We start from the raw sequence: 57671 nt of genomic DNA, 5'->3' as shown, positions 1-57671 counted from the left end.
TACTATAGTTACGGCAACTAACGCTTTTAAAGTACTCACGCAGATATCTAAAGAAAATAACTCACTAGTATATCTCTCAACAACTTTTAAGTATTTTAGAGATGTTGAAGAGCTCCAAACGTTTATTAACGAACTTAAGCCAAAAGAAATTACGATAACCTCTAATGACTTAATCCCGTCATTTAAGATAAGTATGGGTTTCACAATAATACCTAAGGGGCTAGTCATGCAGCAAAAATTTGACGAGGACTTAGACACGTCTGAAGATTTCTTCTATGCTTTTGAAGCTTTCAGCAGAGGCTACACCCCTTTGAAGAGCATATCCCCCTATACATATGATTTAAACCTTAAAGGTGAGCAGGGTGACATCTACTGGATAGCTTCATTCAAAAAATATTTGAGGTGTATGAAGAAAAAGGCAGCAGCACGGTTGATAGCGTGGACAGAAGACAAAACATTGAGACTCTCACGTAAGGAAATCTTCAAAGGAGTTACTAGGCACCTTATTAACACCTTACTACTCGCAACTCTCTTCTTACTACCTGTATTAGTTTTCGTAAGCATGAGTCTATTTATTGCTGCACTCACGGCACGTCTATCAAGCATATTAGGTTATGCAATATATAAAAAACTGAGAGGCTACGAAATATTCGGCAGTATAAGAAATAGGATTAAGTTTGAGTTATATTCGGCACTGCTAATCCTTAATCTCCCGACGGCTTACCGCGAGTTCACTCGCTCATTAAGTAAACATGCACTACCGCAACAACGACAGGTTTATTAGTGTTTGCCTAAGTTATTAAGTTTTAGTTATTATGTGTATTGGGTATGTCTTTAAATGAAGGTTGTCATGATTAATGACTGCGCGTTTGTTGGTGAGACTCTACTTAAATATATGCCAGAGTCTTTCACTAAAGTTCATGTAAAGCGTGGCAGAGGGCTTCTTGAGAAGTCTATTGGGCTAGCCTTAAAGATACCACTTTACAGAGGCGATGTTTATCACGTTCACTACCTCCTTCAGGACGCGTTCATTGCCTGGTTATTTGGTAAGAAGCCGCTAGTGTGTCACGCACATGGCAGTGACTTAAGGTCTACTCTTCACCACCCTGTGTGGGGTAGGGTCGTCAGAGCAGATTTGACAATGTGCGATTACGTAATCGTGAGTACTCCTGATATACTTCAGATAGCTAAGAAGTTTAGGGAGGACGCTCAGTATGTCCCTAACCCCGTTGATTTAAGTATTTTTTATCCAAAGCCCATAAGGAGAGAGGATGAGAAGAAGAGAGTTCTTATTGCGAGCGATTCTAACTGGGATGTCAAGGGCACTGACATAGCTATTAAGGCTTTAAGTAGAGTGAAAGACCTTGTTGATGTCTATATCATATCACATGGACGTGACTTTGACAAGACCCTGGCTCTAGCTCGAAACCTAGGTTTAAGAGTGCGAGTACTACCTAAAGTCCCTCACGAAATGATGAATCAATACTACTGGAGTGCAGACGTAGTGATTGATAGATTTAAGCTAGGTTCTTTAGGGCTAGTATCGCTTGAGGGAATAGCGTGTGGCAGACCCGTGATAACTTACGTGTCATCACAGTATAGCGAGTATCATGAATTCCCTATAAAAGACATACAGACAGAAGAAGAAATTGCTGAAGCAATAATTAAAGCCGATGAAAAACTCTGGGAAGCAGAATATACGTATCTCATCAATAATCACCACCCACACAAGATTGTAGAGGAAATTCTAAAAATATATAGCAGGACTCAATCACTATAATCAGAGAAACGTAAGTGGGAGACCCTAAACCTTCACCACAAATTAAAAATAATACTATACTAGAGACATAACCTAGTTTAATCAAGCGATTCCTTTAATTTAAATTTGTTGCCGATCATCAACGCTGAAGTCAACAGTATTCAGGCGACATAGTTTGATACTTAATCAACATCTTTATCTCAACTGATTCCAGGTTCGGCGAACTCACGAACAGGGAAAAGTGAGGTGAACTTATGCTAAAAAATAGAGTGTTGGAGAAGCGGGAAAGCCTAGCTAATTAGTACGTGCGTCGCTGTTGCAGGTTTAAGTTCTTAAATCGCTAACTTTCTTGCATGCTTAACTAGCCACTCAGCTAACTCGCCCGAGCTTACGACGTAGTCTGCTTCTATCTTTAAGTCGTTATTGTGTTTATGCCTTACGAAAATTCTCACGTCGGCTTCTTTGAAAGCTGGTATGTCACTGTAGCCGTCTCCGAAGTATATAACCTTACTGACATTAAGTAGTGTCTTAAGTATTCTTACTGCTTCGTCTTTACTCCTTTTAGCTACGTGTATGTCCATGAACTCGGCGTAGTCGCCCCACCTCATAATGTCATAGACTACGAGCCCTTTGCTTTTAGCTTTCTCACTAATATACTCTATCTCTCTCGGTCTCTCGTTATTGAGTAACCAGTAGATACTCATCCCTAAAGGCACTTCCTGCAATGTCTTTCCAACTATAATTCCTATCTTATCACTAAACTTCTCAGTGATTTCCTTAGCCAGTTCTTTAATATATTCAGGCTTCACACCCAAGTAAGCTTCCTCATCAACTACCACGTAACCTCCGGCAATAATCTCAAGCCCGTAAACGCACGCGTAACCACTTAACCCAGGCATCCTCTCAAGCAGGTATCTGCAGTCTCTTCCGCTAACAACGGCTACAGCATGTTCAGAACTCAAGTCTTTAATAATGTTCGTTAATGCGGGGTCAGGAGTCCCGCCACTCGGGCTAGAAGTTATTGGCGCTAAGACACCATCGTAGTCAAAGAAGAAACCTATCTTTCTAACCATCTAACCACCACCTTATACATACTAAGCATCTTTCAAGACTTGGATTCAAGACTTCTAAACATTTCCTTAAGGGAACCATGGTAACCACTGACGACTAGCACTACTAACGATTAAAGCAGTTAGAGAATTATAAGTGTTGCTCGTAATTAAGAACTCTACTCAAGACCTAGTATCCTCTTACTAAACAACTTACTTAAGTAGTCAACTACCTCATCAGGTGGCTTAGTTGTCTTGCCAAGTATTCTGCTCAAAATATATGATTGCGCCAACCTCTCAATAAGAACCAAGACTTCAAGAGCTTCTTCAAGACTCCTACCACACGTTACTACACCATGATTAGGAAGAATAACAGCAGTCCTGTCTTCAAGAGCCCTAACTACGTTCTCAGCCAATTCTCTACTACCAAATGGCGCGTACTCAGCAACCCTTACTTCACCGCCAACGTAAAGAACTGCCTCCTCAACTACTGGCGGAAGAGGCTCGCGAGCTATTGCTAGCGTGGTGACGTATATCGGGTGTGCGTGGATTACTGCGTTAAAGTAATCATACTTCCTGTAAATCGCCGTGTGTAGGGGTAACTCAACAGTTGGTTTTCGAGCACCCTCGATGACCTCACCACTTATAGAAACAACTACGATGTCTTCAGTAGATAAACGGGCTTTCGGTAAGCCACTAGGAGTTATTAAGACATGATTCACTCCCTTAACCCTGACACTAACATTGCCAGACCTGCCGTGATTCAGGCCTTTATCCTCCATAAACTTTAAAACATCAATGATCTCTTTCTTTAACTCTTCATACAATTACTTAACACCCACATTACACACACTCTACATAAGTTAAAAGCGTGTGCGAGTATACGTAATCGGTGGTTGTCTTGAGTGAAGTCACTAGCAGGAAGATAGTCCCTGTACACCTGAAGATCCGTGAGGGTTGGGTGGCTGAGAGAGTTTTAATAGCTGGCGATCCTGCTAGAGTTAAGTATTTATCTGAGTTACTGAATGACGTGAAGTTAGTTAATGAGAGTAGAGGTTTTCTCACGTACACGGGTTACTACAATGGATTTCCAGTAACTATAGCTACACACGGTGTTGGGATGCCCTCAGCCCTAATAGTTCTGGAGGAACTCATAGCTTATGGGGGTAAGTACTTCGTTAGGTTAGGTACTGCGGGAGCTTTGGCTAGTGGCTTAAGAATAGGTGACGTAGTCATACCTACGGGGGCCGCGTATTATCCTGGAGGCGTTTTCCGGCAGTACTACGGTGAGGACGTTTGTTGTCCCTCAACCCCTGACTTCACGCTACTCAGGAGGATCGTTGAGGTAGCCGAGGAGAGAAAAATAAAATACGTTTTAGGACCTGTCTTCAGCAGTGATGCCTTCTACGCTGAAGACCCTGTGTTTGCTAAGAAGTGGTCTTCAAGAGGTTTAGTAGCTGTTGAGATGGAGTGCGCCGGCCTCTTTGCAGTATCGTTAATGCGGGGAGTTAAGACAGCGTGTGTTCTCGTCATAAGCAACTCTCTTGTTGAGGACTTAGGTTATGCTTCTGCTGAATACTTGAGGGAGAGAGTAATTGATATAGCCAAGATGATCTTAGAGGCACTCACTAAGATTTAACTGATATTTTTGAGTGGTGTCTCTCCAGCCCTGCCTTATATAGAGGGTTAACAAAATATTTAGTAGGTTAAGTGAAAGTATGAATGAGTTACATGAGTTAATCGAAAGTGAAATTAGGAGGCCCTCAGTATTCGTTGATGAGTCTGTCTTATATCCTGAGTTTATACCTCCAGTGATTAGGCATAGAGACAAGCAACTTAAGCAGTTGGTAGAGTTGTTTAAGCCTGTTGTTCTCAAGCCGGGAACGAGTAGCGTTAAGGTCTTGCTTGCAGGGCCTGTAGGAACTGGAAAAACACTTACTTCGATAGTTTTTGGCCGGGAAATTTCCAGAGTTGCCGAGAATAGAGGTATTAAGTTAAGATATGTCCACGTGAATTGTTCTAAGTCTAAGAACTTAGTAGGAATTATCAGAGAAGCTAAAGATTCTCTATGCCTACACATACCTGACAGAGGGATCTCCTCTAATGAGTTACTATCAGTCTTTCTGAAGTTGTTGAGTAGGGAAAACATGTACTTGATACTAGCCCTAGACGAGTTCGAGTATTTTCTTAATACAGCACCTCCTGAAGACAGGCACGCAATAGTCAGGATGTATGACGTCATGCAAGAAGATGTAAAGAGAGTCAACTTAATATTCATTGCTAGGGGGTCGCCAGCAAACGTGTGGTCTCGAGTCGACAGCGTGACTGGAAGCTACTTAATGAAAAATTTAGTTTCCTTTGAGCCTTACAGAGCTTCAGAACTTTATACGATATTGAAAGACCGGGTTGACACGGCCTTTCATCAGGGAGTAGTAGGTGAGGAGGTAATAGACTACATATCTAAGATGAGCGGGTATGACACAGGCGGGGACGGAAACGCGAGAAAAGCTCTCGCAGTATTGCATGCCGCAGGAAAACTAGCTGATAAAGACCTTGCTGAAGGTAGAGCTAACCGAGTAACGATAGATCACGTGAGGCAAGTCATAGCTCAAGAGTATCCGGCTTTAGTTGATTTGCTAGATAACCTACACTACCTAAACCTCCACGAAATACTAGTCCTTAAAGCAGCCTTACATGCTCTGAAAGAGTCAGGATTAGACTACGTGCCTATGAGCATGGTTGAAGCTACCTACGATAAAATATGTAAAGAGTTGGGTGAGGAGCCTAGGAAGCACACACAACTCTACACTTACATAATGGATTTAAAGCAGAGAGGAATAATAATAACTAAGACTTCAGTTAAAGGCAGAAGAGGTAGAAGTACTTACGTAGGCTTTGGAGTAGCCCCTCTAGGAGCCGCGTTACAGAAGCTTGATGCCGTGATAAAGCAGTTGAGGGTTGGGTGATGAGTTCTCGGTTAGAAGAGATACTTTCTAGTAAAGCCAGAGTTAAAGTACTGAGAGTCGTTCTGGAGAGAGGTGAGGTAAATATTAATCAGATAATCAGAGAGACTAAACTCAATTACAAGACTGTGCGCAAGCATGTTAACTACTTAGTTAGTGTAGGTCTTATTGAAGAGCTCAGGGTAGGTAGGCTAAGGCTCCTGAGACCTAACTGGCTCAACCCGAAGGTCAGAAGGCTTGAAGAGTTTTTCAATTTTTTCTAGAGCTTCGTCTTCTTAACGAAAGAGTCTAACCCACTCTTAGTCTGCTGCTTCTTGACTTCCTCACTCTTCTTATTGTTTTTCTGGGCGTCTTCTCTTTTTGACCCTGCTCTCTTAGCTTCAGCTCTTATAGCTTTCCTTAACTCCCTAACTCTAGCGATTATCTCGTCTCCCTTATTCTGTGAGAGGTACTTAATCATCGGGTCAGTCAGGTTTAGAGAAATAGCTATTTTGGCAGCTTCCTCAACGTTGTTCTCAAAAATTATCTTGATATATGGTAGTACGTCTTTCAATACCTTAGCTCTAGAAGCGTGTATGTGCTCACCTATAATGCCCGCTATACTGTCTCTTAAAGCTCTAACTTCCTTAGTTTGAGACATTAACCTTATTCTGTCCGGGAATTGATACTTAACCCACCTAAACTTAGCCTTAGGGTCATTCTTAGGAGATAAGGCAACACCTGCAGTCATTAACTCTATAGCGTAAGCTAGTAAATCCCAAGACCCGCTCCTCACGATGCGCCCCCTATAAACGTCAGCTCTTGCTAGAGCCTCGTAAGCTCTCCATAAATCCTCAGGGTCTGTTATCTGTCTAGGAAGGTTCTCATTTATCCACTCCATTAGAGTGTCGGGGTCTAAGTCTGTCTGGGTTGCGTTGAGTTTGGCTTGCCAAACATACTTAGACCAGAAAATCTTTCGAACAACCTCAAAAGGATCTAAGACCCTGTCTCTAGCTCTGAGGAGTTGCTTAGCGATCTCTTCAGTAATTTTACCACCCCCCTCAGCAACAGCTTCTAAGTCGTTTATAGCTGACCTCAAATCTCCTTCAGATTTCTCCGCAATGAAATCCAGTGCTTTCTCATCACACGAGAGCTTCTCAGCCACACATATCCTCCGAAGAACTTCAAGCACGTCGCCTTTACTGAGTCTCTTAAACTCTATCATAACTGAATGGTCTCTGAGGGGTCTGAAAGCCAGGTCCCAAGGATTATTGGCCGTCATAATTACGGGATTCTTAGTAGTTTCAATCAGTTCTAAGATAGCTTCTATAGCTCCTGCATCAGCTCCTCCGGCGAGTGCTAAGCCGTCGATCTCGTCTAATAGTATGATTCTCCTCCCAGCGAAGAGGCCTCTCTGGACGCTAGCCAGCTTAGCCACTCTCTCAATATCCTGCTCTCTCCTATAGTCGCTAGCGTTCATCTCGACAAGTTGAAAGCCGTACTCCCTGCACAGAGCTTCAACTATTGATGTCTTGCCAGAACCTGGCGGCCCGTAAAATAGTGCAGCCTTCTTCTCAGGCTTTCCTGCAAGCCATCCTTTAATCCACGTCTTGATCTTCTCGACTGCTTCTCCCTGATTAACGAACTCACTTAGCTTTTTAGGCCGGTACTTTATTACCCATGGAACTTTACTTACTGACACGTTTAGGAGCTACCCCCACCACTTTCTTTCCCAGGACGGCTAGCCTAGCTAAGAGAGCGTCAAGCTGTATCTCCTCATCAGCACCCTCAACAAGCCTAAACTGGATCTCTCCCACGTAGTCAGCAAGTTCTACCTTCACCTCCTCAGGCAAGTCAATATCTGAGGATGTTATCTCCCTATGTATTTGCTTTATTATGTCTATTCCTGAAAGCCCGTACGTCACCATCAGAGACCTAAGCGTGCTCCTAGCTTTAATGAAGTCCCCGTTTAATGCTGTCTTAATCATTTCTCTAATCTCCTTCGGGTGAGCCAGACCAACGACCTTATAAACGTTTGACACACTCACCTCACCTAAGGCGGCGGCAGTTTGGAGTATGTTTATAGCTTTCCTCATATCACCCTCGCTCAAGTCGTATATCGTGTTTAGTGCGTCCTGATTACACTTAACACCTTCTCTTTCGCAAATCCATGAAAGCCTGCCTACGACGTCCTCTCTACTCAAAGGAACGAACCTGAAGATAGCGCATCTAGACTGTATAGGCTCTATTATCTTGCTTGGGTAGTTGGCTATCAAAATGAATCTAGTAGCAACAACATACATCTCCATAAGCCTCCTAAGAGCTTGCTGTGCGTCAGCAGTCATGTTATCTGATTCATCCAGGAGTATTAGTTTAAAAGGCACGTTACCCGGTGTTTTAGTCCTAGCAAACTCCTTAACCTTAGTTCTTATCACGTCAATTCCTCTCTCATCCGAGGCGTTTAGCTCTAGTAGGTAGAGCCTGTAGTCACCCCCGTATAAGTCGTGAGCGAAGGCGTGAGCTACCGTAGTCTTCCCAGTACCCGGAGGTCCTGCAAAGAGTAGGTGCGGCGTATTCTTCTCTTTAATAAATTGCTTTAACCTAATAACAACCTCTTCTTGATTTACTACCTCATCTAGTGTTTTAGGTCTGTACTTCTCAGTCCATAACAGTTCAGCCAGGATCCTACTTGCCTCTTCCTCGCTCAAAACCAAGCACCCAATAAATAACTATGAGCGTAGAATTTATAACATTATCAACCACCAAGAACCTCTTAAGTACCGCATAAGACGTTCTCACAAACCAAGTTATTTCCTTGAGACACCAAACCTCTCAATCACTGAAGCATGGAGTACTTTATTATCTATTTTCTTTACCGCTACTCTTACCTTCTCTCCTAAGACCGCTCTAGGTATAATGACCTTAAAGTCGTTATAATACCCGACACCCCTGCCTTCCTCGTCGACCTCAACAATCTTAACTATCAACTCGTCACCTATCTGCGGCGTCTTAGTCTTAATGTTTTTGTCGTAGTATATGCTGAAGCGCTGGACGTTGACTGAATATGGGTCAGAATAATTTCTGTATTTAGTCATTCATTCCACCATCCTACCCGAACACACAAACATATACTCACACAATATAACTAATGTGTTAAGGCTTATAAATAAAAACCAAAATGAGTTAGAGTTGTTAACTAGGAGAGTTATTAGGTCTTAGCTATCTGGAGAACCTTATACTTCTTAACTATTAGTTTTAGCGAGTCAAACAAGCATTTAAGTAACTTCATCGTAAGCGAGTTACCACCGTAAGTTACTCTAACCTTAAGCTTCCTATAAACCGCTCTGCAGAGTAACCTACCACTAGAGTCAAGTATTAGAACCTCACCAATCACTCTTTTCTTAATGTTGAGTGTAAAGGAAGCCTGAATAACGAAAGAGTCTTCTGGAACTAACACTTTGTGAATCTCTGCCGAGCCTACAGAATAGGTGGGTGCGGTAGTAGTCTTCTCTACTATCTCGTAACTTACTTTCTCGCAGTCTTTATTGAGGACTACGTAGAGTGTGGTTCTCTTGTGTTGGTCACTCTTGCTCCTCGATCTCTCCACCCTCAACTCCAGAGACTTCCTCAACCTCCTCAGCCTCTAAAACTTTAAACTCCTTAACACCCTTAAGGGTTACCATCAAGCCCTCAGCAAAGCTATATGGAGTGACCCTGACTTCCTCAACATTACTGAAATCTAAGGTAATTCTACGCCCACCTGAAAACTCTCTGAAATTAACTAACTTACCTACTGAATCATAGATAGAAACCTTAACACGGTCTTTCTCGTAATGAATAACTATAGACTCCAAATCATCACCCGTTTAAAGTGTTGTGTAGCACCTTAATTAATCTGACCTCTCCTACACCCTAGAAAGCTATTTTCAGCCGTAATAAACTCGAGGGGGCTGAACTCGCGTACTCAAAGTAGTTTAAGAGACCCTGTTATCTTATCTACCAGCTCCTCAGGAGCAGGACCTATACCTACTGCAGTAATAGTGCCTTCAGGAAGCTCAGTCAATCCCGCGTCAGTTATGAGGGATGCCGGAAGACCAAACTTTCTAGCTTCCTCGTAAAAACTCATTAACTCTCTCAAGTTAGATACTTTGAGAACTACTTTCTTCTGTCCTTCTTCAAGCCATTCCTCAACCCACTCTCTCTTATACTTTAGTGCCTCCATAAGTGCGGACACTGAAGCGTGAGCTACCTGAACAGCTAACTTACCTTTACTCATATTTATGTCTGTGCGAACAAGTACTACCTGCTTATACCTGTAGCCCATTAACGACCCTCACATCCGTGAAGTCTCGCTTTTTATGGTCGGGTATAGCTTAATAAGTTTTAGTAGTTGATTAAGTACGCTAGAATCAGTAAGCAGTAACTCTATCAGGGTACGAGCTACTAATCCTGAGAAACCAACAAATTAAAACATGGGGGGCTGTTTTCCTTGCTTTATGTTTTGTGATTGTTTATTGGTTTTGTAGTCTCCTCGTCCCGTAAGGTAATGAATCGCGGGCGACTGCGCGGGAGCCTCTGTGGTTAGGGGCTCTGAGGAGGCCGTTAAGAAGCTAAACACAAAGAACAACGAAAACTCGTGAACAGCCATCTACCGAGAAAAAACCTCAGAAAGAAAAACTTAATTATTACTTATGGCGGGGGAGAACTGTTAGTAGCTTGAGTTAGCTTCTCTATCACTTTGTTTAGAGCCTCAGAACTTTTACTCTCGACACAGCTAACTAAGATATTTATGTTTGTCGCTTCATTCCTCCTAGCTAAGTTTCTACATTCAGTTATGAAAGTTCTCTTATCAATTTCTAGTAGGTAGTATTGAGAGTTAGGGATCTTCTTAATAGTTAAGTCTCTATGAATACCTAAAGAAGTAAGTAACCTGCTAACGATTTGATACTCTGCAGAAGTAAAGATACTGAAGCCGTAGTTTCTCAAGTGACTCACTATCCTGTTCCTGAGGTCAGCAAGCGTAAATGACATCACACTAAACCTCTTTCATTAATAGCGGCACAGGTTATAAGTGCTGTTACGCAAAATTTAAGGAGTAGAACTCATTAACAGAACTGCTAGAATCACGTAGGGGGAGAGCCGAGTAACTCGCGCAGAAAGACTGTAGCGTAAGTTGAGGGCTTCAAGAAGAACTTGAGCAGTGCCTTACTACCGATTTCTTCGTATTTGAAGTCCCGTAGCGTGAAGACTACTTCACGACTCGACTTACTTAAATACTTAACGTACTTGCTTCTAGCGTCAATGAACTTGAGCTCTTCTTCTACAGCCTTAACAGACTCGCGTGTGCATTCGTCAACTAAACTTAAGTTAGGTCTGGGCAACGGGATCACATCACATTTACGTGCTAGCGTGTCAACATCTCCTAACTGGGTAACGAGCTTGCTTAAAGCTAAGTTAAATAAGTATGATTGGTAAGCCTCAACATACATCCTTATAAGCCACTCATCAATTAAATTCAAGACATCCCGAGTATTCATGCCCCTCAATAATCCTCTAATCAAAGACCTCTCAACGCTAAAGCTTCTCGGAAAGAGTCTCAAAGCCTCTCTCAGGTCGCCCTTTTCGTAAGACTTCCTAGCCTCAATAACCCTCTGAGATTCTGTAGGGAACGGATTACCCACTATTAAGTTCAGCGCTTTCTCGAAATCATTTTCGAGGAGTGCTTTACCGACTAAGTGTGTTGCAGGTCTCCTAACACCAAATCTCTGGTAGCCGTAGTAGTTCAAGAAAGTGATCTTATCATGTAACTCCCTCAACTCCTCTAGTATCTTCAGATCTTCTCTACTCACGTCTTCTAGTAAAACCTCAAAATAATTACCTTCTAGGTGACCCCTCCTCAACATAGAGTTGGTAAAGCCTTGGAAAAATAGGGTTATCTTGCCGTCGAGAAACTCATAAAATTTCCTGAGCTCCATGCCAGGACGGCACTTAATAGTGATGAACTGGCACGTAAGACCTTCAGCATCTTTGATTCCTGCGTAAGAAGCTCTAACACCTAAAACTCTTGAAACTATCTTTACCGTGTCGGGCGTTGGCATGTCCTCTTTACACATGACATACCTTAGAATCTCGGATTCAATACAAACTAGGTCTTCATTTACTATGCTTAGGGGTCTTGCTTGAATGCCGTCAACGCCCACCTCATATACTTTGAACGAGTCACTCTTTTTCGAGAACTTAACTCTCTCGTTTAGTCTTAGCTCAGGCCTACTAAAAACTAGCATGCCTACTAATACATCTAGATAGTTACTAGACTTCGAAATAATCATATAAACTTACCTTGAGACTAGTAAGAAAGCTCTACTTTACTCAGGCTCTACCACTACTGCAGTTCCATAAGCAACTATCTCTGCAGCACCACTCATTATTGAGGAGGTAGCAAACCTAACTCCCAAGACCGCATTAGCTCCGAGAGCTTTAGCTTTCTCAATCATCCTGGACAGCGCTTCATTTCTTGAATTAGCTAAAAGCTCAGTATATTCTACTATCTCGCCGCCAGCTAAGTTCCTGAATGCTGCAACAATATCTCTCCCTAGATTCCTTGCTCTAACAGTACTCCCGCTAACTATCCCAAGAACTTTCTTGATCTTATAGCCTGGAAGGAACTCCAGTGTCGTGACGATAATCTCCTTATCACTCAATACACTCACCTACTAATACTTGCTGATAAGGCTAATAAAACTGACATAACAGGGTCAGTTACTAGCTTGTCATAATCGAGTATCTTAACTTCTCTCAACTCAAATTCGGTAAGAGACTTGACTAACTTATAGTATCCTCCAATACTTAAGATAGTCTCATAGATCAGGTGTTGAATCTTAAGAAATCTCAGTAGTCTCTTGTATTTACTTATTATCAAGTCTTGAGTTAATGAGCCTCTACTTAGAGAATCTCTTAAAACTGTTACCTCCTCAATTAAGGAGTAGATACCTCCTCTACTCACGGGCTTAGTGATTGACGCTGCATCACCTACCAGTAAATAATTCTCACCGACAATTTTCTCACAAGGCCTGTCTGCAGGTATTAAACCGCCGAAGAAGTTCTCGATTTTATAACTTGATAGTGGTTTAAAGACTCTCTTAGCTAGATACCTAAGTAGTAAGCTAGCCTTCTTAGAAGTCGTTGCTAGACCTAAAATCACGTGTTTTTCGCTTACTGGAATAACCCATCCGAACCCTTCTGAACCGAGGAGGGGAGTGACGATAACCTCGACTGTTTCAGGACTTTCACTAACCGACAGGAATGCTTGAGGTCCTATCAAGTACTTACTCACACGGCATAAATTAAGTGGTCTAACAAGCCTTCTAGTAGCGCCTTCACTAATAACTACTAAATCGTAGTGACGTAACCCCCTATTAGTTACTAAGAAATTTTTGCTTAAGTCTACCTCAGTGACTATAGTCTTTGTACTTACCTTGCCCCCCAAGCTAGTGACTACGTCACACAAGCCTTTCTCAAGTCCTACTCTATCAACTAAATATACTGGTTTCCTGAATCTAAGTGTAAGAGCCTCGCGAACCTCACCGTCCTCGACTATCTTAACAGAGTATTCATTAAATCTGTTGATGACATACTCTTTAACGAGTCCCCCGAGAAAACTTATGACGTAGTCGCTGACGAGACCACTACAATGTCTTGGCAAACCAATTGATTCGTGTTCTTCAAGTAACTCTATGTTAAAGCCTCTCTCAAGTAGAACGTAAGAAGTCAATAAGCCGCCGAGACCAGCACCAACAACTGAGACCTTCTCTAAACTCATATTACTCCACCATTAAATACTAGCAACTACAGATGATTTTTGGGTTTTAGACATTCCAACGCGTGACAAGAGCTAACTCCACTTATCTTAAAAATCAAGCAATAGCCAGAACTCACTTAAGAACAACTCTACCGACTTGACGCCCTAACCCGCCCTAAAAGACAAGACTTCAATCGTAAATTATCGGGGGCCTCCCTTAAGTTTCACTTCTTGTTAAGAGTAGAGATAATCTAAGCTAGCGATTAAAGCCTATCCTCCCTCTTATCTCACTTGAGGAGAGAAGCGTGAATCACGTTAATGACCTGTCAATCATATTAAACTCGTATCTTCTTGCTCTTAAAGCTCTCACTATATACTCAAATGACCTTAGCGGGTCTGTGTGTTTGCCGCATGAGTAAACATCTACTGTCGCGAAAGAATACTCAGGCCATGTGTGGATAGATATGTGTGATTCTAGTATTATAGCTACTACGCTGACCCCAGGACCCATATACCACGTTCTGACGTCTAAGAGCGTCATATTACCCACGTGAGCAGCTTCAATAACTACTTTCTTAAGAAATTCTGGGTCTGAGAGGAGTTCTGAATCACACTCGTAGAGACTGCCATATACATGCCTCCCATAAACCTTAGTTTTAATATTTTTTCCACCTATATGCGTCAATAACTCAAGTCCCATCCTTCACACCCCCTACAATAAATTCAGTGAATGTCTTATAAATTTTACCCCCTATAATCCTCCCCCTAATGTGTTAATATAAACAATTACATTAAATCCCTCGACATACATTGAGTTTTTATAATAAGATTTTTTAATAATTTTATTTTGCGCGGTATTAAGTCATGAGAGTATATAAAAACCTTGCACTAAAGGTTTGTTGGTGGTTGAGACGCTGATAACAGGTCATGAGATTCTCAAGTATGTGAGAGACTTGCTAGATACTAATACTCAGTTGCAGCCTGCAGGCATCGACTTAAGAGTGTCTCAAGTATTTAAGTTTAGGAGTGCCGGAGTCTTAGGTTTTAATGAGAGAAAACTTCCTGAAGTTGAGGAAGTTCTGCCTGAGAACGGATACTGGAGTCTAGACCCAGGAGTCTACAAGATAAGGTTTGCTGAGATAGTTGAGTTACCTCGAGACGTCTTAGCTCTGTGTTTCCCTCGCTCCTCACTACTCAGATCTGGTGTTTTAGTCTCCTGTACTGTGTGGGATCCAGGCTATGTAGGTCGTGGCGAGGCTCTAATGCATGTAATGAATCCTCACGGCATTAATTTAGGTGTTGGTGCTAGAGTAGTTCAGCTAATTTTCTTTAGGCTTAATAAAGCTGTAGAGAAAACTTATGAGGGTTTTTATAAGGGTGAGAATCTTTGAGTGCGGAAGTAATAAACTATTCATTCAAGAAAGTAAGTCTGCGTGAATACTCGATAAGTTCAGTAGCTCCATACTTAAGAGAAGCAGCAAACTCACTACCAAGAGATGACTTTACAAACACCGAATATTATCCACCTAAGAACGCAGAACTCGAGGACGTGCTGAGGTATTTCATATTTATGGTAGCCATAGATCATAGGACCAGCAGAGATAAACCATATGAAGCCTACGTGGATTCAAGACTTTACCACGGCGCAGACTTACTCTATAAGCTAGGATCAAAGAAGTTCGCAGAAGACCCTAGCTTCTTTTCACCAGAAAGGATGGCTAAGATCAGCAGTAATGAAGTGAGTGAGTGGCTAAGTATCAAAGGAGTAAATGAAGTATCTGTCTGGGACCCTGAGGTACGTGCAGACCTCTTGAGAGACTTAGGCAGAGGACTGATTAAGTGGTTTGAAGGGTCTGTTACTAAGCTAGTTAATATGTCTGGCGGCTACTTGAAGAGTCGTCCCCAAGGAATCACATACTTAATGAAGAGGTTCAAGGCTTACTCAGACCCCGTAGAGAAGAAGACATATTTGTTCGTCAAGTTTGTGGAGAGACGAGGCTTGGTAAGCGTGATTGACGTGTGGAATAAGGAAGTCCCGGTAGACAACCACTTAACTAGAGTTGCTCTCAGGTTGGGCTTAGTGACGCCTGAAGAAGACCTTCTCAAGAAAATCAAGATGAGGGAAACTTTCACATGGTCCGAGGATGTGATGTTAAGGCTAGTAGTGAGGTCGGCCTATAAGATGTTGTCAAGAATAACTTATTTAGACCCCTTCATACTGGATGATTTTCTATGGTATTTTGGTAGAAAAGTGTGTACTAGAGATAAGCCAGCCTGCATTAGTAGCGGCGAGTGCCCCTTCCTGAAAGTTTGTCCTAGCAGAGAAGACCCTGAAGAAGTAGTAGAACACCACTACGTTGACACCTACTACTACTGAGGGGACGTAAATGAGTGAGTGGGGTGATGTAAGGAAACTAATCAGGTCTCTTAATGAAGACCAGCGCAAGACACTCAAATACTTCTGTATTAATAAGTCTGTAGGTGAATTACTAGCGCTGAAAGAACTGCAAGCACTACATAAGGTAAGAGAGCCGGGCAAAACCATAACAAAACTTGTTGAATTGGGAATACTGATTAGGGGTCAAGGATGCTACAGTATATCTAAGTCATTCCTAAACGCTCTTAAGGAGGCTGGGATAAGAGTTGATGAGCTTTAAGATCAAGCTTAAGGCGTACTTAGAACTCATGAGAATGCATAACGTGATTGCTGCGCTACTAACTACACTCATAGGGTGGCTAACTGTGAGAGTCGAGGTTAATACACTTGCAAACACTTCTTTAATAATCCCATTACTAGCTGTAGGTCTAGTATCGAGTGCTGGATACGTAGTTAACGACTACTTTGACATAGAAGTGGATAAAATAAACAAGCCTTACAGACCGATACCTTCTGGTAGGGTGACGCCTAAAGAAGCTATCTACTTGACCCTCACCTTAATAATAGTTGGCGTCACTCCATCCCTGACTGTAGGTCCTTACACAGCTGTCTTCGTGTTAGTTAATACTCTACTAGTTGTTTTATACTCTTACAAGATTAAGGAGTTAGGGTTTGTAGGTAACGTTATCGTGTCTCTCGAGGGTGCGTTCACTATAATCTTAGGAGCACTCACCCCGTCAGAACTCCTTAATGACTTAAGTCTCGTCAGGTTCTCGCTAATGCCCGCAATCTATGCTTTCACCCTACTTCTAGCTAGAGAAATAATCAAGACTATTGAGGACATTAGGGCTGATGAAGTGAGAAACGTAAAGTCTCTACCTCGCGTCATAGGAGTTTCTAAATCTTCCATCATTGCTCTCACACTTCAGTTACTCATAGTAGGTATTTCGTTGATTCCTTTTTTGACTGGATATGGCTACCTATACCTAGCACTAGCTCTAGCAACTGATGCTCTATTAATTTACTCAGCGATCAATACGATTAAACTCGGAAGAGTCGGTAATCCAGAGTCACTCGCATCAAAATTAAGAAGCGTGCTCAAGCTAGCTATATTTACGGGAACGATGGCTTTTGCTACAGACCTTTTATACAGGCTGTTCTTCTTATAACCTGACATCTTCCTTACCTCTAAAACAGGAATTCTCGTCTAGATGGCTTATTGACCTAGGCTCGTTCTCCCTTACTATGGTTTAGCTCGTGCTTATCTGCACCCTCCACGAGCTTGAGAACATTAGAAACAAGTCTTGCTATTAGAGAAATAGTTCGCTAGGGATCTCGTAAGCTACTATCCTCGCATTAAAGAGTAGGCTTTCAGCTATAGTGGATTTGGGGTCTTGAGCTTAATAGTCTTAATATTTTGACCCCAGATATCAGAGTATATTAACCTAATGTAGATCTCCTTGCCGATTAAGTCCTCGGGGGAAGCTAGTTTTACTTCTATAGTTTCTCCAATATTTAAGTCTCTCAACTCATTTCTGGAAAGCGTCTTACCCTCACTTAAGGCTACTATTAGAGCCTTACTTAGTCTTGAAGACCCTTCATTTTTCACTAAAACACGAATTTCTTTATTGCTAATTAGGGATGCTTCAAGAGAGACTTGAGGTGCCGGTGTGAGGGGCCTGTAAACGAGTAAGTCACTTAAAACTAGTGGTTTAGGAGTGTTGCTCTTACTTAACGATACGGAGCACTTAAATTCTTGAGATGCTTGAAATCTCTTTAAAGAGATCTCAGAAACCCCTATTAACTGACTAATTACGGCTTCCTCACCACAGGCTATGACTACTTCAGAAGTTCTAGAAGGAACTTCAGCAACTATCTCAACCCCTAATTCGAGACCTTCACGAGGATGAACAAAAGTATACTCCTCACCCTTCTTTAAGGTTAAAACACCCGAGTAATAATCCATCACTATTTCCGCATATTGAGACTGCTCCACACCGACTAAGCTAACGGAAAGTACCTCTATCGTCTTGGAAGTCTCTGCAGAGAGCTTGAGCAAGTATTTCCCAGCCTCTTTAACTATTCGAGAGACATCAAAGACTTGAAGTGCGTACACTACCCCCTCTAAACTAACTAATGCTTGAGGTTTGAACTCCCTAGTGATATTTACAGAGTTAACGGAGACTCTCCAAGGAAAAGACTTAGGTCTTAAGTCCTCGCCTCTGAGTAAGATAGAGAGATAAGACACATCTAGTCTGTTATCAACAGAAGTACTTAACTGGATACTCTTAGGGTTGCCGTAGCCGCCGATGACTCCAGGCATTATATGAGTAATTCTATATGGTAAACCCTTAAACGTGCCTGAAGCACACTTTACTAACTCGCCTAGCACCAATCTCGGTACCCTAATATATCATAGCAGGCGCTATATAAGAGATGCAATAACTAGTGCTTAAGTTCAGCCTCAAGAACTGCCATACCAAGGCTCTTCAGCAATCACCTTAGTGTTCCAGGGGCAATAACGCTTAACCACGTTAAGCCAGTATTCCAGCTCGCTCTCTACAAATGACGGCATACCGTCGCATAATTCTATTGTTGCGTCAGCCACCTCCACGGTATCAGGGTCTAAGTGCCAGCTCCATGGTTTATTAAAGCCTCCATCACCTCTCCTAAGCTCGCCAATGACTATCCCGAATCTCTCGCCTCTTAATATCTTCCTTAATTCCTCAGCCACGAAAGAGTTTTTTACTACCACCTTAAATTTCTCTCCATTAACATCTATAGTGAATAACCATCCTAAGGGCTCTTGATGTCGTTTACTCGTTACGTAGAAATAGAGTAGTGCTAGAAACAGTATAAAGATCAAAATTATCGCGGCAATCATGTATGTCTTCCTCAATTAGGTCACCTTAAGCGATTTTCTTTGTATACTTAAAAATTTTAACATAAATTCGAAGAACTCGGCAGGGCAGAAAAACACATAGTTAAATATTGCTAACGTCTTCAGGAGCTAATTTCTTAAGAGCTCTCAACGCAATTAGCTTTTCTCTTCCCTCAAGCTTTGCCTCATCTACTAACCTGCTTAACTCCCTAATGACGGTCTCAGCAACCTCTCTCTTTATTGGATATGGCACTCCGTCTTTCCCTCCTATAGCGTAAGCGTATTTAAAAGGTGAGTAACTGTGCGTCACTATATCTCTTAATGGTGGGGGTTCCCTATAGATTAGCTCAGAAATAAGTGATAGAGCTCTGATCACCTCGGCACCTAGACCCTCAATTAACAGAAATTCATGTAGGTCCTTAGGCCTTAGCTCGTACGCCTTATTCAGTTTCCCCAAGATTCTTGAGTCTATACTTACCGGCCTGTAGTAAGGTACGTTAATCATTATTGGTCTAGGAGGCTTAAGGCCTGTAAGCGTCTTAAGTCCTTTAAGGTATGTGTTGACTATCTTAAGCTCATTCACTATCTTCTTAGGATTCTCACTAGCTAAGTCTACTAAGATTTTCCTAGACGCTACCGAGTCGCTAGTAGTTAAGTTTAGCGGCTTAGTAGTAATGTCTGAAACTACTCCTGAATGAGATTCTAGTGTCGGGTCTCTAGACATGAACCAAGCTAGGTGGTATCTCCTAGCAATCTTCATGTCTACATTCATTCCCTGCTGTATAACCACCCAATTACCCTTCTTATCAAAGAGTACTGCGTGGTGGTATAGGGTAAAACCGTCTTGAAGAAGAACTGAGTCTGTTTTGGCTGCAAGTCTAGACACCTTAACTAACTCGTTAGATGAAGCACTACTTAATCCTATCTCGTCACTATACTTAATTATCTCTTCTGGAGTTTTCCTGGAAATAAGTCCCTTACCTCCGGCAACCCTAACTTCACCACTTATTTCCTCAAGAGCTGTCTTAACCATGGCTGTAGTCACGGTCGTTGAGCCACTACTATCCCAGTCCATTCCTATGACGTTATTGAATGCCTGAAACCAGAGGGGGTTTGAAAACCTTCTTAAGACTTCTTCACTATCAAACTCTATCAGCAGAACCTCTAATATAGCCTTAGATAACTTAAGCATCAGCTTAGCAAGCCATGTAGGCACGTGACCCCCGTGTAAGGGCAGATCAGCTACTCCCGAAACGCTACTCATTACTCTCATCTAAAATATTGCTTAGAAACTTAAATAAAGCTCGCTTAAACAACGACTCATTTCCTTTTAACTCTAAGTATTGCGCCTTCAACGCTTACCACAACTACTTCACTACCCTTAGGTATCTCCTCATCTGAGACTGCCTTCCAGTACTCGCCCTCAACGATCACGAAGCCTGGTTTTCCAGGACTTAAGTCGTCGATCGCCTTACCTACCTTACCAGTAGGCAAGAATTCATAAGGCTTCTTCCTCCTGACTTTTATGACTTTAAACATTAGTATGCCGAAGAAACCCCCCAGTATCACTGAGGTACCTACTATGAACGCTCTTAAAGCATTCAAGTATTCTTCAGAAGGGACTAAACCACTGGGCAGATACGTAGGCAGGAGAGCGAAACCGAAAGCGAGGAGGATTACCCCACTTATCCCTACTATCCCGAAGCCCGGCAAAACAAACAACTCTATAGCTAGTAGCGTGCCACCTAAGACTATCAGGAACAACGAGACAAGATTAGGGTTAAGACCGCTACCAATCAGCCCGAGGAGTAGGAAAAGGAGGGTGAGTGGAAGTACCGTTATTCTGCCACTCAATAGAGCAAATATAGTTCCTAAGAGCCCTATCGTGAGCAACACGTTGAGTATTGTAGAGTTCTCAAGCAATGATAATAACCTTGACCTAACGCTACAAGCATAAAACTCTAGACCTGACTCATCAATCTCTAACCTGACTACTCTACCCGAGACCGAAACCTCATAGCCGTATAGAGACCTTAGTAAAGTCGGAAGGTCTTGTACTATCATGTCTGCAACACGGTAAGAAACAGCTTTTTCAGCATTCACGGTAGTGGCTTTAACTACGAAGTCTTTCACTAAAGTCTCATTCCTCCCTCTAAGCCTTGCGTAACTCAAGGCCTTCTCAACGACAGGATTTATTATCTTTGATTCATTAACGAACTGAAGCTCTCCTGTAACAGGGTTTATCATTACTGGCTGCATAGCTCCAATAATAGCTGAAGGATGTAGCGCTACTATATTGGCTGGGAGTATTATCATTGTTCCAGCACTCAATGCCTTACCACCGCTGACGTAAGCTACTGTAGGTATTTTCGAGTTACTCACAGCATCTCCAATAGTGTAAGCGGCGTCTAGGTATCCTCCATAACTATCGACCAGGTATATGAGTGCTTTACCCTCGCTCTCGGCCTTACTTAAAGCGTCTAAGAAGCACTCCTTAACCCCACTATCTATCACGTCCCACGGAGGCTTTATCTCAACAACTACTGCTCTAGTGATCACTCCAGACGCTTGAAAGCTTAAGGGGTCAGAAGTCCCTACAGTATGTGACGGGGTCGCAAGCACTAATAAGGTTAGAATAATAGTTATTTGAGCAAAAACACGAAGAACTTCGTTTTTAGTCGTTAGCACCTCCTAACTCACCGCTCTTCTCTTTCTCTAAGCGCTTTATACATTGCTACAGTCTTGCCCACGTCTGTAGCTCCGGTTTCCGTAATTACTACCAACGCTTTTTCTCTAGCTATTTCTATCATGGTCTGAAGCTCTCTTAACCGGAGTGCCGTAGGGTGTTGCTCATACATAGAGGCTGCCTCAACCAGTACCGCGGAAGCTTGTCTCTCACCTTCCGCTTCTATTATTCTAGCTCTCCTCCACCTTTCTGCCTCGGCTTGTTTAGCCATGGCTCTCATGAGCTCCTCAGGCAGTTCTACAGACTTGAGCGTTACTGCAGTCACTTTAATACCCCAAGACATGGCTGTCTCGTCTATTATGTCTTGTATCCTCTTATTCAGCTCGTCTCTCTTCTGAAGTAAGTCATCTAAGTCTACCTGACCTATCACGTCTCTCAAGACTGTCTGACCCAACATCATTATTGAGTAGTGGTAGTTACTGACTTTAGTTATTGCAGCTATTGGGTCAACAGCTCTATAATATATTACTGCATCAACCTTAACACTCACGTTATCTCTAGTTATTATCTCTTGTTTAGGAACATCGACTGTTACTACTCTTAAGTCAACTTTCATTAAGTTATCCACGAATGGTATGATCAGTATTAGTCCAGGACCTTTAGCTCCTACGAGTCTTCCCAGCCTGAAAACTACAGCTCTCTCATACTCTCTAATAATTTTTATGCTAGCGTTTAGTAGGGGTATAACTATTATTAGCACAACAAGAATTAACACAATCTCTGTTAGTCCTATAGGCATTAACTCCGCACCTCAATTACTTATTCGTTACAAAATATTTAAGTCAGTGTTTATGGAGTTAAACTAAGGTGGTGAGAGTAGTTAAGAGCAGATCTAAAGGTTATAGAGCTGAGAGAGAATTAGTTCATACTTTATGGAGGTTAGGGTTTGCAGTAATGAGAGCTCCTGCTAGCGGTGCTAGAATAAGGAAAGCGGAATACCCTGACGTAGTAGCTATAATGAAAGGCAAGGTCGCAGTCTTCGAGGTCAAGTCTAGAGCTAAGCCCTCAGGACTATACATTGAGCTAAACCAGGTCAAGAAATTAATAGACTTCGCAGAGAGAGCTGGCGGAATACCATACATAGCAGTCAAGATACCTCACAAAGAATGGAAATTTATTAAAGTATCAAAAGAAGGAATTAAAGAACGCAAGACGTATAAGGTAAGTAAAGAAGACATAGAGAAAGCTCCAGGAATTAACGGTGTTCTAGCAGAATTAGGACTCATGAAAACGTTAACCGACTATATTAAAGAACCGGACGAATAGAAGACATATAAAATACTAAAGGACTTGGCCCCCCATTACGACTGATAACATCTCACCTTATATAAACCGCTTCACTGTTCAGCCTTATCGATTCTAAGCTCCTTTTAATTAGAATTCTCATCAATAGTACACTTGTTCAGAAAAACCTTAACACGCAGATTCTGTCTGACCCAAATATTCGTTTGTTTTTAGGTTAACTAACATCAGGGAGAGAAAAACCAAAATCATTAACGATTACATCATAATAAATTATTTCCTTAAAAACATCGCAGTCAACACCTTGAATAGAAGTCCCTCTACAAACGATCTCATGACATTATCTCAGCATTTCAGCTTTATTTCATAGCTAGACGATGGACTAAGGACTAGACGCCGATGATAACGCTTTATAGCTTTTTAAAAATATTAGGCACTTGGAGAAAGATTATGAGTCGCGAATGTATTCAAGTTTCAAGAGGGACTCCATGGTTTGATACTGTAGATCAGGAGCACATACCTCTAGAAATCATTAACGCGTGCACGTATGATGTTATGGTAGATTTTGAAGTAGCAGGACTTCCTAGTAGAGAAACAGTTTACAAGTCTAGCAACCTGAAAATACCTAGTTTAAGTAGACACTCGATAGAGGTAATAACAGATAAATACTATGAGGCTCTTGAGGTAAAGATTACTGTAAGAAATGAAAAACCTCATATCATGCTAGTAGAGTTTCGTCTCAGGTAAAAACTCAGCACGTTTTAAAAACAGAATTTTGTTTTTCAATTTCGAATATTAGATAGCTTCTTCTATGGCTAACGACTCTACTAATTTTCCTTTAATGTCGCTCATGACTCTGTCAGCTGTCTCTAGAGCTTTCTGTAAGTCTTCTTTCGTGTGCATTATTGATATAGTCCACTGCTCGTCTACGGCCATAGGCTGAGGTATTATGCCGTTTATTACCATACCCAGCGTCCACACATACCAGAGACCCCAATTAACCTTAGTTACGAAGTCTCTCCACGTGTTTATCTCTTCTTTAGCAAAGTATATTGTGCCCTTATTAGCAATCTGAACTACGTGTGCTTCTAGCCCCTTATCTTGTATTAAGTCTCTGTAGCCCTTAGCTAACTCCTCACTCAACTTGTGCGTGTATGCTAGGTTAGACTCTGTGAGGAGTTCGGTGATCGTTACGTAGGTTGCGTAAACAGATAACGGGTTGGCATTGAAGGTTCCACCATGAGGTACTTTACGAGGTCCTACTAACTCCATTATATCTTTTCTAGTTAAGACTGCTGAGAACGGGAATCCTCCGCCAAGTGCTTTAGCTACAGTGATTATATCAGCTTTAACTCCGAAGTAGTCTTGAGCTCCTCTATACCACATGCCTGAAGTCTTTACTTCATCGAATATTAAGAGGCAATTATATTCATCAGCTAACTTCCTCAGGAAAGCTACAAAATCTTTCTTTCCTGGAACAACACCCATATTCATGGCTACAGGCTCCATAATTATAGCTGCTATTTCATTCCCGTAAGCCCTCATTATTTGTTCTGTCGCTTCAGCATCGTTCCACGGAGCAACAACGACATTCTCCGCTAATTCTTTTGGAACGACGTTGTATGGATATCCGGTAGGGACTGACCTGGGTCTTTTAGGATGTCCTGCGTGTCTTAAGTCAGGCTTAACTCCAACCATTAAGAGCTCGTGTGTGCCGTGGTAATGCCCCTCAAACTTCAGTATTTTTGACCTTCCAGTAACTACTCTAGCAAGCCTTATAGCCAAGAGTGTTGCTTCAGAACCCGTGTTTGAGAACCTGACCATTTCATAGCCGTACCTACGTGTTAAGGCTTCACTCAACTTATAACTAAGTTCTGTTTCATGACCGTATATAGTGCCATCATCTAGTTTCTGCTTTACTTTCTCAAGTAACGCTGGGTTGGCATGACCGACTACTAGAGCTCCGAAACCCATATTAAAATCTATGTATTCATTCCCGTCAACATCCCAGATTCTGGAGCCACGCGCCCTAGAAACCATTAGTGGGTGTGGGTCAAAAATTCTCCAATTACTGTGAACGCCGTGTGGTGCAAGACTTGATAGCTTAAGCCATAACTCTCTAGACTTACTTGTTTTTCTAGAATATAGTTCTCTGTAAGCTTCCGTCAAAGTTCTTAATCCAGACAAGAGTTAACACCAATACTCATAATACATGACCAAAAAATAAATCTATGCTTTATCTAAATTGGACATACTACAACTTGACTTACTGAAATAATAGTTAAATTGAGTAAGTTAAGAAGAAAAAACTCTACTTCTTTATACCGTAATACTCTTTAATGAATTCTTCTGGCGGGGGCGGCGTTGCTAGAGATACTATTATTAGCGTTGCTATAGCTATTAGTGTTGGTAAAGTTCCCTCCCACACACCAAACGGGTTGTGAGGTGCTTCAGGCCATATGACGTAAGTAAAGAGCAGTAACGATATAAATCCTGCTAAGTAGCTTGCGAAGCCTCCGTACTTGTTAGCTCTACGCCAGAATATCATTATTATTGTAGGCCATGCGATGACTGAGTAAGCAGGCCAGCACAGCTCAAATCCTATTATGACCATCGGCGCTTCAGGAGCTAGAGCTACTATAACACTAAGTATCGCGACACCTATTATGACTAGAGTAGATACTAGTCTCCTACCACGTTCAGGTACCTTAATGCCTATCCCCCTCTCGATCAAGTCCACATCAACAATCGACGAAACCAAGAGTAACATAGAATCAATAGTAGACCTAGTTATAGCTATGAGACCTAGTAGAAGAAGCACTAACAGAGGCCCCATACCGAAGAGCTCCATAAATAGCATGGGAACATAGCCTTCTACTACTTCTACCTCAGGTAGGTTAGCGCCGTAGTAGGCAGCTAAGCTAAGCCCTAGTAGTAGAGGCGACACGAAAGCACCTAAGAAGAATCCGGCGTTAGAACCCATACCACCAACTATAACGCCTTTGTAATCCTTCGCCGCGAAAAACCTAACTACTAAGTGGGGTATGAAGAGCCAGGAAATCCCGTAGAATATAAGCATAGTCCAGAAGTACTGGAAGGGTTGAGTTTTCTGAAATATCTCTGACCCTATGTCTGATGTATATGCTGTCCAAGCTAACTTATCGAAGCCTCCCCAGAAGGTATAAGTAGCGTAAACCATTGCTAGAAAAGCAACTATGAAAGTCACTCCAGCCATGATGTCCGCGTAAGCTACAGCTCTCATGCCGCCAGCACTTATGTAGATGACTATAAAGATAACGTAGAGAGCTAAGAACGTATGATAGGATATCTCACCCCCTGTAGCGGCCGAGAGAACTCCGGCCGCCGGTATGTATATCATGCCTATATAGATTATCGTAGCGTATAGTATCATTAAAGCTATGAGTATCCTTAACAACCTCTCAAACCCTCCAACTCTGTGGACTATCACGTCAGTAGGTGTTACATACTTGTGTAGCTTGCCTAGCTTGTATATCCTAAGACCCACAAGATAGAAGAGAGCAACGAAACTTAAGTAAAATATCATTTCTATGACCCACCACTCAAAACCTTCACTAACTATTACTGTAGGCATGCCTACAAACTCCCATGCTTCCATGTAGGTCGCCATATAGGTGAACATAACTGTTATGGCCGACAACGTACCGCCAGCCACGTAGAATTCGTGGAGTCCCTTCTTAGTTCTCTTAGCTCCCACATAACCTACTATTAATGTGAAGGCGAAGAATACTACGAGAGTTGATAACACTACTAAAGACCAGGGAGATATGTTCACTCTTTCCTCACCACCGTTCCAACATATGTGTTCTTAATTCTCTTTGTAATTGCTACATAGTATGTAGCAAAGAGCAAGAAGTTTAGGATAATCCAGGTTATAGCTATCATTAAAGCACCAGCAATGGGTTTCGGCAACCCCCAAATACTTTCCTCAGGCTCCCAGACAAGTAAATTCTCGGATACGTACCAAACTAAGAAGCTAGCAAATACTAAGTAAGCGATTAATAAGTACTCCCAACGCATTAAACTAGCCGGTATGGCGTCTACGTCAGGCGGGGTGCTTGACTCATTATGATGAGTCATAACGAACGCCTTACTATAAGTTAATATTAAAACGTTTTTAACTTTATTTAATATCTTTTTTGAACATAAGACAAACAGCCTAAACAAACACTCATATGAGAGTGCATTCTAGACAAAAGCAGATTTTCAAGTTAATGAGTTCTTTTCATGAATTGCTAGTCATTTTTATTAAATCATTGTTCTCTTAGATCATCGGCTACATTAAAATACTTCTCAATATATTAAGATTATGGTGTGTAATCTATGATTTACTCAGGACAGACCATATTACGTGTTGATTTATCTAGTGACAGGATTGAAGAAGAAGAACTGTCTGATTCTATTGTTGAAAGGTTTGTCGGTGGTAAGGGGTTAGCAACCTACTTAATGTATAAGGAGATTAAGCCAGGTGTTGATTCATTCTCACCCGAGAATAAGCTTTATGTGTTTGGAGGTCCTCTAGCATTCATTTACCCAACATTCACTAGGACTATCGTCGCTTCTAAGTCCCCCCTAACAGGTTTATACTGTGACAGCAATGCTGGCGGTTCTTTCTCTATTGAGTTGAGGAGAGCTGGCTACATAGGAGTAGTTGTAGAAGGTAAGAGTGATAAGATGAAATGTCTAAAAATAACTAAAGAAGAGAAGAAGCTAATTGAATGTGAGTCTCTTAGGGGCAAGACTACTTATGAAGTTGGTGAAGTCTTTAGAGACTACTCAGTACTCACGATAGGTCCTGCAGGAGAAAACCTAGTGAGGTTTGCGAACGTCACTATAGACATGAAGAAGAACCCAGTCACTAGACCAGGAGTAGCTGGGCGTGGAGGACTCGGCGCAGTCATGGGTTCTAAGAACTTGAAAGCTATTGTGCTGAAGGGTTGGCTAAAACCTGATGAATTAGCTAAAGGCGTAGACAAGAACTTACAAAAAGATTTGATTAGCAGATACTTGAAGATACTTCAGGAGGACGTAGTGCCGGGAATAGGTGTTGGTGGCAACTTACCAGTATTTAGAGTGTCTGCTGAAGCAAAAATACTACCCGTTAAGAACTTTCAAGCAGGGTCTCACGAAAAGTGGGAAGAGTTAGCTGATGATGCGTGGGGCAGGATCACAGTCAATAGAATAACATGTCCTACATGCCCCCTCAAGTGCGGGACTACCGTAGTAGAGAATAGTTCCTCAACCGAGAGAATAGAGTATGAGACAGTAGCTATGAATGGCTCTAACTTAATGATAATTAGTCGTAAAGCGTTAGCGCAAATAAACACTACACTGAACGCTTTAGGAATGGATACAATAACTACAGGCAATATAGCGGCTTTTCTTATGGAACTAACTGAGCGGGGACTCTTAAAAGACTACGCGATTTCTTGGGGTGATTTAGAAGGTTACTTGAAGCTCGTGCACGACATAGCGTATAGGAGAGGTGTAGGAAACATACTTGCTGAGGGCTTGGCTAGAGCATCTAGAGTACTTAACGCTGAAGAGTACGCAGTACACATCAAGCAGTTAGAGATACCTGCATACGACCCGAGAGGAGTTGTAGGCATGGCGCTCGCATACGCAACAGCCGACAGGGGCGGAGACCACTTGAGGGCCTGGACTGTTGCTGCCGAGCTAACATCTAAGCTAACTCTAGAAGACCTCGTCAACTTAACCAAGTACCTCCAAGACAGGAACGCGGCTTTATGGTCTCTAATCGCGTGTGATAACATACCAGGAAATTCTGTGAGGCCGCCGGACGAGATGATCAAAATCTACATAAAGATGCTCAATACTCTCGGGTTTAGCTATGATGAGGAGAGCTTCCTCAAACTAGGCGAGAGAATCTACAACTTATCAAGACTCTTCAACGTTAGAGAAGGGGTCAGAAGAAAAGACGACTCACTACCGCCCAGATTCCACGAACCTAGAGGAGACACAGGGTGGGTAATAACTAGAGAAGACTTTGAGAAAATGCTTGACACTTACTACAGCAAAAGAGGATGGGATCACGACGGAATCCCACTTAAAGAGACTTTAGGCAGACTAGGATTACTAGAAATCATTTAATTTTTTAAACGGAAAATCAAGTAACTGGGAAACACTATGGCTGTAATAGTGCGTTTTTACGGAATGCTCAGAGAACTTGCCAGAGAAAAATTAGAGCTTAACATAAGCTCTAATGAGATCTCATTCTTAGACTTAATCAAAGAAATTCTGAAAGAGTACCCGCACTTAAGTAATTATATTAAGGTTAACGAGGAAAAAGTTGAAGTGAAAGGCGTTAGTATATTGGTTAACGGGAGACATATAATGTTTTTAGGCGGCGACAAAGCTCTAGTAAGAGATGGTGATGTAATAGATATGCTACCACCCCTGCACGGTGGTTAGTCTTTAAAACCTTACAAAATTGCTTTCAGGCTTTATATTGTGGTTGTTGAACTACTTTGATGAGAGTTGAAAACCCGCGAGAAATACTAGATGCGGGCACCAAGATCCTCATGAATACTCGTAAGGCTGGTGTAACCTCAAGATTAATACGGGAGAATAAAAGACGAGGCAATACACTAATCAACGTGAAAAGATATAAGAACCTAATCCCTGCTCCCACCAATAGCGTCTACAGGCAAGACGAACTATACAACGCTTTGCCTTAAACAGCACTGATAATTCCTATCGTTGCGTAAATTGACTTATTTGAATTTAATCTCTATGAACCAAATTAGAATTTTAAACTTATTCTAAAGAGCTCTAGGTTTGCTTTAGGTATAATAGTTTTTGTTACGGTTAGATACTACTGGACATTTTTTAAGTTTAGAAAATAATATCATAGGGGGTTAGACAACGAGTAAAGTGAATAAAGATGAGAAGTTGGATGAGATCAGCCTAAAGATACTACGATGTATTCAAGAAAATCCAAAGATACGCATTAGAGACTTAGCTAACAAATTAAATATTCCTAAATCAACCGTTTACTACAGAGTAAGAAAGCTAGAAGAACTCGGCGTGATTAAAGGATATAACGCTATTCTAGATAGCGAGAAGTTAGGTTTTGAGTATCTCGTGATTATACTCGTTAGAGGGAGGTATGGTCCTAAATATCACGAAGAGATAGGAAAATTTCTTAGTAAGAATCCCTACATACAAGCCATATATTACGTACTCGGCGAAACAGATTTTGTAGTCATAGGTAAGTTTCCCTGTAAAGAAAAATACATGGAATTTCTTGAATCATTGATTAACTCACAATTTATCGAAAGATCCTCTACTATGGTTATAGCTAAGGTCATTAAGGAAGACTTTAAATTAAACATATAGATAATCTACACTCAAGACCTCCTGCTTAAACCTATGACTTCCGTGGACGCTATTCAGTATTTAAAAGTCAAAAATTTATGAAATCCTGTAATGTTATAATCTTGACTTTTACTTGATTTAAGTTCGTGCTAAAAATGCATATTTCTATGTTGATAGAGTTTCTTTTTAATTTAATTAATAGAGCCTTAATATTCATTTACGGTTAGACTTCATCTAATGCATAGGTCGCGTCTTTTAATATAAGTTTGATTTAGTCATTTTCTAGAAATATTAATGTTTAAAAATTATGTTTCCTGGTGGTAAATTATGCAGTTAGATCCTTACCTAGACCTACGTAACAAATACGTCATGAAAGGTGCCGCGATATATCATCCAATAACTATCGAGAGAGGGCAGAACGCGTTACTTTATGACGTTAACGGTAGGGAGTACCTAGACTTCACTTGCGGTATAGGCGTGACTTCTCTAGGGCATGCTAACCCGGAATTAATTAAAGTTGCTGAGGAGCAGTTGAGGAAGTTATGGCATATTTGTTTTATGGTTGCTAATTATAAACCCTACGTGGAGCTTGCTGAGAGGCTAGCTAAGATAGCTCCCGGAACTTCAGAGAAGCAGGTGCTACTACAGAATAGCGGTTCTGAAGCAACTGAGAACGCTATAAAGATTGCTAGACAAGTAACTGGTAAAACCGTAGTAGTCTCTTACGAGAATTCCTTCCACGGTAGAGGTACTTACGGGTTTGCGTTAGCGGCTACAGGTAAGTACAAGCCTTACAAGGTTGGGTTAGAGCCTATGATGCCGGGAGTTGAGTTCGTCCCCTACCCGTACTGTTATAGGTGTCCATTCAGGCACGAGTACCCGCATTGTAGTTTAGCATGCTTAGACTACATCAGGAAGTGGTTCATATACGCTAGAATACCTCCAGAAAGAATAGCTGCCTTCATTATGGAGATGATTCAGGGGGAAGGAGGCTTTGTAGTGCCTCCAACAGATTACGTCAAAGAACTTAGAAAATTCCTTGACGAGAACGGAATACTATTGATAGATGATGAGGTTCAGTCAGGCTGGGCTAGAACAGGGAAGATGTGGGCAGTAGAACACTTCGGCATCGAACCTGACATAATGATCACAGCTAAAGCCATAGCAAACGGTCTACCACTCTCAGCTATCATTGGTAAGAAGGAAATTATGGAGAAAACATATACAGGAAGCTTTGGAGGCACCTACGGTGGAAACCCGGTATCTTGCGCCGTAGCTCTTAAAGTAATAGAGATAATACAGAGAGATAAGCTAGTTGAGAGGGCTGAGAGACTAGGTCAAATAATGAAGAAGAGACTCGAAGAAATGCATGAAAAATACGAGCTCATAGGAGACGTAAGAGGTTTAGGAATGATGCTAGCCATAGAGTTAGTTAAAGATCGTAAGACTAAAGAACCGGCTATAGAAGAAGCTTCAAAAGTCATTAATAAGGCCAGAGAAAAAGGCTTACTACTTCTACGTGCAGGCTTAGTTCTGAACGTAGTGAGACTTCACCCGCCGTTAACTATTGAGGAGGAACTACTAAATAGAGGTCTGGACATTTTAGAAGAGTCCTTGAGAGAGGTAGAGAGTGAGGTGAGACAAAAGTGAGTCTTCTACAACCTCCTAAAACAAACTACGGTAAGATGAAGTTATTCATAAATGGTAGGTGGGTTGAGTCATCAACCGACAGATATGTGTCAGTGTACGACCCGGGAAAAGGTGAAGTCATAGCTGAGATGCCTTTAGCTACTAAGGAGGAGGTTGACGCGGCTATTGAGGCTGCTTACGAGGCTTTCAAGTCTTGGAGCAGGATGCCTGTCCCCGACAGATTACAGTATATCTTTAAGATGAAGTATTTGATGGAAGAAAATAAAGAGATGCTTGCTCGAGTAAACACACAGAACCACGGCAAAATCATTAGAGAGTCGCGTGGTGATTTAAGGAGAAGCATAGAGAATGTTGAAGCAGCTATATCTGTAGCTTATTCTCTGGCTAAGGGCGAGTACCAGCAAGAAATCGCTAGAGGGATTGATGAAATACTCATAAGAGAGCCTCTAGGAGTCTTCACTATAGTAAGTCCTTATAACTTCCCTATAATGATACCGTTCTGGTTCATACCCTACGCACTCGCCCTAGGAGATACGTTAGTAGTTAAAGCTAGTGGGACTACACCACTACCTCTTATGGTAACTCTTGAAGTACTAGCTGAGGCACTCCCACCCGGCGTCCTCAACATCGTGTATACTGATCACGAGATAGGAGAGTATATGGTGACCCACCCAAAGGTTGAAGGCACCGCATTCGTAGGGACTAGCTCCGCAGCGTTAAGACTTTATGAATTGTCCGCGAAACACGGTAAGAGATTCCTAGGCGGTGGTAGTGCCTCAAACTACGCCGTAGTCATGCCTGATGCAGACCTTGAGAGAACGGTGCATAACCTTAGAGATTCTAAATTCGGCAATACAGGTCAGAGATGCCTAGCTATACAAAACATAGTCATAGTAGGTGATGACAACTTCTACAATAAGTTTAAGAACGCGTTCGTGGAGCTAGCTAAGAAGATCAAGATAGGTTATGGACTCGATGAAACGTCAGATATGGGTCCCATGGCGAGCAAGAAGTACAGAGAGAATGTAATCAAATGGATTGAGATAGGCTTGAGTGAAGGAGCTAAGTTAGTCTTAGATGGAAGAGAATATAAGAACCCTGAATACCCGAACGGCTTCTACATAGGGCCCACAATACTTGAAGAAGTGACACCGGACATGAAGATAGCTCGTGAAGAGATATTTGGTCCAGTAGCTAACCTACTAAGAGCTAAGAACCTCGACGAAGCTATTGAATGGATAAATAACAACAAATACCACCATTCAGCAGCTATATACACCAGAAGCGGTAGGTGGGCTAGAGAATTTACACACAACGTTTATGTCGGGAATGTAGGCGTAAACGTAGGTATAGCTGCACCAGTAGGTTGGTTCCCCTTCGGCGGTAAAAGACTAGCAGGTCTTGGAAGTCACCACCCACAAATGGACGTAGTAGACTTCTTCACAGACAGAAAGATAGCCATAATGAGATGGTGGTAAGTCTTAATCTAAGTTAATTACGTGTTTTTGATTCCTGTTCAGATTTCTCTTAGCTTTCTTTATAAGCTAAGTTAATGATACCTCATAGGTGATTGTGTGTTTAATAAAATTGTTAAACCTGAGGAAGTCTTGCGTCGTGTGCGAGACGGCTCGGTTATTGCTGTGTCAGGTTTTAACATGATCGCTACACCGGCGTATTTAATAAGTAAGCTTTATGAGACGTACTTGACCTATGGTCATCCGAGAAACTTATTTATCATTGCGGAGACATGTCCTGGAACTCCAGGCAAGGGCTTAGACCTTGTTGGGAGGAAAATAATTGAGAATAAAGACTATGATTTCTTAAGAGGAGTCTTAATACCTTTTTATGGTTGGGTCCCTAGCATTGCTAGACTAGTAGAAGAAAACGTTATTGAGGGGTATAACTGGCCTATAGGTATAACTTCGCATTGGTTTAGAGAGGTAGCTGCTGGTAGACCAGGAGTTCTTACTAAGGTGGGTCTAGGTAGCATGTTTGACCCTAGATACGGCGGTGGTCTAGTAAATAAGTTAGCTGAGGAGAGAAAGACTTGCAGGGTAGACTTGATTGCTATAGATAACGAAGAATACCTACTGTATAGGTGTCCCAAACCTAATGTTGCGCTAATACGCGGCACCACCGCAGATGAAGCAGGTAATATATCTATGGAGCATGAGGGCGCGTTACTTAACGTGTTAGCAATAGCTCAATCTGTTAAAGCATATCCTGAGAAAGGACTAACCATAGCTCAAGTTAAGAGGGTAGCTAGAGTTGGTTCTATAAGTCCTAGAAGCGTTCATATACCTGCACCACTAGTAGACTACGTAGTAGTAGCTCCTGAATCGCTAGAGTCTCACGGGCAGACAGACACTATCTTGTATGACCCCACAATATCTGGTGAGATAATACCACCCGAGAAATCACTGAGGTCTTCTGCCTTACAACTAGGTGTTAGGAAAGTCATAGCTAGGAGAGTAGCTCTAGAATTAGCTTCTCTAGTAGCTTCTCTCGGGAGACCGGTATTAGTGAATCTAGGTATAGGAATACCTGCTGACGTAGCCTCAGTCATTGCTGAAGAAGGCATTGACGAGTTTATATACACAACAGTTGAGTCAGGCCCCTTTGGTGGAGTAGCTTTAACAGGCTCAGACTTCGGAGCATCTAGAGGATACTTCGCAGTAGTGCCTATGGCAGACATGTTCACTAATTATGAGGGCGGAATAATAGATGCTGCATCTTTAGGATTCATGCAAGTAGACAAGTCAGGTAATGTAAATCCTGCTTTCCTTCCTGGAAGAATGCCTGGTGCCGGCGGATTCCCAGTCATAGCGTTCGGAGCCCCCAACTTATACTTCGCCGGAGAATTTACAGCTGGCGAAAGAAAAATAGAAGTCTCAGAAAATGCGTTAAAGATAATCAAAGACGGCGACATAAGCAAGTTTGTTGAAAGAGTCTACAAGGTAGTATATAATGGAAGTTACGGCGTCGAAAAAGGACAGAAAATTCTTTTCGTGACGGAAAGAGCCGTATTCAGGCTAGGAAAAGACGGAATAGAATTAATTGAGATTGCTCCTGAGGTAGATATAGAGAAAAATATACTTGCTAAGATGGAGTTTAAACCTAGAATACCTAGCAACGTCGAGTACATGAGTAAAGAATTATTCAGTGAAAAAACACTGAATCTAAGAAATTTAGTGCTTGACGCTCTGAGAAAGTAAAGCAAGCTGAGCTTATCTTAGCAGTGGTTTACAGAGCCTTGTCTCTCGTCGACAACTCATCAGCTCATAGACTTCGAACTATCCAAACACTTAAACTTAATCATTTTATATACTAGGTAATTAATTCTTGGAATCCATAGAAACAATCCCAAACAACTAGAAAACCAAAAACAAAATAACCTCAGACAATCCTCCCTGCGAAGACTATGCTCAAATAAAACTTGCAGAAATCTAATCAACAGACATTATCGTGATTCTCATTAAGTCTTTAAGCAAAGACAGGTTTAGGCGTCAAAATTTTACCGCCAGACTTTTTGAAATGTTATCTGCTTTGTCAGATATTGATTCTAATTCCGCAACTCCTAACTTCTAGGAGAGAATCTTAAGTAACTACTTCTATTGTAAGACGGCTTGCTTACTCCTAATATGGTGAGTAGTTCGCAGGCCATGCAGTAATTTCTTCCGTATGCTGTTGGCTCACCACATATAGCGCATCTCGGTAGTTCAGGGTAATTCACGTAACGACTTACGTGCTTAGCTAATATCGCGTCTATCCTCTCTATCAAGTTGAGTAGTGCGCCAGGCTTTTCCTTCTCAAGCTTATACAAGTATTCCCTAATCTTAGCTCTGAGTGAGGGAAAATACCTGAGGTAGGGGCAGTCTGTTGTCTGGAACTCATAATCTATTAAGTGTGCGTAGATAGCTACCTCCTCCTCATATATTTTTCTTAGTGGCTTTACTTTACGTACGAAAAGCTTACTCAACATGGGACCGTTTGGCAATATCTGAACAAGCCTGAAAAGATCGCCTCTAAGAATATTCAGGATGATCGTCTGTGCTTCATCGTCTAAATTGTGGGCCGTCAAGACCTTAGTAAATCCTAAGTCTCTAGCTACCTCATTAATTGCTTTCCTCCTAAGCACGCCACAGAAGGTACAGGGACTTACCCTAATGTCTTTATTGAACCCTAAACTAACTAGTTCTGTCAAGTTATAGCCCACGTAATCTTTCAGAGTCAAGACTATAACGTCAACGCCGTTTACGTTAGCTAATCTTCTAACTTTTTCGACGTCTTCTAGCCTATTATAACCTTCTATTCCTTCAACAATAGTTACTACACCTATCTTGGAGGGGTCATGTAATCTGAGAATTATGTCTAGGAGTACGTAACTGTCTTTACCGCCTGATGCCGCAATTAATAATCGGTCATTGTCTGAGAACATGTGGAACTTCTTAATTTCTCTCTCGACTCTAGATATTACGTCTTTTATGAAGCAATCTCTGCATAAGACTCTCCCAGTATGCCTCTGCATCACTACGGCATCGCGCAAACCACACACAACACACTTCATTAGAGAGTACCAACTTCAGGTGGTGTTGCGAGTTATTAAGCTCTTCTCCAACAACTCGCTCAAACTACGCAAGACAGGGACACTAAGCCTAGAACATAGAGTAGCATCCTTACCGCTTCTGAAAGCCTCGCACTTTAGGGCTGGGAGGAGGTCAGTATGACATCCCCGCTCCAAAAGACAAGGCTTTCAGTTATAAAAAACTTATTTAAATAGGATTTATCTGATTTATTAATGAATTAGTCAGAAGGATTTGGGAGTGCTGAGAAAAGTTGAGGATCCCGCTAGATGTGCTGTGTGTGAAGACCGGGGTGTTGTGTCCTAGATGTCAGTCTATAGTTAGAGGAGGTTCCGTAAGAGAGTATGAGGTAGACGTAATGAGAGAGCTACTCGATTTAGAGGAACTCACCGATTTCAAGTTTCTGAAAGACATGGAATATGTGCGTAGCGTAATGGGTGAAGGAGCTCTAGTAGTTATACTGCAAGACACTAAGAACAACACGCCAGACCCTAGATCGCTGAATAAACTGAGCTGGATATTAAGTGAGAGACTGAAAGTCAAAACCAAAATAGTAACTAACACGAGAGACCTGAAAGAAATCGTGAAGCAACTAGTTTTTCCCGCTCGGATAACTAGCGTCAATACTATATGGTTGCCTGACGGAACAGTAGAGTACGTAGTTAGAGTACCTAGGTTCGAGTTAAGGAACCTTCCATTCAAGAGGAGAGAAATCATAGAGGATCTCTTAACTCAGATAACAGGCAACGTTGTTAGGATAAGAGCCGACTAACAGATCGCTTCTTATCTTGAGGTTTTTGTTTGTTTCTCTGTGGTGATTAATCAAGGTATCCCTGAGCCCTTCCCCACGAACTGCCGTAAGTCTCGGAAACCCTGAACCACCACATTCACAATTTTCACAAACCCTAGAAAAAACCAAAAAGAAACAACCACCCAACCCTCTTAAAGAAATCCCGTACATAATTATTAAACTAAACTTAAACTGTGTTTGAAAGCCTCGCTTTAAAGAGTGGGGAAGTCAGTTTTAGTGGTTGCCCGTGCCCATTAGCTATGCTATTTTAGTTATTTTGGTTGTTTTGGTTTTTCTGGACACGGGTTCATCCCACCTGTTTGTCCCCGTTCTCCCCGCTTACGGCTCCAGGGAGTTGCCGGATCCCAGTCACTAAAAACTCAGTTATTTATATACCTTAATATGTCGATTCCTGAAACCCGCGGAAATAACCCAAACAACCGAAAAACCAAAAACTAAGTAACACGCAGACAGTCATGTCTTCTGATTAGAACGCTAGAGGCTTCGCTCACTGAGAGTCGTGTTAACGCTTTTTAAGTCTTGTTTAAAGAATCTATTAAGGTGTCAAGATGCCGATAACAGACCCTGAAGCAATGAAGATCGTTGAGGCGAGAGTACTTAATAAACTCGTCTGCAGGAGATGTGGCGCACTAAACCCTCCGGGAGCTACTAAGTGCAGAAGGTGCAGGAGTAAGTCTCTAAGACCTAAGAAGAAGAAAATAGGTGTTAGAAAGTAGCTTAGATTGATGATTAAGGAAGCTTAATCGTAAGTTAAATCTTTATGCTTACGGTGTTGAGCCTCCGCATAATTAGTTTTTGTTCGTCTTCATCAAATAAATTCAGTCTCTCACTTAAGATCTTGAAATCTACTTTTAAGTCTTTACTTTTAATGAGGTCGCTAATATAGCTTAACGTCTCCATATCTTGTTCTCTGCCAGCTCTTGCTTTAAGTATTATGTAGTCTTCAATCTTGAGTACTCTCACCTCAACTTCCCCGAGTTTCAAGGTTTCAGCTTCCTCCAGCATTTCAGGGGGCACGTAGAAGTCATGTATATTCTCGTACAACTCTACCAACACAACGCACTCACTGCTCAAAGCACACTCAAGACTAGGAGTGCCCCACTCAGTACTACCTACTTGACAACCAATTTTTTCAGCCACCTTAAAAACAATATCTTCATCGAATACTGGAGAAAGAGTCGTAGTGAATAAGTCTACATCATCTTCTAGCTCCCTCAACTCTAGTCTTAGAGCATACACTGTGCTACCGATAATAACCCCCTTAATGCCTCCGGCGTCAAGCCTCTTCAAAACCTCGGCTAAACAGCCAACACTATAAGGCAATACACACACCTCATTATACATTCAGTTAAGAATACGTTACCTAGTCTTAAATACTGCTTCACACAAACTATCATCAAAATTTAAATTTTTGGTAATCACTACTTAATTGGCCGGGGTGGCCGAGCGGTCTAAGGCGGCGGGCTGCAGTGGTTCAGTAGTCGATACCCGTTATCTCGCGGGTTCGAATCCCGCCCCCGGCTCCACAAGCTAACCGTTCAATTACTCTTGTTAAGAATACTAAGTAAGTATTGCTTACTGTTTAAGCAGAAAAAATAAAAAATAAATTTTATTAATATTCTTGGTTAGTTTCTTCTAATATTTTTATGGGAGTGCTTGCGCACCTTGTCTCTTTTCATCCCACGTGGGTATGGGGTAAACTGGTTGCGATGTAGCGATTTCCGGAGGCCATATAGCCACAAATTTGCCTCCCTGCCACTGAGATAGTATTTCGATATGAGCTATTTGCTTTCCGGTAATCGGGTCTATCTGATAGAGCCCATAGAAAGTAGCTAGCTTCATAGTGTTTAGCGCGCTCCTGACAGCGCTCTGATCGAGACTCTGTGCTTTCTCTATAGCTCTAGCTAAGACTAGTATCGCAGCAGCGCCAGCACCAGCATGTTCTGATGGGAACTGGCCTGGATCAGCTACTTGATTATATAGTTCAAGGAACTTATCCTCAGTAGGTCCGAACCACTCATACCCTAAAGCCTGAGCGTCATCAGGAGTGTAAGAGGCACCATACGTCCACTGATTAGTTCCTGCCCATCCCTCAGCTAAGTTACCTAGAGCGTCTCTAAATGATTTGAGACTGGGGACGAAACCCATGATCATGAGCTTAGCGTTTATGTTGAGTTCGGCGAGTTGCTGAGCAGCTAGTATGCCGTCGGCTTCGTGAGGACATATAATGATCACATCAGGTTTTTTCGCAGCCATCTCTGTGAATATTGGGGTAAAGTCTCTAATATCTATTGGATAAGACTTATTAAACACTACACTTAAGCCAAGTTTTCGGGCTTCATCGAGAGCCCCCCTAGCTAAGTACCTATTATGCTCATCTTCCTTGAATATCACTGCTATCGTGGCGTTGGGATCTAAAGTTTTAATCATATTTATTGCGGACCTCATCTGATAGCTAGAGTGTGTTGAAACCATTACTAGATTCTTATAGCCTTGCTCATGTATTACGTCACCCGTGCCCATCCAGTTAATCATAGTCTTATTGTATCTGGCAGCTACGGGAGCCGCAACCATCACTAAGGGAGACCCGTAAGGACCTAGCAAGAAGTCTACCTTATCAACGTTAATTAATTGCTCATAAAGACTTGATACAAGCTCTTTATTAGATTGATCATCATAATACTTCAACTCTATCTTCACAGCCTTATTACCTATCTTAATACCACCATAAACATCATTAACCCACTTAATAGCTGCTTGAATACCCCAGAGACCCTGATGTGAAGCGTAAGAGTATGCTCCCGAAAGCCCTAAAGTCAAACCGACCGTTATCTTGTCAGGTATTTCCGTAGTTGGTGTGGAAGGCATCATGACAAAGTACCAGTAGAGCAATCCCGCAACTACTACGACAACAAGTATTAGTGCTATAATTACTGTTGGTTTCAAAGCCATGGAACACCACAATAAGAATAAGAATCCTGGGGTTAATAAACTTGATTGAGACGTCTTGAAAATCTCGAGTGTTAGAGACCTAAATACTTATACAGTAGCTCATCTCTCTCGAAGTCGCTCTTTAGCACCTCGTGTTCGATCCTCCCCTGATTTATTAAGTATATCCTGTCTGCCACACGCGTAGCAAGTAAGACTTTCTCCTCTACTAGCAAGACTGAAATGCCGAGCTCTTTACGGAGCTTAATAACTGTTTCAAGCACCTCGTTAGCAAGCTTAGGTGAGAGCCCTAACGTCGGTTCATCTAACAACAATATTTTCGGGTTTGTCATCAAGGCTCTCCCTATAGCGAGCATTTGTTGTTGCCCGCCACTTAGCGTTCCGGCTTTCTGAGTACGTCTTTCTTTTAAGATAGGAAATAAACTATAGACTATCTCAATAATATTTTGTATCTCCTTATTTCTCTTGATGTTGTAGAGGTAAGCACCCATGATCAAGTTCTCTTCGACAGTCATATTAGGAAATAACTTCCTTCCTTCAGGTACTAACGCAATCCCTCTCTTTACTCTCTCGTGTATTGGAAGTCTAGATATCTCCTCATTCAAGAGTTTTATAGACCCTCCCCAAATCTTTAGAAGACCTATGATTGATTTGAGGAGTGTTGTTTTGCCGGCACCGTTAGGACCCAATACCGCGACTATCTCATTTTTATTGACGTTTACAGTAGTACCCCAAAGCACTTGAACTCCTTTATACCCAGCTTCAATGTTTTCTGCTTTGAGGATTACCTCACTCATACACCTTCCCCAAATATATGTCTCTCACTACTTCACTATTAAGAACCTTGTCTGGAGTGTCATCCATCATCACTCGACCTTCATGCAGGAAAACGGCTCTTTCAACATACTTTAACACCCTCATGACGTGTTCTACCAGCGCCACTACAGATATATTCTCTTGCTCTGAGATCTTAACAACTAAGCTCATTATCTTATCAACTTCTGCTGGTGGGATTCCAGCCACTATCTCGTCAAGTAGTAATAGCTTTGGTCTGGGAGCTAAAGCTCTAGCTAGCTCTAATAACTTCTTCTCAGGTGATGTCAGGTTCAGAGCCAGCTCGTCTCTCTTGCTATGTAAACCAACCAGAGATAGGATCTCCTCAGCTCTATCTCTAGCTTCCTTAATGCTCTTTATGTCTTTAGAGAATAATGCTCCGACAACAACGTTATCTAAGACAGTCATTCCAGCGAAGGGTCTTGGTATCTGGAAAGCTCTAGATATACCGATATACTTCCTCTTGAATGGCGGTAATTTAGTGATGTCCTTGCCTAGATAGAATATCTTTCCAGAATCTAAGCCAAAAACGCCGCTTATTGCGTTGAAGAGTGTTGTTTTGCCGGCACCGTTAGGACCTATTATAGCTAGCTTCTCACCCTCCGCGATAGTCAAGCTAACGTTATTAAGTGCTTTGATACCGCCGAAACTCTTTGAGACATTCACGAGTCTCAATAATTCTTTTCTACTCATTTCTCTCATCCCCAAACTTACTACATGAGTAGTGACTCAACTGTACTCCCCCTAAACTTCCTCTTAAGCCATCCAACCACGCCGTAGGGGAACACAACACACATTACCATGAGAGCCGGAGCTAAAGCTAGTAGTTGAAGTCCTGGAAAACTTACTGTGAGCATGTACTTTAGGACACCATACACTAAACCACCTACTACAGGTCCTGTGACTGTGCCTAAGCCACCAAGCATTGATATCACTATAGCCTCAACAGTGTAGGAGACTGCGAACGCCTGTGGAGGATATATAGCAACATCTCTAATCATCTTAGCAGCTCCTAACATACCGGCGAGCGTAGCGCTAATCACGAAAACGACAAGCTTATACCCCACCACGTTTACGCCCATAACGTTCGCTGCTTCCTCGTCTTCTCTTAAAGCAGCCAAGCCATAACCTAGCCTAGACCTGACTACTAAGTATATGCACATTATCGTAACGACATATACTGCGAAGATAAGGTAATCAGCAAGGTCTGTAGTAACGAAGATAAATGTTTCGTAGTTGTAAGCCTGTATTAAGTCACTAGCTATTATGAGACCGCTACTACCACCCCAGATCCCAGTTCCTTCTATTAAATTCTTAAGTCCTTCGTTAAGACCTATAGTTGCTATAGCGAAGTACGCGCCCTTCAACCTTATACTTATCCACCCAACTGCTAAGGCCAGGACTAACGCGAGCGCCCCTGCTACAGCAAAACTGCAAACAAGAACTACTCCTAGGTGTGGGGGATTAGGAGCTGAGAGTAGATACTTTATAGTTGCTCCACCGCCGTACATGCCTAAAGCGACGAAAGCCACGTAACCAAAACAGACGTAGAGAGTCAAGCCTGTGAATAAGTTGAAGACTTCACTAAGTGCTATGTAGAAAAATAATATCGATATGATCTGCCTAGTCTCTGGAATTATGGCCCTGATAAAAAGTAGCGTAACCGAGAGTAGTAGTAAGAGGAGTAAAGACCTGTGAACTCTAAGATTCACTACCCTCACCTCTTCAAAAGTCCTTGAGGTCTTATTAGGAGCACTAATAATATCATCGCGAACGTCAGGAATCTTGTCATAGAGAAAGGATTCCCAACATTAGCTAGTGACAGCGTCATGTAAGAGAGGTTCTCGAAAACGCCGAAAAGCAGACCCGCTAAGAAAGAACCGAAAGGTGACGTAAGACCTCCCAAAACAGCTATCGCAAAAGCTCTAGTAGTGTAGAGGTCACCCATATAAGGCTCTATACCACCTGAAACAAACAGGGTTGATAAGGCTCCACTAGCAACAGTCAACCCGAGCGCTATAGCTAGACTCAGTGCGTAAACTCTGCTCACGTTAACCCCACATAACGCAGCCCCTTCAGGGTCTTCTACGACGCTCCTAATAGCGTTTCCAGATTTAGTCCTAAATAAGAAAACATAAAGTACTAAAACTATTGCCGCACTAATCACACCTCCAATAACGCGTGTTAAGGGATACTCATAACCGAATATGTTGACACTCCCTAAACCCAACGTAAACCCTCTTGGTGAGGCCCCCCAAGAAAACTTAGCTATTTCCTGCAAGAAAATGCCGAAAGCAAACATTATGACTAGCGAGATTAATTCGGGGCCGCCAAGTACGCGTGATATAAGACCTTGATACAGTATTAATCCAATCAAGAACCCTACGGCGAAAGCTAGGAGAGCCGAGATCAGTGGAGAGAGTCCAAACAACGCGAAACCCCAGTAACTAATGTAAGCCCCAATCATCACTAAACTCCCATGACCGCTATTAAGAATTTTTAAGATCCCGAAAGTAAAACTGAGACCGACCGTAGCTAGCCCGTAAAAAGTTCCTAACATGATTCCAGTAACAGTTGCGAATAGGACGTATTCAGCCGTTACCAAAGTATCACCACATATAAGAAAACTAGGATTTCCCCCTTATAAATATTACCCATTACACGTCATAACTCAGATGAATGTGGTCGTAAATAAAAAGAAGAGTAAACCCTCCCTTATTCTGAGTGTTACACAAAATTTTAAATTCTGTACACCCGATAGTATGTGGGGGTTAGGTTGCTTATTAGGTATCCGTTTAAGTTTGAGACGTACGGAGCTGTCAGAATATATGATGTTACTAGAACGGTCTCTCTCTACGGTATTGACTTTGAGAAAAGGCACGGCGCATTCGGCTTAACTTCTGAGAACTTAACTAGGATTGCCGAATCAACAGCTATAGTTGTTCCTGTCAAAGACGAGGACCCCCTAGTTTTAGAGGGTGTTCTCCGTGCTGTTCCCCTACACTCTCCTCTCATCGTGGTTTCTAATTCTTCAACCAAGCCTCTTGACGTCTACTCTAATGAAGTCGACATAGCTAAGAATATTCACCAACTATCAGGGAGGTCTGTAATAGTGTTACATCAGAAAGACCCACTCATAGCGGAATTACTCAAGAGTGAAGTTCCTGACCTGATAGACGAGTCTGAAGGACTGGTTAGGGATGGTAAGGGCGAGGGTCTCTTAATAGGTACTCTAGCCGCTGAAGGTATTAACTCTAAGTATGTTGGATACGTAGACAGCGATATTTACATCCCCGGCGCTGTACTCGAGTATTCACTAATCTATTACACAGCCCTAGCAATGAGTAGGTCGCCCTATAAGATGGTGCGTATTTCGTGGGGGTTTAAAGGCTGGTACGGAGAAGAATTCCTTCTGAGGCGATGGGGGCGCGTATCTGCCGTAGTAAGTAGCGTGCTCAATAACGCTCTCTCGAAAGGGAGAAAATTCGAGACAGACATAATAAAAACCAGTAATAGCGGTGAACACGCTATGAGTATAGAATTAGCAAAAATACTGGGCTTTGCTTCGAAATACGCTATAGAGACATATGAGCTAGTACACCTGCTCGAGACTTGTTACATCGGTTTGAGAGAAGGCTTGTGCAGTGCTTTACCAAACACCATAGACATACTACAGGTAGAGTCTAGGAATCCGCATCTCCACGTACAGAAAGGAGAACTACATATCTTAGAAATGCTGGCAGAAAGCCTAGGAGTTATATATCACTCTAGGCTAGCAGACCAATATATTAAAAACTCAATACTCAGGATATTGAGAGAATTCTCGTACGAAGAAGAACCGCCTAAACCCAAAACTTATGAGTACCCAAAAATAAACGCAAGAAAATTTCTTGATGAGATACTGTCAAGGAGTGATGTCTCGATTGCACACGGATTTTAGACTTAGTGGCAAGGCAATAATAATTACAGACATAGACGATACTATGTTGCCTATAACCCAGGAAGGTTCTGTAGGAGAATTAAAAAATTTCTTAAGTAAGTTAAGGATCTTAGGAATTGAGGTTATACCGGTAACCTTTAAGACGTTTGTCGAGATTAAAGAGTTGATGAGTAGACTAAACTATAGCTTCACAGCGTACATTATTGAGGGGGGCTGTGCCATACATGCTGTTAGTGGTTTCCTGAAGTGGAGCACTAGATACTCATTCAAAGATTATGATGTATTAGAACTATGTAACAACATAAGCCTTTACGAAGAACTACTAACACACATAGAGAAAAACTCTAACTGTCTTGAAAAAGCCTTAAGACTAACCAAAGCAAGACCAGATAGCATTTCAGAAATTCTAGGAATACCCACAGACTTAGTTAAGTTATCTCAGAAGAGGTCCTATAGTGAGGTCTTCATAACTCAGCACGCCCCGTGCAGAGACTTCATAACTTCAGCAGTCAAGAACACAAATCTCAAGATAATCCAGACTAGGAGAGCAGTGCACTTACTAGAGGTGAATAAAGACATAGCAGTGCGTTCTCTTCTGAAACTAATTAACACCGTAGGTCGGGAAACACCAATTATAGGAGTAGGCGATAACCCAGCTGATGAAGGAATACTGAGCAATTCCGATATACCAGTTATAATATCTGAAAATAAGGTAGAGTGGTTTAAAAATGCCTACTATATAAGAGGTCCAGGAAGACCTCCTTATTCATGGATTAGTGCGGTGAAGCGTGCTTTAAGAATTGCAGGAATATATCTTTAATACTGAAAGCCCTCACTCCCTCAGGGCGTGAAGCAAGGGTCAATCAAGCACGTTCGTATACCTTTACACCACCGACGTAAGTTGCTAGGACCTTGATTTCCCGTAACGTCTTCTCGTCTACGGCATAAGGATCTTTATCTACTACTATGAAGTCAGCGAACTTGCCTGCCTCCAGAGTTCCTATATTGTTTTCTTCTCCTAGAACGTAGGCTGAGCCCTGAGTATATGAACTTAAGACCTCAGTAAGTGATAGTTTCTCGTGAGGAGTATACTTAAAGAGATCTATGCCCTCATACTCGCCTCTCGTTATAGCAGCATAGACAGTCTCCCAAGGGTTTAAGGGCTCTACAGGAGAATCTGTGCTAACTCCCAACCGAATTCCTGACCTAATTAGAGTCTTGAAAGGATAAACCCAAGTAGCCCTCGATTCACCGAGTCTTTTAAGCACCCACCAATCTGTTACGACAAAATGCGGCTGAATAACTAAAGGGATACCCAACCCCCCGACCTTACTAATCTGGTCGGGTCTTACCACAGACGCGTGTTCGATCCTGTGCCTAAACTCATGCAAATCTCGAATTTTTGAGTACGCCTGTAAGACTAAGTCTATAGCCGCATCCCCTATAGCGTGTATGGCTAATTGAAGACCTGCATCATGAACCTCGCAAACTAACTTCTCAAGAGTTTTCTCGTCTATGAGTTGAGAGCCGCGCGTGGCTGGCGCATCATTATAAGGTTCCGTAAGCCATGCTGTCCTAGCTCCTAAAGATCCGTCAACAAACATTTTAATACCACGTATTTTTAGATAGTCATCTCCGAATCCACTTCTTATCCCTAATTTCTTGAGAGCTAGTAAGATTTCATTATTTTTACCTGGATTAAGATAAGCTCTAACTCTAACTGATAACTTGCCCTCATTTCTGAGTTCTCCAAGCACTCTGAGTGCTACATCATCAACACTTACGAAGCCTACCGTAGTCACCCCGAAAGAGGCTGCATACTTGATAGCATCTTCTAAAAATTTCTTATGGTCTTCTAGTGTCAAAGATTCTCTGAATTTTCTTTTAGCTACCTCAAGAGCTTCTTCCTTAACAACCCCTGTTGCTTCCCCTCTCTCATTTCTCAATACGTGGGGTGAGTCACTACTTATGAGTCCCGTGATCTCCATAGCCTTAGTGTTTAATACTGCAGCATGCCCGCAAACGCGAGTTAATAATGCGGGCTTATCACTAACTACCTCGTCTAGGTCCCAGCGCGTGGGCCATCTACCCTCCATAAAGAGTTCTTGGTCCCATCCATGCCCGAAAACCCATGAAGTAGCGTTTCTAACAGACTTCTTAACTCTATCTTTAAGTTCTTTGATGCTTCTAACATCTCTCAAATCAATAGTATTCAAGTACATCCCAATCCCATCTAGGTGTACGTGAGCATCTACAAAGCCGGGCAAGACTACCTTACCTTCTAAATCAATTAAATCACATTCAAGCAACTCACTAATCAGTAAAGTACTTGACTTGCTACCTGCAAAAACGACTCTGTCACCAGCCACCACTAAAGATTCAGAAGTTCTTAACGGCTCATACGAGAGGTATATCTTACCATTAATTAACGCAAAACATCCTCTCAAACAGATCACTCAATTCATAAAATGCCGTCTCAGTAATAAAGTTAAAAATGAAACACTAAATCAAATCTACACCCAAGTTATTTTCAGTTAGGGTTTCCAAGACTCACGGAAGTTCGCGGAGGAATTCGTAGCAGACTGCTCTGGATCGAGATAACTTAGAGCAGGAAACGATTTAGTCGAGTGCTTAAGACTTGAAATTGTAGGTATTCTATGCTAATGTTAACTTAGCATCGTGTCTAACCATAACATCGTTATGAAACCTGAAAGAAACCCAAGCGTAGAGAGCCACTCATGTCCGTGTCTGTGTGTTTCCGGAATTACTTCATGACTGACTATGTAAATCATTGACCCGCCGGCAAGTGATAATGTAAAAACTAGTAAGCTTTCTGACGTAGAAGACAATAATGCAGCTATTACTGCCATTAGAGTTTCACTCAAGCCACTCAATACTGAAATCCCTAAAGCCCTCTTCTTACTCTTTCCAGCTATAGCTATCGGGAAAGAAACTGCAAAACCTTCTGGTATGTCTTGAACTCCTATGGCTAAAGCCATCGCAAGTCCTGCTGGGAAGCTAATTCCAGACGAGCTACCTACAGCCAAGCCCTCAGGCAGATTATGTATTAAGATAGCCATTACCATAAGCCATACACGCCTCATCCTGGACTTCAAGTGTGAAGGACCCTCATAACCTTTCAGTAAGTGTTCGTGCGGTATGCTTTTGTCTAGTACAACCACGAGCCCTACACCAGCTAAAAAACCTAGTGTGACTAAGGAGGCTCCGCCTAACTCAACAGCAGGCAGTAAAAGACTAGTAAAAGAAGCTACTACCATGATTCCGGCACTAAATCCTAAACCTATGTCTAAGTGTTTTTCAGAGCCCTTAACACCAATAAGTCCTATAATCCCGCCCAAAGAGGTTAGGGAAGCAGGAATTAATCCAAGTAGTAAAGCCCTCACAATTAAGTTCTCGAGAAACCCGCCGAACACATCCTAACACCTCTAATAGGAGTTTGATTCACACAATAAGTAGTATCCGGTAGGTCATCAACGAGACAATTAAGGCGATTAAAACTAAATATGCTGTCACGCCTAGAGTGAATCTTAAACTTTTACTTTCTCTATATATAGTAGCTACTGTAGCTAAGCAAGGAACGTAAAACATCATGAACACCAATAATGAGACCCCCTGAGCAATGTCAAGACCTAAAGACTTTAACGCTTCCTCCTCAGCTAATCCGGTTAGCTGAGAAACAGAAGCTATTAAGCCTTCTTTAGCTATGAACCCATAAACTAATGCGTAACCTACCATCCAGGAATTCTCGTTCTTTACACCGTACAATATCTCGAGAACCCGACCTAAATAAGAACCTGCTATAGCGCCATAAGAACTTTCCGGCGAGCTAACATATCCTGTAGGTCCATAAGATAGTAGCACCCAGCTAAGCATTGAGAGAGTGAAAATTATTAGGCCTGCTTTATAGAGAAAATGTTTAGCGTTGCTCCAAGAACTCCACCAAATAACTTTAAGGCTCGGCCTATGTATCATAGGCAACTCCATAATTAGTTCTGGAGACTCTTTAACGTTACTTAAAAACCTTACTAACTTAGCTGTAAGCAGATATAGAATTATTGACAGAATATAGAGTACTGCCATCGCGAATGCTTGAATAAATACATCACCAGGGAATAACACCCTAGTAAAGTAAAGCAGAACAATTAGTCTTGCTTGACATATTATGAATGGTGCTGAGGCTATTACTTCACGTCTTTCAGCTTCGTCTACGGAGATCCTAGACTGATAGACTGCCGGAACGTTACAGCCAAACCCTATGACTAGCGGGTATAGGGCTCTTCCAGACAATCCAAAAAACTTGAAGAAATTGTGTAGGGAAGCAACCATTCTAGGACCCAAACCACTATCCTCAAGTATTGAGAGAAACATCGAGACAAGTAATATTAAAGGCAGGAAACTCAATACAGCACCAAGACCCCCTAATATGCCGTCAGCTACTAAAGAGGCTAGTTCTTTGCTTAGGTCTGCTAACATTGCCCGAGCGGCTTCACCTATAAGAACAAAGGTACTTTCGAGCAATCCTGATAGGCTGTAAGTCTCTAATATGCTGGCTACAGCCTCAAAACCTAAGTATCTGAGGAAATACGTGAGAGGAAAGCCTGTATTCAACGTAAAGGCCGCAGCAAACGTAGCGAATATAGTTAAGACCGAGGTCAGAGGACCCAACAACGAATGTAAGTAAATTTTATCGATTAAGGCTGTAATACGCGGTCTCACTTTTACTCTAACTACAGTTTCTCTAACTATCTTTGACGCGTACTCATATCTCTCTAGGATAGCTAGTTCTTCAGGTGTTCTCTCAGTAGCTTTCCTGAATTCCTCTCGCAACTTTTCACTTTTTTCTATAATGTCTGGTCTATCCCTAATTATATTAACTACATCTTGATCTCCTTCTAAAAGTCTGAGAGCTACAAACCTCTTAGGTAATTTGCCTATCACGCGGTCATCGATGAGTCCCATTAACTCATTCACATAGCTATCGAGTAAGCCGTAATCAATTTTGAGTGGACTGCTCTTAACTCTGCCTTCAGCTACACCAACTAGAGTACTTAGAACCTCTCTAATTCCTTCACCAGTAATCGACGAAATAGGGATTACTGGGAAGCCTAATCTAGAACTAAGCTTCTCTGTATCTATGTGTAGACCTGCCTTATGTGTCGCGTCCCACTTAGTCAAAGCTATCACTAACTTGTTAGTCATTTCACCAATCTGTATTGGTAGATAAATAGATCTCTCAGGAATCAATGAATCTGTTAAAACTAAAATAACATCCCAATCACTAGAAATTAAGAAATTCTTAGTTATTTTTTCCTCGAGCGACGTAGGAGATAAGCCGTAAATACCTGGCAAATCAACTAAGCACAAAACCTTACCCTCAAAAGCAACTATCCCGACTTTTTGCTCTACTGTAGTGCCAGGCCAATTAGCCACGCGAACTAGCTCGCCAGTAACTTGCGTAAAAAACGTTGACTTGCCGACAGAGGGCTGTCCGACAACAGCTACTACATAGTCGCATATCTTATCTCCAAATTTCCTCAACTCACACACCCTGAGAAATTCTTTAAAAACTTAATAAATGTTAGACTAATCTAAATTTCATGAAAGGAACACACAACAATTATTAAATTTTAATTAAATTTTTTATTCTTACTATGTAATGAGGTGTGTTAAGCACTGACTTTAACTTCGAGTACTGCGGGTAAAGGTTTGAGTACCTGGAGGATGATGTATTCTTTAGGAGCTATCTTAAGTAGTCTTACTTGGGGGCTTTACTTCTCTTTCACTAGGCGTTACATAGGTGTTGAATTAGGTGGTGGTCTTCAAGCGATAATGCTTATCACAGGTCTTGAGTGGGGGTTTACGTTATTTGCTGTGGTGGCAGGTAAGCTGGTTAAGCATGTAGGAGATAAAAACTTGGTTTTGCTAGGTATTAGCGGTACTATTCCTTTCTTGCTAGCTTTAAGTAGTCAGGAACCATTAACTCTTTCTATAATCTTGAGTTTCTCTGCTCTTTCTTGGGCTCTCTCATGGCCTTCAATACTTACGACAGTTTTTAGCAGTTCTAGTATTAGTCCCGGCAGAGCGTACAGCTACTTTACTGTAGGGACTGGAGTAGGGTATAGTTTGGGGTCCTCTATTATGGGGCTCTTTTACAGTATCGTAGGTCCTGAAGGACTCTTCATAATCATAGCAGTCACTTATTTCTTAACATACTTGATATTCATCGTGTTCTTCCCTAAGGAGACTACTCAGGCCGAGCTCAAAGTAAGCGAGTCAAGTACTTCAGACTGGGGTCTTAGGAGGTTCTTAATAGTTTTGTTGGCTCTCTCACTTACAGTGTTCTCTAGAGAGTTGCTTTATGTTGTAGCGCCTTCTAAGCTAAGTCTAGAACTTGAGAATATCTTAGATACTTCCTCTGAGTGGTTAGAGTACCTACTATTCGGAATTGTTTACGGGGGTTTCACAGCTCTCCTTTCTATTCCTGCAAGAATAGCCGCAGGAAGGCTAACAGATAAGTACAACCCGTTAACGCTCTTCTCTATGACAACACTGGCATACATGCTTGTTTACTGGGCGCTCGTTAAGTCTGAAGGCTTACTAACTCTACTCATCTGGCAAATACCTCTCTACCCATTCCTAGACACAGCTATTAACACATACATAGCGAAACAAATACCTAAAGAAGTCATGACTGCGGGTTTTGGCGTAACCATATTCTTTAACGCTTTAGGTGGGCTAATGTTGCTGCCTCTGCTGGCGAATCCCGGCTTAGACACGGATTTCTTAGGGTACGTAGTAACAATAGCAACGACATTATCTATACTTTTAGTCTCAGTAAATTACGTTCTGAAACCAACCCAATAATCCGGAGAGCTTACAAGCATTATTTTAACTACTGAGGATCTCCAGCAATTTCTTAATGAATAAGTTCATTTCTTCAGGTCTGCCTACAGTGACTCTGAAGCAACTCCCAAATTCTTTAAGTCTTTCTATGTTTTCTAGACACAAGGTCAGAATTCCATCCTTCTTAAGAAGCTCCCAATATTTTCTGCAAGGCTTGCCTAAATCAATGAAAAGAAAGTTAGTTCTGCTCTCTACGACCTTTATGCCTGCATCAATAAGTGCTTTCTTGACCCCCTCTCTAGTCTCAATAATCTTACTAACTACTTCTTTCATGTAATAAGGGTCTCTAAGCGCCCCTAACGCTGCGGCTTGAGTAGTTATGGGTACCTCATATCCTACTCTGAGGCTATTTAAAACCTTCTTCATCTTCTCACTAGTGATTATGTACCCGAACCTAGCTCCAGCTAAGCTAAACGCTTTAGAGACTGTTCTTATGATCACCACATTATCATATTCCATGACTAAGTCTTTGAATGTCAGCCCAGAAAACTCGTAGTAAGCTTCATCTATGAAGACCGTCTTAGCTCTCTTAGCAACCTTCTTCAGTACTTCAGGGTCTTCTAGGAGAATATTGCTTGTAGGGTTGTTAGGGTTTATTAAGTAGACTACGTGCCCCTCAGATACTTCTATAAGCCTACTTATGTCTAAAGTAAAGTCTTCCTTGCTTAACTCTACGTAAGCGTGTCGGATACTATAATTATCTACTAGGTTGTACATGACGTGAAATGTTGGATGAGTTAATATGAGTCCTGAGTCAGTAATCTTGGCGTAAGTCAGCATGATGGCTAGTATCGGTGATGAACCAGCGAACACCTCAATAAACTTCTCGTCAATGCCTGCATAACTGCTTAACTCGTTGAGTAGCTCTTCATATAATTGCTCAACGTGATATAAGTTCAGGAGATTACTGTATTTATTGATGTACTCAAGTGAAGTCTTTGAAGGAGGGTATGGTGATTCATTCATGTGAAGTCTCAGCATTTTGCGGTCCCCTAATACGATTACTCGACTTGCTATATTAGCTTTAATAATTAACTTAACAACTTATTTTGCCTCTCTCGTAATTTTTGTAGGGCTAGCTTGAATGATTTGCTGCTCTTTATAGGCCTTACTACTGCCGCATGCCTGGCCTGGTCTATAGGAGCTAACGATATGGCTAACTCTACTAGCGTCCTCGTCGGCTCCGGCACACTTAAGTTTAGACAAGCATTCATTCTTTTCCTGATTTTCCAGTTGCTAGGTGCTTTACTGCAGGGTTATATGGTTATGAAGACTCTTGGTAAAGGGATAGTGTCAAACATCGAGATCATAGGAGCAATCTCTGCTTCAGCATCAGCTTTTCTGTGGATAACTATAGCTACGTTAATTGGTGCCCCAATATCGACTACACACAGTATTACAGGTGCTGTAGTAGGTGTAGGACTAAGCTACATGCTTTTTGGTTTTCAAGAAACAATGATTAATTACCAAAGAATTAGAGACATAATAATTAGTTGGATGATCTCACCTATAGCGTCTATGGTTTTAGCGATACCGATGTATAGAGCTACAAAAAGTTTAGGAACAAGTAACAATAGTAGAACCTACAAGTTATTATTACTCGGCTTCGCGGCTTTCGCGGCTTATTCTTTTGGAGCTAATGACGTAGCTAACGCTACAGGTGTCTACATAACGGTCACTTCAAGCAGTTTTGGGATACCTGATGAGGAGAGCATGAGGTTTCTGGCTCTCCTAGCCTCAGTCTTCATAGCCTTAGGAGGTCTCACAATCGGTTATAAAGTCGTTACTACGCTGGCGTATAAAGTAACTAGGCTAGACCTTAATATGGCTCTAGCCGCGGGATTCGCTAACGCTCTTACTGTCTGGGTCTTCACTACCATACCCTACATACTTTTCGGTTATGGTCTGCCAATATCGACTACCTACGTAGCTGCAGGCTCTATAATAGGTGTTGGTGTGGCTAAGAGTGGGTGGCGGGGTGTCAACTTAAAGACCGTGATATTCATAGTGACTTCATGGCTTCTCACATTACCCATAACTTCAGGACTTAGTATCGCTATTTATTACGTGCTAACTTATATTGTAGGGGTGAGAGCATGACCCTCTGGTCCTGGATCTCGAGAAGGAGACAATGGGACGTTATTAGATTCTATATCGAGCACGTAGACAAGATCATCGAGGTAGTTGACCACGCCAAGAAAATGATAGAACTTTTCCTAACAAAAGATCTTGAAGGCATAAAAGATGAGTGGCATAAGGTCTTCAAATATGAGAAAGAAGCTGATGAAGTAAAAAGAAAAATACTTTCAGAATTATCTAAGGAAATATTCCACCCTATTGACAGAGAAGAACTCGTTAGACTTGTTTTAACATCTGATGACGTAGCAGCTTACGCGAAGGGCTGGAGCAGGAGACTATCACTAATAGAACCAACAAACCTACCTGAAAACATACTCAATAGACTGCGTGAGATGGCCGAGAATGTTCATAAATCAACACTACTTATGAAGAACGCGGCAGAAAAACTCCTAGTTAACCCTAAAGAAGTCCTCAGCATATCTAACGAGATAGAGAGGCTCGAAGAAGAAACGGATGATATAAGGCATGAAGTATTTAAGGAGATCCTAAACTACTGCGAAGAATCAAAGATATCACAATGTCTGATGTTAAAGGAAGTAATGGACTCTATAGAGAATTCTGCTGATAAGTGTGAGGACGTGGCAGACACTCTTAGAAGCATAGCGCTACTCTCCATATAATGAGTAGGGCTACTCAGACAAGAAACACTTCGTATTAAGCTTAAATACGTAGAACGGACGTCTATTATGTGAGAACCTTGAAGCATGTCTCAAGACTTCAGGTAGAACCTCAAGAACCAGTAAAGGGAGTGAAAAGATGGGTTCTAGCTTACGGAGACAAAGTAATGTTAGTTTACTTCGAGATAGATGAAGGTGCTAGATTCCCTATGCATTCACACATTCATGAGCAAGCAGGATACATAATAAAAGGCAGGATGGTATTTAAAACACCGAGTAAGGAACTCATAGTGTCTGAGGGAGAGTCATACGTCTTTGAATCTAACGAGCCTCACGAGGTCTATAACCCAGGTCCGGGGAAAACCATAATAATAGAGGTTTTCTCTCCGCCAAGGGAAGACTTCCTCAAATAAATAATGACAGCTTAGAAGATGATGAGAAGACTTGATTAAGCGTAATAGGAAGTCTAGGGTCTTAGTTTTGAAAGAACGAAAAATAGTTATTATTTTCTGCCCTAGAATCTCTCGGTGCAGAATAACTAAATGCGGTACACAGAAAACATACGAAAAAGAAGGGTTCAATACTTTTTGCGTAAGCATGAACGACTATAACGAAGAAAAAGCCATCTCCTCGTTTGAGGAGCTTGTGAAGAAGGTCAAGAACCTAGGCTCATAACTTCTCTAGCTAACCACCACTAAGAACTGGAAGCACTTTAACCTCGTCGTCGCCACTCACCAGAGTTTCTTCTCCTGACGGCTTCCCATTAATTAGTATTATCTTTGTCTCGAATTCTTCGTATCTTGGTATTATGTTCTTCAGTAATTCACTTACGGGTGTAGGTTCATTCACTTCTACGTAGACCTCATCTTGGCCGGCCAAATGAGCAAAAACTCCATGAAGTCTCAACCTAACCACTCTATCATTCCCAAAATACTTGAGGTCCGAAACTTAATTAAGGATAAAAATCAGGGTTTGGGTTTCATGTTTGTTGTCGACCCTTGGCTTCATTGACCTCAGGCCTCCTTTCATTGGAAGCCTTATCATCGGTCTCCACTCCTTCAGGGTAACCTCACCCACGGCTCACCCTCATTTGGCTCATAGCTGTGGGGAAACCCCCACATACTGGCTTTAGACACCCCACCCACTCGAGTCTTCACCACACACCCACATCGTGAGCGAGCTCAACCCACAATAAAATAACCTACATCAACCCCTTACAAACCTTTATAAAAACCAAAACAGTTGCACTAGGCAGGTATACCAGTGTTACTCTAGTGTGACGTGTTTTTCTAGCTCGGGCACTACATACTCAAGACTTAACTTCTTTAATGTTTCTTTTTTAGGTATTCCTCTCTCGTCCCAGCCTCTTAACTTATAATACTCACTAAGTAATGCGTCGTACTTGTCTTTATCCAGATGTTGTCCTCTTAGAGGCCCCTTCTTAAGTCCCTCACTAAACCACCTGATAGGCGGGTAATCCATAGTTCTATCCCATCTCCCATTAAATTCCCTAACCCAGTACGCTCTTATTAAGGTGTAGATCCTGTCAGCTACTCTGTAGAGGTCTTCCCAAGTGTATTTCACTCCCGTTATTGCTTCTAGGAGCTTCGGATAATACTCTATGCTCAGTCCTACCTCAACCCAGGGCAACCTACAAGCAGTGAGTACCTCGTACATGCCTCCCCTCAACCTCTGTAGCTCTACTACCTTAGCTGCTTTCTCGGGGCCGTAAGTCACTCTATACTCCACGCTCTTTCTCTTCTCACCTTCTATTGGTGCTGTGCCTATCTCCCAGGCAATAACCCAGGCTTCCTTATGATGAGCGCCTATAGAGGAGGTCCCGTAAGCTAATGCCATAGCAGGGTATGCGAAGCAGTTGTAGCCGCTGACTTCAAGACCTTTGACGTGCATGGCGAACTCCTTACCACCTAAAGACTCACTTAATCTCATGACACCCTCGGCTGCGAGCCTACCTAGCTCAGTCTTCTTGTATGCTATGTTAATCACGAATTCTCTCGCTTTCTTGAAATCACCGAATTCTGGGGCTTCGTCATCTTTTATTAACTTCTTTTCCTTTGCTTCCATAACGAAACCTATGACCCCACCTAGAGATATAGTGTCTAGCCCTAACTCATCAGCTAGTCTATTAAGCACGGCCACCTCATTCAGTTTGCCTATGCCTAGGTTAGAGCCTAACAACGCCACGTTCTCGTAATCAAGCTCGCTCTCCCTAGCTTCAGCATCTAAGACTACGTTACCGCATATCATGTTGCAGTAGGGACACCCTCTCTGACCGACCTTCATACCTTCCATCGTGTACCCATCAATGCTTCTGGAGAACTCGAATATCCCATCACTAAAGTTCCTGACGGGTAGCGCTGAGTTCTCGTTACACCACTCAACAGCAGCCATGGTTCCCTGCCTGCGCCAGAATGTGTAGGCAGGCGAGTCTAGTATGGCTCTGTAAGCTTCTTGCGAGAGCTTAGTTAAAACTTCCTTGTCGGCGACAGGTATCTCCTTAGTTCCTCTCACGACGACTGCCTTAAGTTTTTTACTACCCATCACAGCACCCATGCCTGGTCTGCCGCCAGACCTACCCTCCTGAGATATCACGACCGCATATCTAACTAGATTCTCTCCACCAGGACCTATACTCAGAATTCCTACGTCTCTACCGTGAGTCTCCTTAAGTATTTTTTCAGCGTCGAATGTAGTCTTACCCCACAGACCCTCAGCACTCAGTATACTCACGTTATCGTTTTCTATGTAGATATAGACGGGCTTCTTAGCAGCACCCTCAACAACTAGGGCGTCATATCCTGCCTTCCTTAAATGAACGCTAGCCATGGTGCCTAAGTTGCCGTCGCCGTAGCCGCCTGTCAAAGGACTCTTAGATGCTACGACCATCTTGCCTCCACTAGGTGTTGGGAGCCCGTTAAAGGGTCCGCACGCGAATATCAACTTATTATCAGGACTTAAAGGATCGACTCCCCTAACCTCATCCCACAATATCTTGGCAGCTAATCCTCTACCCCCTATAAAGTTGAGTGCAT

At 42.0% G+C, this 57671-nt stretch carries 61 protein-coding genes and 1 tRNA gene (2 of these 62 cut by a window edge); 28 read left to right on the top strand and 34 right to left on the bottom strand.

From position 1 onward, the window contains the following. Together QXL29_04375 and QXL29_04370 are read left to right on the top strand one after the other, a co-directional pair. Window positions 1–784, top strand: partial view of a glycosyltransferase family A protein gene (locus QXL29_04375; protein MEM2283829.1) — the 3' portion only. It extends 308 nt beyond the left edge of the window; only the last 784 of its 1092 coding nucleotides appear in the window; its start codon lies beyond the left edge, outside the window; the stop codon is at window positions 782–784. Window positions 785–838: 54 nt separating this feature from the next. Next, the gene (locus QXL29_04370) at window positions 839–1780 is read left to right on the top strand and encodes a glycosyltransferase (protein MEM2283828.1); all 942 of its coding nucleotides are present in this window, start codon (window positions 839–841) and stop codon (window positions 1778–1780) included. A 311-nt stretch (window positions 1781–2091) separates the two neighbouring features. On the opposite strand, the gene QXL29_04365 is transcribed toward QXL29_04370, so the two are convergent. Next, window positions 2092–2832, bottom strand: a complete 741-nt coding sequence (locus QXL29_04365) for an HAD-IIB family hydrolase (GenBank protein MEM2283827.1) — start codon at window positions 2830–2832, stop codon at window positions 2092–2094. A 155-nt stretch (window positions 2833–2987) separates the two neighbouring features. Further along, a complete protein-coding gene (locus QXL29_04360; protein MEM2283826.1) occupies window positions 2988–3635 on the bottom strand; it encodes a class II aldolase/adducin family protein in 648 nt (215 codons plus the stop codon). Window positions 3636–3709: 74 nt separating this feature from the next. Here QXL29_04360 and QXL29_04355 point away from each other — a divergent pair, with 74 nt between their 5' ends. The 3 genes from QXL29_04355 to QXL29_04345 all read left to right on the top strand — a co-directional run bounded on the left by QXL29_04355 (window position 3710) and on the right by QXL29_04345 (window position 6034). After that, window positions 3710–4447, top strand: a complete 738-nt coding sequence (locus QXL29_04355) for a purine-nucleoside phosphorylase (GenBank protein MEM2283825.1) — start codon at window positions 3710–3712, stop codon at window positions 4445–4447. Window positions 4448–4526: 79 nt separating this feature from the next. Beyond that, window positions 4527–5774 (top strand): ORC1-type DNA replication protein, encoded by a 1248-nt coding sequence (locus tag QXL29_04350; GenBank protein ID MEM2283824.1) that lies wholly within the window; start codon window positions 4527–4529, stop codon window positions 5772–5774. Further along, on the top strand, window positions 5774–6034 hold the full coding sequence (locus QXL29_04345) for an ArsR family transcriptional regulator (protein MEM2283823.1): 261 nt from the start codon (window positions 5774–5776) through the stop codon (window positions 6032–6034). The genes QXL29_04350 and QXL29_04345 overlap by 1 nt, the downstream gene beginning before the upstream one ends. Here the strand turns inward: QXL29_04345 and QXL29_04340 are convergent. The 11 genes from QXL29_04340 to speD all read right to left on the bottom strand — a co-directional run bounded on the left by QXL29_04340 (window position 6031) and on the right by speD (window position 14248). Beyond that, window positions 6031–7452: a replication factor C large subunit gene (locus QXL29_04340; GenBank protein ID MEM2283822.1), complete on the bottom strand. Its 1422-nt coding sequence runs from the start codon at window positions 7450–7452 to the stop codon at window positions 6031–6033. The two genes, QXL29_04345 and QXL29_04340, sit on opposite strands and share 4 nt — an antisense overlap. Continuing rightward, window positions 7439–8434 (bottom strand): replication factor C small subunit, encoded by a 996-nt coding sequence (locus QXL29_04335; GenBank protein MEM2283821.1) that lies wholly within the window; start codon window positions 8432–8434, stop codon window positions 7439–7441. The genes QXL29_04340 and QXL29_04335 overlap by 14 nt, the downstream gene beginning before the upstream one ends. 123 nt (window positions 8435–8557) lie before the next feature. Next, window positions 8558–8845, bottom strand: coding sequence for a TRAM domain-containing protein (locus tag QXL29_04330; GenBank protein ID MEM2283820.1), 288 nt, complete (start codon window positions 8843–8845; stop codon window positions 8558–8560). A gap of 113 nt (window positions 8846–8958) precedes the next feature. Next, a complete protein-coding gene (locus QXL29_04325) occupies window positions 8959–9381 on the bottom strand; it encodes a hypothetical protein (protein MEM2283819.1) in 423 nt (140 codons plus the stop codon). Further along, window positions 9332–9604 carry a hypothetical protein gene (locus QXL29_04320; protein MEM2283818.1) on the bottom strand — a complete coding sequence of 91 codons (273 nt, stop codon included), beginning with the start codon at window positions 9602–9604 and terminating at the stop codon, window positions 9332–9334. The genes QXL29_04325 and QXL29_04320 overlap by 50 nt, the downstream gene beginning before the upstream one ends. A 110-nt stretch (window positions 9605–9714) precedes the next feature. Beyond that, the gene (gene pth2 / locus QXL29_04315) at window positions 9715–10074 is read right to left on the bottom strand and encodes a peptidyl-tRNA hydrolase Pth2 (protein ID MEM2283817.1); all 360 of its coding nucleotides are present in this window, start codon (window positions 10072–10074) and stop codon (window positions 9715–9717) included. Window positions 10075–10439: 365 nt separating this feature from the next. Continuing rightward, window positions 10440–10781, bottom strand: coding sequence for a hypothetical protein (locus QXL29_04310; GenBank protein ID MEM2283816.1), 342 nt, complete (start codon window positions 10779–10781; stop codon window positions 10440–10442). A gap of 92 nt (window positions 10782–10873) precedes the next feature. Beyond that, window positions 10874–12079 carry a tRNA pseudouridine(13) synthase TruD gene (truD, locus tag QXL29_04305; GenBank protein MEM2283815.1) on the bottom strand — a complete coding sequence of 402 codons (1206 nt, stop codon included), beginning with the start codon at window positions 12077–12079 and terminating at the stop codon, window positions 10874–10876. A gap of 36 nt (window positions 12080–12115) precedes the next feature. Next, window positions 12116–12451, bottom strand: coding sequence for a YbjQ family protein (locus QXL29_04300; GenBank protein MEM2283814.1), 336 nt, complete (start codon window positions 12449–12451; stop codon window positions 12116–12118). Window positions 12452–12456: 5 nt separating this feature from the next. Next, the gene (locus QXL29_04295; GenBank protein ID MEM2283813.1) at window positions 12457–13569 is read right to left on the bottom strand and encodes an NAD(P)/FAD-dependent oxidoreductase; all 1113 of its coding nucleotides are present in this window, start codon (window positions 13567–13569) and stop codon (window positions 12457–12459) included. Window positions 13570–13858: 289 nt separating this feature from the next. After that, complete coding sequence (gene speD, locus QXL29_04290) at window positions 13859–14248, bottom strand: adenosylmethionine decarboxylase (protein ID MEM2283812.1); 390 nt, start codon at window positions 14246–14248, stop codon at window positions 13859–13861. 202 nt (window positions 14249–14450) lie between these two features. On the opposite strand from speD, the gene QXL29_04285 reads away from it, so the two are divergent. From QXL29_04285 to QXL29_04270, 4 genes are read left to right on the top strand one after another with little or no spacing between them, the layout of a single operon-like run. Continuing rightward, the gene (locus QXL29_04285; protein MEM2283811.1) at window positions 14451–14939 is read left to right on the top strand and encodes a deoxyuridine 5'-triphosphate nucleotidohydrolase; all 489 of its coding nucleotides are present in this window, start codon (window positions 14451–14453) and stop codon (window positions 14937–14939) included. After that, complete coding sequence (locus QXL29_04280; GenBank protein MEM2283810.1) at window positions 14936–15925, top strand: queuosine salvage family protein; 990 nt, start codon at window positions 14936–14938, stop codon at window positions 15923–15925. Before QXL29_04285 ends, QXL29_04280 begins: the two co-directional genes overlap by 4 nt. Window positions 15926–15935: 10 nt before the next feature. Continuing rightward, the gene (locus QXL29_04275) at window positions 15936–16205 is read left to right on the top strand and encodes a hypothetical protein (protein MEM2283809.1); all 270 of its coding nucleotides are present in this window, start codon (window positions 15936–15938) and stop codon (window positions 16203–16205) included. Beyond that, window positions 16195–17094 carry a geranylgeranylglycerol-phosphate geranylgeranyltransferase gene (locus QXL29_04270; protein ID MEM2283808.1) on the top strand — a complete coding sequence of 300 codons (900 nt, stop codon included), beginning with the start codon at window positions 16195–16197 and terminating at the stop codon, window positions 17092–17094. Before QXL29_04275 ends, QXL29_04270 begins: the two co-directional genes overlap by 11 nt. A gap of 206 nt (window positions 17095–17300) precedes the next feature. On the opposite strand, the gene QXL29_04265 is transcribed toward QXL29_04270, so the two are convergent. The 5 genes from QXL29_04265 to QXL29_04245 form a co-directional block, all read right to left on the bottom strand. Further along, entirely contained in the window at window positions 17301–18248 is a 948-nt protein-coding gene (locus QXL29_04265; protein ID MEM2283807.1) for a hypothetical protein, read from the bottom strand. 141 nt (window positions 18249–18389) lie between these two features. Continuing rightward, window positions 18390–18824 (bottom strand): hypothetical protein, encoded by a 435-nt coding sequence (locus QXL29_04260; protein ID MEM2283806.1) that lies wholly within the window; start codon window positions 18822–18824, stop codon window positions 18390–18392. An 85-nt stretch (window positions 18825–18909) separates the two neighbouring features. Continuing rightward, window positions 18910–20070 carry a DUF763 domain-containing protein gene (locus tag QXL29_04255; protein MEM2283805.1) on the bottom strand — a complete coding sequence of 387 codons (1161 nt, stop codon included), beginning with the start codon at window positions 20068–20070 and terminating at the stop codon, window positions 18910–18912. Window positions 20071–20126: 56 nt separating this feature from the next. Then, window positions 20127–21494 (bottom strand): NfeD family protein, encoded by a 1368-nt coding sequence (locus QXL29_04250; protein ID MEM2283804.1) that lies wholly within the window; start codon window positions 21492–21494, stop codon window positions 20127–20129. 8 nt (window positions 21495–21502) lie between these two features. Continuing rightward, window positions 21503–22291, bottom strand: a complete 789-nt coding sequence (locus tag QXL29_04245; GenBank protein ID MEM2283803.1) for a slipin family protein — start codon at window positions 22289–22291, stop codon at window positions 21503–21505. 71 nt (window positions 22292–22362) lie between these two features. On the opposite strand from QXL29_04245, the gene hjc reads away from it, so the two are divergent. Beyond that, entirely contained in the window at window positions 22363–22818 is a 456-nt protein-coding gene (gene hjc, locus QXL29_04240) for a Holliday junction resolvase Hjc (GenBank protein MEM2283802.1), read from the top strand. Between the two features lie 426 nt (window positions 22819–23244). Next, a complete protein-coding gene (locus QXL29_04235) occupies window positions 23245–23541 on the top strand; it encodes a hypothetical protein (GenBank protein ID MEM2283801.1) in 297 nt (98 codons plus the stop codon). A 48-nt stretch (window positions 23542–23589) separates the two neighbouring features. Here the strand turns inward: QXL29_04235 and QXL29_04230 are convergent, their stop codons facing one another. The 3 genes from QXL29_04230 to QXL29_04220 all read right to left on the bottom strand — a co-directional run bounded on the left by QXL29_04230 (window position 23590) and on the right by QXL29_04220 (window position 26913). Beyond that, window positions 23590–24981 carry an aspartate aminotransferase family protein gene (locus tag QXL29_04230; GenBank protein MEM2283800.1) on the bottom strand — a complete coding sequence of 464 codons (1392 nt, stop codon included), beginning with the start codon at window positions 24979–24981 and terminating at the stop codon, window positions 23590–23592. 124 nt (window positions 24982–25105) lie between these two features. After that, window positions 25106–26608, bottom strand: coding sequence for a sodium:solute symporter family protein (locus tag QXL29_04225; GenBank protein ID MEM2283799.1), 1503 nt, complete (start codon window positions 26606–26608; stop codon window positions 25106–25108). Beyond that, a complete protein-coding gene (locus tag QXL29_04220; GenBank protein MEM2283798.1) occupies window positions 26605–26913 on the bottom strand; it encodes a hypothetical protein in 309 nt (102 codons plus the stop codon). The genes QXL29_04225 and QXL29_04220 overlap by 4 nt, the downstream gene beginning before the upstream one ends. A 243-nt stretch (window positions 26914–27156) precedes the next feature. Here QXL29_04220 and QXL29_04215 point away from each other — a divergent pair, with 243 nt between their 5' ends. From QXL29_04215 to QXL29_04185, 7 genes are all read left to right on the top strand, one after another. Then, window positions 27157–28944 carry an aldehyde ferredoxin oxidoreductase family protein gene (locus QXL29_04215; protein ID MEM2283797.1) on the top strand — a complete coding sequence of 596 codons (1788 nt, stop codon included), beginning with the start codon at window positions 27157–27159 and terminating at the stop codon, window positions 28942–28944. A gap of 36 nt (window positions 28945–28980) precedes the next feature. Continuing rightward, window positions 28981–29265, top strand: coding sequence for a MoaD/ThiS family protein (locus QXL29_04210; protein ID MEM2283796.1), 285 nt, complete (start codon window positions 28981–28983; stop codon window positions 29263–29265). A 59-nt stretch (window positions 29266–29324) separates the two neighbouring features. After that, window positions 29325–29531, top strand: coding sequence for a hypothetical protein (locus QXL29_04205; protein MEM2283795.1), 207 nt, complete (start codon window positions 29325–29327; stop codon window positions 29529–29531). A gap of 214 nt (window positions 29532–29745) precedes the next feature. After that, complete coding sequence (locus QXL29_04200) at window positions 29746–30192, top strand: Lrp/AsnC family transcriptional regulator (GenBank protein ID MEM2283794.1); 447 nt, start codon at window positions 29746–29748, stop codon at window positions 30190–30192. A 306-nt stretch (window positions 30193–30498) separates the two neighbouring features. Continuing rightward, window positions 30499–31821, top strand: a complete 1323-nt coding sequence (locus QXL29_04195) for an aspartate aminotransferase family protein (GenBank protein MEM2283793.1) — start codon at window positions 30499–30501, stop codon at window positions 31819–31821. Continuing rightward, entirely contained in the window at window positions 31818–33299 is a 1482-nt protein-coding gene (locus tag QXL29_04190; protein ID MEM2283792.1) for a CoA-acylating methylmalonate-semialdehyde dehydrogenase, read from the top strand. Before QXL29_04195 ends, QXL29_04190 begins: the two co-directional genes overlap by 4 nt. Window positions 33300–33395: 96 nt before the next feature. After that, window positions 33396–35036, top strand: a complete 1641-nt coding sequence (locus QXL29_04185) for a CoA-transferase (protein ID MEM2283791.1) — start codon at window positions 33396–33398, stop codon at window positions 35034–35036. A 362-nt stretch (window positions 35037–35398) separates the two neighbouring features. Here the strand turns inward: QXL29_04185 and QXL29_04180 are convergent, their stop codons facing one another. Beyond that, entirely contained in the window at window positions 35399–36388 is a 990-nt protein-coding gene (locus tag QXL29_04180; GenBank protein MEM2283790.1) for a TIGR00269 family protein, read from the bottom strand. A 269-nt stretch (window positions 36389–36657) separates the two neighbouring features. On the opposite strand from QXL29_04180, the gene QXL29_04175 reads away from it, so the two are divergent. Continuing rightward, window positions 36658–37176 (top strand): transcription elongation factor, encoded by a 519-nt coding sequence (locus tag QXL29_04175; GenBank protein MEM2283789.1) that lies wholly within the window; start codon window positions 36658–36660, stop codon window positions 37174–37176. 587 nt (window positions 37177–37763) lie between these two features. Beyond that, window positions 37764–37931, top strand: a complete 168-nt coding sequence (locus tag QXL29_04170; GenBank protein ID MEM2283788.1) for a 50S ribosomal protein L40e — start codon at window positions 37764–37766, stop codon at window positions 37929–37931. Window positions 37932–37965: 34 nt separating this feature from the next. Here QXL29_04170 and QXL29_04165 read toward each other — a convergent pair whose 3' ends face one another. Next, window positions 37966–38538, bottom strand: a complete 573-nt coding sequence (locus tag QXL29_04165) for a nucleotidyltransferase (GenBank protein ID MEM2283787.1) — start codon at window positions 38536–38538, stop codon at window positions 37966–37968. Window positions 38539–38647: 109 nt separating this feature from the next. On the opposite strand from QXL29_04165, the gene QXL29_04160 reads away from it, so the two are divergent. Next, window positions 38648–38741, top strand: a tRNA-Cys gene (locus QXL29_04160). Between the two features lie 118 nt (window positions 38742–38859). On the opposite strand, the gene QXL29_04155 is transcribed toward QXL29_04160, so the two are convergent. The 5 genes from QXL29_04155 to QXL29_04135 all read right to left on the bottom strand — a co-directional run bounded on the left by QXL29_04155 (window position 38860) and on the right by QXL29_04135 (window position 43603). Beyond that, window positions 38860–40167 carry an amino acid ABC transporter substrate-binding protein gene (locus QXL29_04155; GenBank protein MEM2283786.1) on the bottom strand — a complete coding sequence of 436 codons (1308 nt, stop codon included), beginning with the start codon at window positions 40165–40167 and terminating at the stop codon, window positions 38860–38862. Window positions 40168–40238: 71 nt separating this feature from the next. After that, window positions 40239–40961: an ABC transporter ATP-binding protein gene (locus QXL29_04150; protein MEM2283785.1), complete on the bottom strand. Its 723-nt coding sequence runs from the start codon at window positions 40959–40961 to the stop codon at window positions 40239–40241. After that, window positions 40954–41691, bottom strand: coding sequence for an ABC transporter ATP-binding protein (locus QXL29_04145; GenBank protein ID MEM2283784.1), 738 nt, complete (start codon window positions 41689–41691; stop codon window positions 40954–40956). Before QXL29_04145 ends, QXL29_04150 begins: the two co-directional genes overlap by 8 nt. A 20-nt stretch (window positions 41692–41711) precedes the next feature. Continuing rightward, the gene (locus QXL29_04140; protein ID MEM2283783.1) at window positions 41712–42710 is read right to left on the bottom strand and encodes a branched-chain amino acid ABC transporter permease; all 999 of its coding nucleotides are present in this window, start codon (window positions 42708–42710) and stop codon (window positions 41712–41714) included. 5 nt (window positions 42711–42715) lie between these two features. After that, window positions 42716–43603: a branched-chain amino acid ABC transporter permease gene (locus QXL29_04135; GenBank protein ID MEM2283782.1), complete on the bottom strand. Its 888-nt coding sequence runs from the start codon at window positions 43601–43603 to the stop codon at window positions 42716–42718. 171 nt (window positions 43604–43774) lie between these two features. Between QXL29_04135 and mpgS the strand changes: the two genes are divergently transcribed. Continuing rightward, window positions 43775–44938: a mannosyl-3-phosphoglycerate synthase gene (gene mpgS, locus QXL29_04130; protein ID MEM2283781.1), complete on the top strand. Its 1164-nt coding sequence runs from the start codon at window positions 43775–43777 to the stop codon at window positions 44936–44938. Then, the gene (locus QXL29_04125) at window positions 44913–45758 is read left to right on the top strand and encodes an HAD hydrolase family protein (protein MEM2283780.1); all 846 of its coding nucleotides are present in this window, start codon (window positions 44913–44915) and stop codon (window positions 45756–45758) included. Before mpgS ends, QXL29_04125 begins: the two co-directional genes overlap by 26 nt. A gap of 43 nt (window positions 45759–45801) precedes the next feature. Here the strand turns inward: QXL29_04125 and QXL29_04120 are convergent, their stop codons facing one another. The 3 genes from QXL29_04120 to feoB all read right to left on the bottom strand — a co-directional run bounded on the left by QXL29_04120 (window position 45802) and on the right by feoB (window position 50506). Next, window positions 45802–47394, bottom strand: coding sequence for an amidohydrolase (locus tag QXL29_04120; protein ID MEM2283779.1), 1593 nt, complete (start codon window positions 47392–47394; stop codon window positions 45802–45804). Between the two features lie 210 nt (window positions 47395–47604). Further along, window positions 47605–48372, bottom strand: a complete 768-nt coding sequence (locus tag QXL29_04115; protein ID MEM2283778.1) for a ZIP family metal transporter — start codon at window positions 48370–48372, stop codon at window positions 47605–47607. Window positions 48373–48400: 28 nt separating this feature from the next. Continuing rightward, window positions 48401–50506 (bottom strand): ferrous iron transport protein B, encoded by a 2106-nt coding sequence (gene feoB / locus QXL29_04110; GenBank protein MEM2283777.1) that lies wholly within the window; start codon window positions 50504–50506, stop codon window positions 48401–48403. A 159-nt stretch (window positions 50507–50665) separates the two neighbouring features. Here feoB and QXL29_04105 point away from each other — a divergent pair, with 159 nt between their 5' ends. Beyond that, window positions 50666–51823: an MFS transporter gene (locus QXL29_04105; GenBank protein ID MEM2283776.1), complete on the top strand. Its 1158-nt coding sequence runs from the start codon at window positions 50666–50668 to the stop codon at window positions 51821–51823. Window positions 51824–51847: 24 nt separating this feature from the next. On the opposite strand, the gene QXL29_04100 is transcribed toward QXL29_04105, so the two are convergent. Beyond that, on the bottom strand, window positions 51848–52843 hold the full coding sequence (locus QXL29_04100) for a histidinol-phosphate transaminase (protein ID MEM2283775.1): 996 nt from the start codon (window positions 52841–52843) through the stop codon (window positions 51848–51850). Between the two features lie 99 nt (window positions 52844–52942). Here QXL29_04100 and QXL29_04095 point away from each other — a divergent pair, with 99 nt between their 5' ends. The 4 genes from QXL29_04095 (at window position 52943) to QXL29_04080 (ending at window position 55293) form a co-directional block, all read left to right on the top strand. After that, window positions 52943–53962 carry an inorganic phosphate transporter gene (locus QXL29_04095; protein MEM2283774.1) on the top strand — a complete coding sequence of 340 codons (1020 nt, stop codon included), beginning with the start codon at window positions 52943–52945 and terminating at the stop codon, window positions 53960–53962. Continuing rightward, window positions 53959–54621 (top strand): DUF47 family protein, encoded by a 663-nt coding sequence (locus QXL29_04090; GenBank protein ID MEM2283773.1) that lies wholly within the window; start codon window positions 53959–53961, stop codon window positions 54619–54621. Before QXL29_04095 ends, QXL29_04090 begins: the two co-directional genes overlap by 4 nt. Window positions 54622–54689: 68 nt before the next feature. Further along, window positions 54690–55031 (top strand): cupin domain-containing protein, encoded by a 342-nt coding sequence (locus QXL29_04085; protein ID MEM2283772.1) that lies wholly within the window; start codon window positions 54690–54692, stop codon window positions 55029–55031. A gap of 31 nt (window positions 55032–55062) precedes the next feature. Next, the gene (locus QXL29_04080; GenBank protein ID MEM2283771.1) at window positions 55063–55293 is read left to right on the top strand and encodes a hypothetical protein; all 231 of its coding nucleotides are present in this window, start codon (window positions 55063–55065) and stop codon (window positions 55291–55293) included. 9 nt (window positions 55294–55302) lie between these two features. Here the strand turns inward: QXL29_04080 and QXL29_04075 are convergent, their stop codons facing one another. Both QXL29_04075 and for read right to left on the bottom strand, forming a co-directional pair. Next, entirely contained in the window at window positions 55303–55533 is a 231-nt protein-coding gene (locus tag QXL29_04075) for a MoaD/ThiS family protein (protein ID MEM2283770.1), read from the bottom strand. Window positions 55534–55884: 351 nt separating this feature from the next. Further along, window positions 55885–57671: the 3' portion of a tungsten-containing formaldehyde ferredoxin oxidoreductase gene (gene for / locus QXL29_04070; GenBank protein MEM2283769.1), read on the bottom strand. 79 nt of this gene lie beyond the right edge of the window; 1787 of the gene's 1866 nt are visible here — the last part of the coding sequence; the start codon falls outside the window, past its right edge; it ends in the stop codon at window positions 55885–55887.

Origin of the sequence: Zestosphaera sp., assembly GCA_038843015.1 — an archaeon.
In the GTDB taxonomy this organism is placed as follows: Archaea; Thermoproteota; Thermoprotei_A; order Sulfolobales; family NBVN01; genus Zestomicrobium.
This window is presented reverse-complemented; position numbering and strand designations above follow the sequence as displayed.

What these genes read in the sequence shown, in the direction of transcription:
- QXL29_04100 (MEM2283775.1), bottom strand. Translation starts at nt 52,843, where the DNA reads ATGCTGAGACTTCACATGAATGAATCACCATACCCTCCTTCAAAGACT.
- QXL29_04090 (MEM2283773.1), top strand. Translation starts at nt 53,959, where the DNA reads ATGACCCTCTGGTCCTGGATCTCGAGAAGGAGACAATGGGACGTTATT.
- QXL29_04150 (MEM2283785.1), bottom strand. Translation starts at nt 40,961, where the DNA reads ATGAGTGAGGTAATCCTCAAAGCAGAAAACATTGAAGCTGGGTATAAA.
- QXL29_04330 (MEM2283820.1), bottom strand. Translation starts at nt 8,845, where the DNA reads ATGACTAAATACAGAAATTATTCTGACCCATATTCAGTCAACGTCCAG.
- QXL29_04245 (MEM2283803.1), bottom strand. Translation starts at nt 22,291, where the DNA reads ATGCCTATAGGACTAACAGAGATTGTGTTAATTCTTGTTGTGCTAATA.
- QXL29_04170 (MEM2283788.1), top strand. Translation starts at nt 37,764, where the DNA reads ATGCCGATAACAGACCCTGAAGCAATGAAGATCGTTGAGGCGAGAGTA.
- QXL29_04155 (MEM2283786.1), bottom strand. Translation starts at nt 40,167, where the DNA reads ATGGCTTTGAAACCAACAGTAATTATAGCACTAATACTTGTTGTCGTA.
- QXL29_04205 (MEM2283795.1), top strand. Translation starts at nt 29,325, where the DNA reads ATGAGAGTTGAAAACCCGCGAGAAATACTAGATGCGGGCACCAAGATC.
- QXL29_04295 (MEM2283813.1), bottom strand. Translation starts at nt 13,569, where the DNA reads ATGAGTTTAGAGAAGGTCTCAGTTGTTGGTGCTGGTCTCGGCGGCTTA.
- QXL29_04180 (MEM2283790.1), bottom strand. Translation starts at nt 36,388, where the DNA reads ATGAAGTGTGTTGTGTGTGGTTTGCGCGATGCCGTAGTGATGCAGAGG.
- QXL29_04365 (MEM2283827.1), bottom strand. Translation starts at nt 2,832, where the DNA reads ATGGTTAGAAAGATAGGTTTCTTCTTTGACTACGATGGTGTCTTAGCG.
- QXL29_04265 (MEM2283807.1), bottom strand. Translation starts at nt 18,248, where the DNA reads ATGCCTGGAGTCATCGGCGGCTACGGCAACCCTAAGAGTATCCAGTTA.
- pth2 (MEM2283817.1), bottom strand. Translation starts at nt 10,074, where the DNA reads ATGGGCTACAGGTATAAGCAGGTAGTACTTGTTCGCACAGACATAAAT.
- speD (MEM2283812.1), bottom strand. Translation starts at nt 14,248, where the DNA reads ATGGGACTTGAGTTATTGACGCATATAGGTGGAAAAAATATTAAAACT.
- QXL29_04345 (MEM2283823.1), top strand. Translation starts at nt 5,774, where the DNA reads ATGAGTTCTCGGTTAGAAGAGATACTTTCTAGTAAAGCCAGAGTTAAA.
- truD (MEM2283815.1), bottom strand. Translation starts at nt 12,079, where the DNA reads ATGATTATTTCGAAGTCTAGTAACTATCTAGATGTATTAGTAGGCATG.
- QXL29_04255 (MEM2283805.1), bottom strand. Translation starts at nt 20,070, where the DNA reads ATGAGTAGCGTTTCGGGAGTAGCTGATCTGCCCTTACACGGGGGTCAC.
- QXL29_04220 (MEM2283798.1), bottom strand. Translation starts at nt 26,913, where the DNA reads ATGACTCATCATAATGAGTCAAGCACCCCGCCTGACGTAGACGCCATA.
- QXL29_04310 (MEM2283816.1), bottom strand. Translation starts at nt 10,781, where the DNA reads ATGTCATTTACGCTTGCTGACCTCAGGAACAGGATAGTGAGTCACTTG.
- QXL29_04275 (MEM2283809.1), top strand. Translation starts at nt 15,936, where the DNA reads ATGAGTGAGTGGGGTGATGTAAGGAAACTAATCAGGTCTCTTAATGAA.
- QXL29_04350 (MEM2283824.1), top strand. Translation starts at nt 4,527, where the DNA reads ATGAATGAGTTACATGAGTTAATCGAAAGTGAAATTAGGAGGCCCTCA.
- QXL29_04215 (MEM2283797.1), top strand. Translation starts at nt 27,157, where the DNA reads ATGATTTACTCAGGACAGACCATATTACGTGTTGATTTATCTAGTGAC.
- QXL29_04145 (MEM2283784.1), bottom strand. Translation starts at nt 41,691, where the DNA reads ATGAGTAGAAAAGAATTATTGAGACTCGTGAATGTCTCAAAGAGTTTC.
- QXL29_04235 (MEM2283801.1), top strand. Translation starts at nt 23,245, where the DNA reads ATGAGTCGCGAATGTATTCAAGTTTCAAGAGGGACTCCATGGTTTGAT.
- QXL29_04195 (MEM2283793.1), top strand. Translation starts at nt 30,499, where the DNA reads ATGCAGTTAGATCCTTACCTAGACCTACGTAACAAATACGTCATGAAA.
- QXL29_04270 (MEM2283808.1), top strand. Translation starts at nt 16,195, where the DNA reads ATGAGCTTTAAGATCAAGCTTAAGGCGTACTTAGAACTCATGAGAATG.
- QXL29_04210 (MEM2283796.1), top strand. Translation starts at nt 28,981, where the DNA reads ATGGCTGTAATAGTGCGTTTTTACGGAATGCTCAGAGAACTTGCCAGA.
- QXL29_04370 (MEM2283828.1), top strand. Translation starts at nt 839, where the DNA reads ATGAAGGTTGTCATGATTAATGACTGCGCGTTTGTTGGTGAGACTCTA.
- QXL29_04125 (MEM2283780.1), top strand. Translation starts at nt 44,913, where the DNA reads ATGTCTCGATTGCACACGGATTTTAGACTTAGTGGCAAGGCAATAATA.